The organism is Pseudoalteromonas sp. SG44-1 (genome assembly GCF_014164315.1).
Classification (GTDB): domain Bacteria; phylum Pseudomonadota; class Gammaproteobacteria; order Enterobacterales; family Alteromonadaceae; genus Pseudoalteromonas; species Pseudoalteromonas rhizosphaerae.
Genome location: NZ_JACJEW010000008.1, coordinates 1 through 57,671, shown reverse-complemented (window position 1 = coordinate 57,671; position 57,671 = coordinate 1). Strand labels below are relative to the sequence as shown.

47 protein-coding genes and 1 pseudogene (1 of these 48 running past the window's edge) are annotated in these 57,671 nt (G+C 40.6%); 23 read left to right on the top strand and 25 right to left on the bottom strand.

All coding sequences use genetic code 11. From position 1 onward, the window contains the following. The 4 genes from H5187_RS05660 to H5187_RS05645 all read left to right on the top strand — a co-directional run. A protein-coding gene (locus H5187_RS05660; RefSeq protein WP_182797634.1) for an FAD-binding oxidoreductase crosses the window boundary here: on the top strand, nt 1–994 show its 3' portion. It extends 296 nt beyond the left edge of the window; only the last 994 of its 1,290 coding nucleotides appear in the window; its start codon lies beyond the left edge, outside the window; its stop codon occupies nt 992–994. A gap of 25 nt (nt 995–1,019) precedes the next feature. Continuing rightward, nucleotides 1,020–2,240, top strand: a complete 1,221-nt coding sequence (locus tag H5187_RS05655; protein ID WP_182717617.1) for a Xaa-Pro peptidase family protein — start codon at nt 1,020–1,022, stop codon at nt 2,238–2,240. A 144-nt stretch (nt 2,241–2,384) separates the two neighbouring features. Continuing rightward, a complete protein-coding gene (locus tag H5187_RS05650; RefSeq protein WP_138554903.1) occupies nt 2,385–3,032 on the top strand; it encodes a DsbA family oxidoreductase in 648 nt (215 codons plus the stop codon). 191 nt (nt 3,033–3,223) lie between these two features. After that, entirely contained in the window at nt 3,224–4,636 is a 1,413-nt protein-coding gene (locus H5187_RS05645) for a YfcC family protein (RefSeq protein ID WP_182797633.1), read from the top strand. Between the two features lie 89 nt (nt 4,637–4,725). On the opposite strand, the gene ppiC is transcribed toward H5187_RS05645, so the two are convergent. From ppiC to H5187_RS05620, 5 genes are all read right to left on the bottom strand, one after another. Beyond that, nucleotides 4,726–5,004, bottom strand: a complete 279-nt coding sequence (ppiC, locus tag H5187_RS05640; protein ID WP_145234480.1) for a peptidylprolyl isomerase PpiC — start codon at nt 5,002–5,004, stop codon at nt 4,726–4,728. Nucleotides 5,005–5,066: 62 nt separating this feature from the next. Continuing rightward, a complete protein-coding gene (locus tag H5187_RS05635; RefSeq protein WP_182717618.1) occupies nt 5,067–5,978 on the bottom strand; it encodes a hypothetical protein in 912 nt (303 codons plus the stop codon). Nucleotides 5,979–5,998: 20 nt separating this feature from the next. Then, the gene (locus tag H5187_RS05630; protein ID WP_145234484.1) at nt 5,999–6,424 is read right to left on the bottom strand and encodes a thiol-disulfide oxidoreductase DCC family protein; all 426 of its coding nucleotides are present in this window, start codon (nt 6,422–6,424) and stop codon (nt 5,999–6,001) included. A 43-nt stretch (nt 6,425–6,467) separates the two neighbouring features. Further along, nucleotides 6,468–8,840: an alpha-glucosidase gene (ygjK, locus tag H5187_RS05625; RefSeq protein ID WP_182797632.1), complete on the bottom strand. Its 2,373-nt coding sequence runs from the start codon at nt 8,838–8,840 to the stop codon at nt 6,468–6,470. After that, nucleotides 8,830–10,599: an MFS transporter gene (locus H5187_RS05620; RefSeq protein ID WP_182797631.1), complete on the bottom strand. Its 1,770-nt coding sequence runs from the start codon at nt 10,597–10,599 to the stop codon at nt 8,830–8,832. The genes ygjK and H5187_RS05620 overlap by 11 nt, the downstream gene beginning before the upstream one ends. A gap of 68 nt (nt 10,600–10,667) precedes the next feature. Here H5187_RS05620 and H5187_RS05615 point away from each other — a divergent pair, with 68 nt between their 5' ends. The 5 genes from H5187_RS05615 (at nt 10,668) to H5187_RS05595 (ending at nt 17,760) form a co-directional block, all read left to right on the top strand. Beyond that, nucleotides 10,668–13,169: a hypothetical protein gene (locus H5187_RS05615; protein ID WP_182797630.1), complete on the top strand. Its 2,502-nt coding sequence runs from the start codon at nt 10,668–10,670 to the stop codon at nt 13,167–13,169. Nucleotides 13,170–13,376: 207 nt separating this feature from the next. Then, complete coding sequence (locus H5187_RS05610) at nt 13,377–14,189, top strand: hypothetical protein (RefSeq protein ID WP_182717622.1); 813 nt, start codon at nt 13,377–13,379, stop codon at nt 14,187–14,189. Then, nucleotides 14,190–15,230: an extracellular solute-binding protein gene (locus H5187_RS05605; RefSeq protein WP_145234493.1), complete on the top strand. Its 1,041-nt coding sequence runs from the start codon at nt 14,190–14,192 to the stop codon at nt 15,228–15,230. After that, the gene (locus H5187_RS05600) at nt 15,230–16,729 is read left to right on the top strand and encodes an iron ABC transporter permease (protein ID WP_149981801.1); all 1,500 of its coding nucleotides are present in this window, start codon (nt 15,230–15,232) and stop codon (nt 16,727–16,729) included. Before H5187_RS05605 ends, H5187_RS05600 begins: the two co-directional genes overlap by 1 nt. 14 nt (nt 16,730–16,743) lie before the next feature. Further along, on the top strand, nt 16,744–17,760 hold the full coding sequence (locus H5187_RS05595) for an ABC transporter ATP-binding protein (RefSeq protein ID WP_182760781.1): 1,017 nt from the start codon (nt 16,744–16,746) through the stop codon (nt 17,758–17,760). A gap of 88 nt (nt 17,761–17,848) precedes the next feature. Here the strand turns inward: H5187_RS05595 and H5187_RS05590 are convergent, their stop codons facing one another. Continuing rightward, a complete protein-coding gene (locus H5187_RS05590) occupies nt 17,849–20,623 on the bottom strand; it encodes a collagenase (protein WP_182717625.1) in 2,775 nt (924 codons plus the stop codon). Nucleotides 20,624–21,045: 422 nt separating this feature from the next. Between H5187_RS05590 and H5187_RS05585 the strand changes: the two genes are divergently transcribed. After that, nucleotides 21,046–22,077, top strand: a complete 1,032-nt coding sequence (locus H5187_RS05585) for a LacI family DNA-binding transcriptional regulator (protein WP_149981804.1) — start codon at nt 21,046–21,048, stop codon at nt 22,075–22,077. Nucleotides 22,078–22,101: 24 nt separating this feature from the next. Here the strand turns inward: H5187_RS05585 and gtfA are convergent, their stop codons facing one another. Beyond that, nucleotides 22,102–23,574 (bottom strand): sucrose phosphorylase, encoded by a 1,473-nt coding sequence (gtfA, locus tag H5187_RS05580; protein WP_182739485.1) that lies wholly within the window; start codon nt 23,572–23,574, stop codon nt 22,102–22,104. A 177-nt stretch (nt 23,575–23,751) separates the two neighbouring features. Between gtfA and H5187_RS05575 the strand changes: the two genes are divergently transcribed. The 3 genes from H5187_RS05575 (at nt 23,752) to H5187_RS05565 (ending at nt 28,619) form a co-directional block, all read left to right on the top strand. Further along, entirely contained in the window at nt 23,752–24,981 is a 1,230-nt protein-coding gene (locus tag H5187_RS05575) for a sugar MFS transporter (protein ID WP_149981806.1), read from the top strand. 167 nt (nt 24,982–25,148) lie between these two features. Next, nucleotides 25,149–27,542, top strand: a complete 2,394-nt coding sequence (locus H5187_RS05570; protein WP_182739484.1) for a TonB-dependent receptor domain-containing protein — start codon at nt 25,149–25,151, stop codon at nt 27,540–27,542. A gap of 129 nt (nt 27,543–27,671) precedes the next feature. After that, a complete protein-coding gene (locus tag H5187_RS05565; protein ID WP_182797629.1) occupies nt 27,672–28,619 on the top strand; it encodes a carbohydrate kinase in 948 nt (315 codons plus the stop codon). A 91-nt stretch (nt 28,620–28,710) separates the two neighbouring features. Here the strand turns inward: H5187_RS05565 and H5187_RS05560 are convergent, their stop codons facing one another. The 3 genes from H5187_RS05560 to H5187_RS05550 all read right to left on the bottom strand — a co-directional run bounded on the left by H5187_RS05560 (nt 28,711) and on the right by H5187_RS05550 (nt 30,550). Beyond that, entirely contained in the window at nt 28,711–29,091 is a 381-nt protein-coding gene (locus H5187_RS05560; protein ID WP_182739483.1) for an STAS/SEC14 domain-containing protein, read from the bottom strand. 124 nt (nt 29,092–29,215) lie between these two features. Continuing rightward, nucleotides 29,216–29,908, bottom strand: coding sequence for a cupin domain-containing protein (locus H5187_RS05555; RefSeq protein WP_182797628.1), 693 nt, complete (start codon nt 29,906–29,908; stop codon nt 29,216–29,218). A gap of 21 nt (nt 29,909–29,929) precedes the next feature. Beyond that, a complete protein-coding gene (locus H5187_RS05550) occupies nt 29,930–30,550 on the bottom strand; it encodes a glutathione S-transferase family protein (protein ID WP_182717631.1) in 621 nt (206 codons plus the stop codon). 181 nt (nt 30,551–30,731) lie between these two features. On the opposite strand from H5187_RS05550, the gene H5187_RS05545 reads away from it, so the two are divergent. Further along, a complete protein-coding gene (locus tag H5187_RS05545; protein ID WP_182797627.1) occupies nt 30,732–31,250 on the top strand; it encodes a TetR/AcrR family transcriptional regulator in 519 nt (172 codons plus the stop codon). An 81-nt stretch (nt 31,251–31,331) separates the two neighbouring features. On the opposite strand, the gene H5187_RS05540 is transcribed toward H5187_RS05545, so the two are convergent. After that, a complete protein-coding gene (locus H5187_RS05540; protein WP_149981813.1) occupies nt 31,332–32,795 on the bottom strand; it encodes a carbon starvation protein A in 1,464 nt (487 codons plus the stop codon). A 244-nt stretch (nt 32,796–33,039) separates the two neighbouring features. After that, on the bottom strand, nt 33,040–35,541 hold the full coding sequence (locus H5187_RS05535; protein ID WP_182797626.1) for a S8 family serine peptidase: 2,502 nt from the start codon (nt 35,539–35,541) through the stop codon (nt 33,040–33,042). A 591-nt stretch (nt 35,542–36,132) separates the two neighbouring features. Between H5187_RS05535 and H5187_RS05530 the strand changes: the two genes are divergently transcribed. The 5 genes from H5187_RS05530 to H5187_RS05510 all read left to right on the top strand — a co-directional run bounded on the left by H5187_RS05530 (nt 36,133) and on the right by H5187_RS05510 (nt 39,761). Further along, nucleotides 36,133–37,647, top strand: a complete 1,515-nt coding sequence (locus tag H5187_RS05530; protein ID WP_182797625.1) for a curlin — start codon at nt 36,133–36,135, stop codon at nt 37,645–37,647. A gap of 33 nt (nt 37,648–37,680) precedes the next feature. Continuing rightward, nucleotides 37,681–38,082, top strand: a complete 402-nt coding sequence (locus H5187_RS05525; protein WP_145234525.1) for a curli production assembly/transport protein CsgE — start codon at nt 37,681–37,683, stop codon at nt 38,080–38,082. Beyond that, nucleotides 38,072–38,512 (top strand): curli assembly protein CsgF, encoded by a 441-nt coding sequence (locus tag H5187_RS05520; protein ID WP_182797624.1) that lies wholly within the window; start codon nt 38,072–38,074, stop codon nt 38,510–38,512. The genes H5187_RS05525 and H5187_RS05520 overlap by 11 nt, the downstream gene beginning before the upstream one ends. Further along, nucleotides 38,513–39,286, top strand: coding sequence for a CsgG/HfaB family protein (locus H5187_RS05515; protein WP_145234530.1), 774 nt, complete (start codon nt 38,513–38,515; stop codon nt 39,284–39,286). Between the two features lie 97 nt (nt 39,287–39,383). Next, on the top strand, nt 39,384–39,761 hold the full coding sequence (locus H5187_RS05510; RefSeq protein ID WP_182717635.1) for a DoxX-like family protein: 378 nt from the start codon (nt 39,384–39,386) through the stop codon (nt 39,759–39,761). A gap of 310 nt (nt 39,762–40,071) precedes the next feature. On the opposite strand, the gene H5187_RS05505 is transcribed toward H5187_RS05510, so the two are convergent. The 4 genes from H5187_RS05505 to H5187_RS05490 all read right to left on the bottom strand — a co-directional run bounded on the left by H5187_RS05505 (nt 40,072) and on the right by H5187_RS05490 (nt 44,810). Then, nucleotides 40,072–40,764, bottom strand: coding sequence for a response regulator transcription factor (locus H5187_RS05505; RefSeq protein WP_182717650.1), 693 nt, complete (start codon nt 40,762–40,764; stop codon nt 40,072–40,074). A gap of 193 nt (nt 40,765–40,957) precedes the next feature. Continuing rightward, nucleotides 40,958–42,454, bottom strand: a complete 1,497-nt coding sequence (locus H5187_RS05500; RefSeq protein WP_182797623.1) for a trehalase family glycosidase — start codon at nt 42,452–42,454, stop codon at nt 40,958–40,960. Next, nucleotides 42,451–43,701, bottom strand: coding sequence for a sugar MFS transporter (locus H5187_RS05495; protein WP_182794481.1), 1,251 nt, complete (start codon nt 43,699–43,701; stop codon nt 42,451–42,453). Before H5187_RS05495 ends, H5187_RS05500 begins: the two co-directional genes overlap by 4 nt. Nucleotides 43,702–43,802: 101 nt before the next feature. Continuing rightward, nucleotides 43,803–44,810 (bottom strand): LacI family DNA-binding transcriptional regulator, encoded by a 1,008-nt coding sequence (locus tag H5187_RS05490; protein ID WP_182717638.1) that lies wholly within the window; start codon nt 44,808–44,810, stop codon nt 43,803–43,805. Nucleotides 44,811–45,066: 256 nt separating this feature from the next. On the opposite strand from H5187_RS05490, the gene H5187_RS05485 reads away from it, so the two are divergent. Then, the gene (locus H5187_RS05485; RefSeq protein ID WP_182797622.1) at nt 45,067–47,337 is read left to right on the top strand and encodes a TonB-dependent receptor; all 2,271 of its coding nucleotides are present in this window, start codon (nt 45,067–45,069) and stop codon (nt 47,335–47,337) included. Between the two features lie 57 nt (nt 47,338–47,394). Here the strand turns inward: H5187_RS05485 and H5187_RS05480 are convergent, their stop codons facing one another. The 4 genes from H5187_RS05480 to H5187_RS05465 form a co-directional block, all read right to left on the bottom strand. Continuing rightward, nucleotides 47,395–48,600 carry a sugar efflux transporter gene (locus H5187_RS05480; RefSeq protein ID WP_220491224.1) on the bottom strand — a complete coding sequence of 402 codons (1,206 nt, stop codon included), beginning with the start codon at nt 48,598–48,600 and terminating at the stop codon, nt 47,395–47,397. A gap of 123 nt (nt 48,601–48,723) precedes the next feature. After that, a complete protein-coding gene (locus tag H5187_RS05475; RefSeq protein WP_182794482.1) occupies nt 48,724–49,329 on the bottom strand; it encodes a GDSL-type esterase/lipase family protein in 606 nt (201 codons plus the stop codon). Beyond that, nucleotides 49,330–49,854 (bottom strand): DsrE family protein, encoded by a 525-nt coding sequence (locus H5187_RS05470; protein ID WP_182794483.1) that lies wholly within the window; start codon nt 49,852–49,854, stop codon nt 49,330–49,332. A gap of 32 nt (nt 49,855–49,886) precedes the next feature. Next, nucleotides 49,887–50,351, bottom strand: a complete 465-nt coding sequence (locus H5187_RS05465) for a flavodoxin family protein (RefSeq protein WP_182717641.1) — start codon at nt 50,349–50,351, stop codon at nt 49,887–49,889. A 97-nt stretch (nt 50,352–50,448) separates the two neighbouring features. Between H5187_RS05465 and soxR the strand changes: the two genes are divergently transcribed. Next, nucleotides 50,449–50,910 carry a redox-sensitive transcriptional activator SoxR gene (gene soxR, locus H5187_RS05460; protein ID WP_182717642.1) on the top strand — a complete coding sequence of 154 codons (462 nt, stop codon included), beginning with the start codon at nt 50,449–50,451 and terminating at the stop codon, nt 50,908–50,910. A gap of 186 nt (nt 50,911–51,096) precedes the next feature. Then, a pseudogene (locus H5187_RS25170) lies at nt 51,097–51,245 on the top strand (ISAs1 family transposase); the annotation flags it as partial. A 313-nt stretch (nt 51,246–51,558) separates the two neighbouring features. Here the strand turns inward: H5187_RS25170 and H5187_RS05455 are convergent. The 4 genes from H5187_RS05455 to H5187_RS05440 all read right to left on the bottom strand — a co-directional run bounded on the left by H5187_RS05455 (nt 51,559) and on the right by H5187_RS05440 (nt 54,648). Then, nucleotides 51,559–52,044 (bottom strand): hypothetical protein, encoded by a 486-nt coding sequence (locus tag H5187_RS05455; RefSeq protein WP_182717643.1) that lies wholly within the window; start codon nt 52,042–52,044, stop codon nt 51,559–51,561. An 18-nt stretch (nt 52,045–52,062) separates the two neighbouring features. After that, entirely contained in the window at nt 52,063–52,839 is a 777-nt protein-coding gene (locus H5187_RS05450) for a hypothetical protein (protein WP_182717644.1), read from the bottom strand. 744 nt (nt 52,840–53,583) lie between these two features. Beyond that, nucleotides 53,584–54,012, bottom strand: a complete 429-nt coding sequence (locus H5187_RS05445) for a GNAT family N-acetyltransferase (protein WP_182767331.1) — start codon at nt 54,010–54,012, stop codon at nt 53,584–53,586. A gap of 9 nt (nt 54,013–54,021) precedes the next feature. After that, the gene (locus H5187_RS05440) at nt 54,022–54,648 is read right to left on the bottom strand and encodes a LysE family translocator (protein ID WP_145234560.1); all 627 of its coding nucleotides are present in this window, start codon (nt 54,646–54,648) and stop codon (nt 54,022–54,024) included. Nucleotides 54,649–54,736: 88 nt separating this feature from the next. On the opposite strand from H5187_RS05440, the gene H5187_RS05435 reads away from it, so the two are divergent. Beyond that, nucleotides 54,737–56,131 carry a PLP-dependent aminotransferase family protein gene (locus H5187_RS05435; protein ID WP_182740914.1) on the top strand — a complete coding sequence of 465 codons (1,395 nt, stop codon included), beginning with the start codon at nt 54,737–54,739 and terminating at the stop codon, nt 56,129–56,131. A gap of 219 nt (nt 56,132–56,350) precedes the next feature. Here the strand turns inward: H5187_RS05435 and H5187_RS05430 are convergent, their stop codons facing one another. Continuing rightward, a complete protein-coding gene (locus H5187_RS05430) occupies nt 56,351–57,418 on the bottom strand; it encodes a hypothetical protein (RefSeq protein WP_182740913.1) in 1,068 nt (355 codons plus the stop codon). Between the last annotated feature and the right edge of the window lie 253 nt (nt 57,419–57,671).

The window sequence follows — 57,671 nt, the reverse complement described above, 5'->3', positions numbered from 1 at the left end:
AAACATGCCAAGCAAGACTTATCGCACTAACACACAAGCACTTAAGGCGTTAAACCAACTAGCGATCCCCGCTTATGAGCGCTTACTCAGTGAGTATAATTTAGGCCACTTACTAACTAAAAAGGGCAGCTTACTGACTTTTGAGACCACCCCTCTTAGTAAAATTAACGCTATGCTGCGCAGCTACCTTGATCAGGGTATTGAGGTGGAGTTACTTGATGGCGAACACGTGCGTCTACTAGAGCCCAATTTAGCTAAAACCATTACCTACGCTTTATTATTTAAAGAGGTGGCTCACAGTGTTGATCCGCATTTATTTTGCCTCAACTTAGCAGAACAATTTAGCGCGTTGGGCGGCCAATTTTGCCAACAAAAAATCACCTCGATACAGCCTGCAAAGCAAGGTTATACACTCAGTTGCCAAAATCAAATTGTCACAGCGAATAAAGTAGTCATCGCCGCAGGCGCATGGAGTAACACACTATTGAAACCTTTAGGCTACAAAGTGCCGCTTGATACTGAACGTGGTTACCATTGCATGCTAGCCGGTAATTACGGGCTTTCACGCCCTGTGGCCTCTGCCGAGCGTCACTTTATTATGACTCCCATGAGCCAAGGCCTACGCATTGCTGGCACGGTAGAATTTGCCGGCACCAAACGAAAAATGAATAACAAACGCGCATTAGCATTATTACCCAACGCTAAAGCATTACTGAATAGATCAGCCTTTTCATTACATGCTAACAGTACCTGGATGGGCTGTAGGCCATCGCTACCGGATTCATTGCCCGTTATTGGTAGCGCCCCGAACCACGATAACCTGTACTTTGCTTTTGGCCACCAGCACTTAGGATTAACCCAAGGCGCCGTAACCGCAGAGCTAATAACCGCACTGTGTTTAAACCACCCGCCGCAAATAGATATACACCCTTATTGTGTGAGTCGCTTTTCAACGCAACCCGCTTGCAGTAAAGCACAGCCACACGCACAATAGCCGCATATAAATAAAGGAGAGCACCATGACAACATTCGGAATTGGTACGCAAACTAAAGAGCAAGCACTCGCCGGTCTAAGCGATATGACGGGCGATTTAATGCCTATTCAGGCTGATGAGCATTTAGCGCGTATTGCCAAAGCACAAGCCTACATGCAAGCCAATTGTATTGATGCAATTTACTTAAATGCAGGCACTAACTTAACCTACTTTACCGGTATGCGTTGGTATGCCAGTGAGCGTATGGTAGGCGCAATATTACCGGCTAAAGGCGACGTACAATACATTGCCCCGTATTTTGAAATTGGCTCACTAAACGGTTTTAAAGTCATCGATGGCCCTATTCGTGGTTGGCAAGAGCACCAAAACCCTTATGCTTTATTTGTTGAAATACTCGCAGAAATGGGCATTGCGGCTAATGGCACTGTTGGCATTGACGAAAGCGCACAGTTCTTTATTTTTGATGGTATAAACAAAGCACAAACTGGCTTAAACCTAGTCAATGCACAACCTGTGACCGCTCATTGTCGAATGCATAAATCAGCCAACGAGCTGGCACTGATGCAACGCGCTATGGATATGACGTTAGCGGTTCACCAAGCAACTGCAAGTATGTTACACGAAGGAATCAGCACGAGCGAAGTTGAAGCGTTTATCAAGCAAGCACACCAAAAAGTAGGTGCTCCAGGTAACTATTTTTGCATCGTATTATTTGGCGTTGCAACCTCGTTCCCACATGGCGTGAAAGACCCGCAAATTCTTAAAAAAGGCGATATGGTACTGATTGATACTGGCTGTAAAGTACATGATTATTTATCAGATATTACCCGCACCTATGTGTTTGGTGAGGCCACAGAGCGCCAACGCCAGTTTTGGGATTACGAAAAAGCCGCGCAAATCGCCGCCTTCAACGCTGCAAAAATTGGTGCGCCTTGTGAAGCAGTCGATGCCGCCGCGCGTAGTTACTTAGCCGCGCAAGAGCTAGGTCCTGAATATCAAACGCCAGGTTGCCCCCACCGCACAGGCCACGGTATTGGCTTAGATATTCACGAATGGCCTTATTTAGTCGGCGGCAACAAAACCCCACTTGCAACAGGTATGTGCTTTAGTAATGAGCCTATGCTAGTTATACCTGATGAATTTGGCGTTCGCTTAGAAGATCATTTCTATATGACTGATAAAGGGCCAAAATGGTTTACTGAGCCTGCCCATAGCATCGAAGACCCTTTTGGTTTAGCTGACTAAGCTAGTCCATCATAACGACTGCACGGTAAACGCTTACCGTGCAGTTTAAGCACTTATTTCTGTAAATTGAAAATCCCCCCTCTTGAATTAACCCCTTCGCGCCTGCATATAGACCCGTACACACTGTAAAAAATAGGCTCACTCATGAAAAAGCTAAAAATCGACATCGTTTCAGACGTAATGTGTCCTTGGTGCATTATTGGTTATAAAAACCTTGAAACAGCATTAGCGCAATTAAGTGACGAATTTTCAGCTGAGATCAGCTGGAAGCCATTTGAGTTAAACCCAGATATGCCAATTGAAGGGCAAGATTTAAATGAGCATTTACAACAAAAATATGGCCTGAGCGAGGAGCAAGGCGACGAAAACCGCAAACGTATTTTAGAGATGGGTGAAAAAGCAGGCTTTACCTTTAATTTTGACGGTAAACGCATCATGATCAATAGCTTTGACTTACATCGCTTACTCACTTGGGCTGCCACTGAAGGCAAACAAACCGAGCTAAAACTCGCTTTATTTAAAGCCCACTTTACCGATTTAATTTTCCTTAATGAGCAAGACAACCTACTTGATGTAGTACAAAGTGTTGGTCTTGATAGAGCCCGCGCAAAAGAAATTTTAGACTCAGGCGAGTATTTCCAAGAAGTACGCAGCGAGCAAAATGCGCTACAGCAAATGGGCATTTCCTCAGTGCCAACCTTTATCATTAACGATCAATACGCCCTCACTGGCGGCCAGCCAAGCGACGCATTTGTGCAAGCATTTAAACAAATCGCCGAGCAAGAAGCGTAATAAAATGACAAGCGACGCAATTTACCTGTTGCGTCGCTTTTTAACTAACTTTCTTCTTTAACTTAGTGCCCCCCGTTACATTCCTTTACAGACTGACGTTGCTATTTTTATTGTGATTTTATAACTCGTGTTATCCTTAACAAAAAACAGCGAGGCATATCTGCTGCGCCAATTATAAAAATGGAGAACGTATGAGTAATTCTTTCAAAGTACCGCATACTTTGATTTTACTGCTAGGTATGATGGTCACTGCGTTAGTTGCTACCTGGTTAGTACCACAAGGTTTTTTTGACACAACACTCACCGAGTCTGGTCGGGAAATGGTCCTTGCGGGCACCTATCATACGGTCGCTGAACGTCACTATCTTACCCCTTGGGATTTATTAACGGCGATTCCGCGCGCCTTTGCTGCGGCGCAAGATGTGATCTTTTTTGTCTTGATTGTTGGCGGTGTACTGGCCATTGCCCGTGCTACCGGCACGGTTGATGCGTTGATTGGCCGTTTACTTGAGCGCCATGGTAAAAAGCCGCAACGACTTATATTTATGGTGGTTTTTTGTTTTGCCTTAGCATCAAGCAGTATTGGTACAGCGGGTGAATATATTCCATTTGTATTAATATTAGTCGCTCTTTGTAAAGCTATGCGCCTTGATGCAATGACAGCAGTAGGGATGATTGTAGCCGGTTACGGGATTGGTTATGGCGTGTCTGCGTTTAACCCATTCACAGTGTTAATTGCCCAGCAGATTGCTGAAATTCCTGTTTATTCTGGTTTATGGTTGCGCTTAGCGATATTTGTGCCCTTTGTACTAATTGGTTTTCATCATGTGTGGCAGTACACTAAAAAGGTGGCCGCCGATCCAAGTAAATCCATGATGCTTGATGTGCCTTGCCCTCTCAATGATCAAGCAACACCGCATTACCCTGAACTTGCACTGCGTCATAAATTAATTTTAGGTAGCTTTATTGTCACGCTAGGTGTTGCTGTATGGGGTATTGCAACCAAAGGCTGGTACTTATACGAATTAGGCGGCGTGTTTATCGCGTGGGGTGTGTTGATCGCTATTCTGGGCCGTTTATCTGCCGATGATGCTGCAAACCGCTTTATTGAAGGTGTTTCAGATCTCGTCACCACCGCTATTTTAATTGGTGTTGCCCGTGGTATTGCTTTAATCCTTGAAGATGGGCAAATATTGCATAGTTTAGTGCATGGTATGTCGCTACCACTTTCGTATGTGAGCGCCGAGATCTCAGCCATTGGAATGTTAGTCATTCAAACAATACTCAATACCTTTATTCCATCAGGCTCTGGCCAAGCGTATGTGACTATGCCGCTGATGGCCCCGCTGGGCGATTTAGTCGGCGTGCCACGCCAAGTTGCAGTGCTTGCGTATCAATTTGGTGATGGCTTTTCAAATATGATTATCCCTACCAATGCGGTATTAATGGGAATTTTAGGCATGGCGGGTGTCCCTTATGGGCATTGGTTCCGTTTTTGTTTACCACTATTACTTAAATTGATGTTAGCAGCATCGATTGTGCTCGTACTTGCAGTGATGTTTGGTTATGGTTTGGATGTACAACCAAGTGCCGTTGGCAGCTAAAGTTACTGGATACTTAAACGAAAAAACCACCTTTGTAGGTGGTTTTTTCGTTAAATCGAAGTCACTCGTTTTTCTAGCTAACTTTACTCTTACGTTCTATAAAGCACTTTTATCACATGCCAACCAAATTTAGTTTTTACTAAATGTGGTTCTAATATTTCTGCGCCAAAAGCCACTTTATCAAATTGCGGAACCATTTGGCCACGTTTAAATTCGCCTAAATCACCCCCTTTTTTACCCGATGGGCAAGAGGAATGTTTTTTAGCGAGCACATGGAACTTAGCGCCTTTTTTTAACTGCTGAATTATGTCTTCGGCAAGTTCTTTATGCTTAACTAAAATGTGTAATGCGTGTGCGGTGCTAGCCATGATCTATCTCTACAAAATTAAACTGAGGGGATTTTATCATAATAGATAAAAACTAGTCATTATCACTGGCCATAATAGCCAATTAAACGAATCGCGAATCCTACTTCGTCGCGATAATTGAGTTCTTCTCGGTATTCTATAAACGGCTCTAATTCATAAAACAGCCAACTGTATTTTACTTGCTGCCGGTAACGGTACGATACTGTATAGATAGTAAAGTCATCAAAACTATTCTGTACATTGGCACCAAACACTGCGGCTCGCTGCGCATCGGGTATATAACTTAAATAAACACCTGAGCGCATTTCGCTATCTATTTCGTCATCAATTTCACGGTAATTAGCAGAGACATTCAGCGAATAAAACTCATTGATCTTAGTATCACTGGAGAGCTTAATAAAGTAACCAAAGCCATCAGAGAAGTAATACTCTAAGCCGGCAGATGCAAAGTACTGCGTTTGATTAAATGTTTTATTCCAACGAAGTGCACTGCGTCCATAAAGTTGGCTACGTGATATGCCAACACGATTATCAACCTCTAAGTTAGCGGTACGCTCAACTAAAAATTGCAGCGCAGCATTTATGTCTTCAGTACCATTGTTTTGATTAGCTGGGGAGTCGGTTTCAAAAGGCAACCGGCTAAATTCGTCAGCGTCATTATCTATTATTAGATTTAAGCGGTTTTCCCAGCTAGGTAAGCTTAATGATACTTTAAAGCGTACTTCTGTTTCAGCTAGATCAGCACTGCGGGGAAGCCAGCCTAACCGCAAAAAACCTCTCGCATGGGCTTTGTTTGGGTTAACCTCTTCACCGAGTAAATCGTCTAACCACTGGGCGGTATTTTGCATCCGCAGGTTAATTCTGTCGCGAACATCTACCACGATTGCAGAGTCATCATGGGTGTCATTTTGAGCATATAGTCCAGCACTAAACACTAAAAACAGTATATTAAGTTTAACCAAATAACCTGCCAACAGTCCGCCTTGTAAAGAAATTATAAGTAGTGGTGATCATACTCATGACTTGGGATCACGCAATAATTATATTTTCCAAATAAGCGATACCGGTTAAGTGCAATGGCATCATACCCCCAGTTGCGTATCCGTTTCGGTATTATTCGTAATATGTTAGCTAAGGGCCATGGCCAACCCAACTGTGAAACAACATTAATCACACCATCACTTTTGGTAACACACTGATTATTTTCAACATAGATCATGGTTTTAAAATTAGCTGTTGGGTAACCAAAGTGCGTGAGGATTGCTTGGCCTTTTAAAGACTGCACACTGCATAATTTAAAACACAGCTTTTTATCGTGCTTAATAATAAAATTACACCATGCATTACAAAGCTTACACTGCCCGTCAAAGAGTATTATTTTATTGTTTTGCATAAGCTGTTGAGCATTTATTTCACACATACTTAGCCTTTAATTGAACGTTTATATCAATATTTATTTAGCCCTACTCACACCAACGTCCTTGTTTTTGCATTATCAACAATAAATGCGCGGCACTCCACGAGAAATTAGGCGCGCCTTGTTGTTCGCCCGTCAAAGGATTGTAATTTTCGCGAATAGGAGCACTGGCCAATAAGCCATCAGCATGAGTAAGTAGTTGCTCACTGAGTTGCTGCGCCTTTTCACAATAACCGTAATGACTCATACCCACCAAACCAAAATACAGCTGATCAAGCCATACTCGACCTCGCCAATAGATATCTGCACCAAAAGCAGGGTTGCTCAAAGCCGCGCTGCCAAGTGGTACGTAGGTATTGAACTCTTTTTCATCAAGCATTACATCAACCACTTGCTGCGCTTGTTCAACCGTGGATACTTGATTAAATAGCGGCGACCAGCCTTCAGGGCCTTTACCGCGCTTAACTAACGGCTTGCCTGCACAGCCACTTGCTAACGGTTGTGGTGCTATTTCAATGTCATAATAATAGCCAGTTGTTCTATCGAACATACATCGATTTATATACGCTCTTAGTTTGGCTGCTTGTTTTAAAAAATAACTCGCTTGGCGAGGATAATTCAGCTCTTTAGCAATTTTACTTAAATAGCGATTATCCGCTGCCATGTATGATGCCTGATCGACTGATTCTTGCAGTAATGAGTAGCCAATCAAACGCCCCGCTTTATCAAAATTTTCGGCAAAACCTACGTGCCAATCAGTGGCTTTACCGCCATTTTTTATATACTTCGCGAGTTGTTCACTGCTAATGAAACCAAACACCGCTGCATCATCTCGGCCCGACTCCCACGATGCCGCTGTTTGCGCAGGGATCTTTATCTGTTTTTGTGGATGGGCGATAAGCTGATCCTTATAATTTTCAAGACCACTTTGCGCAGCCCAACCCGTTGCTGTTTGCACCTCAAAGCGTAATTTACCGTCATCCGTTGTATGGGCCTTATCAACTGTTGCGCCATACTCTGGCACACCATTGCCATTGTGATCTCGATTAGTTAGCCACCAGTTTCTATAGCTGACCAACTTTGGGAATATTTCCGCAAGCCACTGCTTATCATTTGTGTACTCATAAACTTGCCACACAGCCCAAGCGGCTAAACTGGGTTTAGTATTACGTTCGTTCCAGTTAGTCCCATCACCACCCCGTTCAGGGCTTAAATTATAAGCCACTAAATCAGGAATAAACCCTACATCCCACGGTCTTACAGCATCATTTGCTGTTATTTGGTGCTCAAATACCGCATTGAGATTTTGCTTTGCGAGTACTGGGTGAAAAGTCGCCAGGGCAAAAGCGTGCTTATAACTATCCCACGGCCAAGTCTGATTACCGGAAAACCAGCGTCCCGTCACGGCAGGACTTACGGTATCAAAGCCAACAGCACCGGCTTTAGAACGCCAATTACCAATCAAGGTTTCAATACTTTTGACGGCTAACTTTTTATGCCTTTCATCGGCACTGGCTAACGGGCGCAGCGCACTATTAATATACCCTTGCCAACGCGTGGCACTGCGGGCTAAATACAGCTCGGGCTGGTTTAAAACATCTTTTATAATAGCCTGCTCGTTTGCCGCTTCTTGGCTATTTAATAAGTACGAATAAGTTGTGTAAAACGTGGTATCGCTATCAATTGTTGTGTCACTTGCATAGCTTAATGCTTCATGAGTGGTGTTGACTGATAGCGTTTTATGCAATTGTAACTGCGAGCTGCCAGAAGTTAGTAACTGGCCATGTGCACGCACTTTGCCAAACTTTAGCGTGATAGTATTATCACTCACTTGCCATTGAGGTAACAGTTGCGGGTATACTTCAAAAGGTGAACGCGCATCTTTTGCGATACCGTCTTGAGCTGTTAACTTACTCACTAACCGCCCTTCCCAGCGCAAAATGAGTGGTTTTTTGGTTGTGATCTGTGTTTTAACTAACGAAGTACGATTACTTACAAAACGTAACTCCATGCGAATACTTACGCCATCACCCGTTAATTCTTGCACTAAAGCACCCGGCAAGCTGTAACTATTCATGGCGAGTTTAACTTTATGACTTTGGTCTTTATAGACGCTGAGCTTTTCTAAATAAGGGGCGATAAAATTAAGGTATTCTTCGCTAATAATTGCAGGCCCGGTAAAGCTTCCGATATTGTCATCGCTTGGCAGTAAATGACCATGCCATGCACCTAAGTCAAATAATGGACTAAAGCGTTGATGCTCGCCTCTAGCAAAGTCTTGCATATAATATGGACTTCCCGTGCGATCAATTAAATTTTTATAATGACTATTTTCACCGCTCACTGGGTCATTTGCTGTGGCTTGTAAGCTCAACATCAGCATGGCAGCTATTAAAATAAGTCGCTGTTTAAGTTTCACTGTGGGTATCCTTATTATTTCGCGCTAGAAGGTAAAAACCAAAGCCAGTGAAAAGCGCGATCACTGCAAATAATAGCCACATGAGTGCCGGACGTTGCAGCTCTTTCACTAAGTAACCATAGCTCCACCCTGATAAAAAACCAGCAAATAAAAAGCCCAGCGCCATAGATACAAAATAGTAACCCATGAACATCGCAGCGCTATTTTTAGGGGCAATACTGGCTACATATTCTTGGCTTTTTGGGGAGGTGAGCATTTCACCAAAGGCGATCAGTAAAATAACGGTGATCATTACAGCTCCGCCCAATTGCGTCATTAATAAACCCGCGCTCATTAGCAATAACAATAAAAAGGCACCCGCAGTAACAATCAAGCCACTGATCAAAACCGATATCACCTTAAATCCTTGGCATTTTAAACTAACGATTATTTGTAATAATACAATGGCCGCAAAGTCTAAATTAATCAGGTACTCGGGGTTAACTTGCCGATAAACCAGCCATTGCTGGGCAAGTTGTTTACTTTGTTGCTGAGTAAAATCGCTAGTTGCTATTTGCTCAATAAAAAGCGCTATTTCGCTCACTGGCACGTTTACTTTTAGATGCACTAATTCAAGGCGTATTACTTCAAGCTCAGTGCTCGTTAAAGGTGATGAAGATACATAATTGACTGACAAAAGCTGAATTTTTTCACTCAATGCCCCACTATCAACAAACGCAAAAAAATCCACCGTTGATTGACCAAAATAACTTAGTAAAACAACCAAATCTTGGGTGTTTGTATAATCACGTATAAACAACGGTAAAGTGTAAAATAGCTGATTATACACAGTCCAAAACCCTGTCAATATGGCTAAGTACAAGGCAAAATTACGGTTACTTACCCGCACCGGCTGTAAGTGCCAGTTATGGCTTTGCTTAGTACTGACACTTTTATCCCACAACCAGTTTGTCCCTAACCATAGAGCAATTAATACAAAAGCTTGCGTATAACTGAGCCAACTCACGCCTGCGGTCATTAGAATAATCACACAAGTAAATAACAACAGTGCAAAGCGGCTGTTGCCTAATACTTGTTGAGCTTGTTGTAATACCTGCTTAAGGCTGGTATTTGCTTGCGAAGATGGGGTTGTTTCGCGATAAAATAGCAGCGGAATAAAGTTAAGCAAAATCCACACGGCCGACATTACAAATACCGCATCCCAGCTGATCGCACGCATATAACCGGCGACTAATGGGCCAATAAAGCCGCCCAAATTAACCATAGTGTAAAAAATACCAAACCCTAGGCCACGGTTAGTATCATTCGTGCTGCGACTTATAGTACCAACCACCACAGGTTTAAAACACGCCGCACCAAATGCCACCAACATTAAAATCATAAAGAACGAATTAAAGTCAGTTACTTGGCCTAAAAAGTAGTAACCTGGCGCCATAATTATAAAGGAAATTATAAACAGCCTTTTATAACCATACCGATCAGCCAGCGCGCCTGTTAACACCGGTAATAAATATAAAAAGAAAGGAATAATACCTTGCACAGCACCACGCTGTGCATCATTAAAGCCCACCCCACCTTGTTCAACTGGGGTAGTCATATAGACAGATGAAACCGCAAAAAAGCCATACCAAGCTAAGCGCTCAAAAATTTCCATGGTGTTTGCAATATAAAATGCCACACCAAAGCCTTTATTAGCTGGGGTTTGCTTACTCTGCTTTGCTGCTGAGTTGGTTTTTATTGGTATTTGATTATTATTCATAGTTTACTTTCACAATTAAACACAGTATTTTATATTGCATACAATATACACATAAAACAACTATAATTATGAAAAAACTCTCACTCACTTTGTTATTACTGTTACTTGCCGCGTGTCAAAAAGAGCCGCAAGCCGATACTGCGCAGACCGTACAACCACAAACAACAACGTCAAGTGCTATGGAAACTGATCCACAACAGATGCAAGTAGACCTATCAGTACAAGGTTACACCAGTACGTTACACAAAATGGACATTGCATTCTTAGGGAAAACCATCCCCTATACATATAGCGATGGCAAAATTGGTAATAGCCGAGGATATGATTGGTGGGTAAGTAAACACTTTGCACTGAAGAGTGATTTACCAAAAGAAAAAGTAACGCTGTATTTAGCGCTTTTAGAAATGGCTTATCCACACTATGTTGCACTATTCGGTATGGAGCCACCTAATATTGAACGCCAGCGTATCGCTGTAGTGTATGGTAGCAGCCGCGATAGAGTGCGCGAGGCCATGCTTGATGACGGTTTTTTAAGAGGCGTACATAAAACCGCAGGCGGCGAAACTATGTTTTATAACCGCGCAGGATATAACTTCCCAAGCCATCGTGAGCATCACCAACGCTATATTGTCATTCACGAAACCATGCATGCTTTTCACATGGCTTTAAACGGTCATTCAACCTGGGCGCCTAATTGGATCACCGAAGGCTTAGCCGACTCGGTCGCTCACCATGTTTACGATGCCAAGCAAAAACAACTGACTGTGATGGTGTTTGATCGTGCCCCTATGAATTATATTGAGACCGGTTTAAAGCAATATTACAGTGCTGATAAACCCACTCTTGAGCAAATAAACGATGATCCTGCACTTAAACGCGGCCTTAATTTTTTTATCATTCATTACCTTTTAAGCTCTCCAGAACGCGCACAATATTTTGCATATTTTGTGCAGCAACTTAGGCTTGCCAACCCACACAGTGACGCCACGCTCAGCACAGCCAATTCACTCCTTAAACACACTTTTAAAGATTGGCAGGCAATAGAGCAAGGCTTTGCTGACTTTGTGCAAAATATAAAACCCAGTTTTCATATTGTATCAGGCCCGTGGGAGCAAAATGGTAATGCTTATTGGCTACGAAATACAGATTCAAATACCTTATCTCGATTGGATATAAACCCCGCTCTCACTACTGATGTATCGCACCCAGTGATAGACTTTCCCGCACCACAAGTAAATGCGTTAATCGATCTGACAAATAAGCACCAAGTGGCTGCTTTAATTGAATTTGAACCGGCACAATTACAGCGCGGTGAAATAGGCATTGCCATGCAAGGCAAGCGCAGCGAGCAAAACCAACAATACCGCACTACGTTTATTGGTAATGAGCAAGCGAATGACGACCAATTACTAAAACTATTAATAGTAGATGCTGAGCGGTTAATAATAACCGCACGTAATTTCAAGGATTTTCAGCCTGTGCAAATCGCACTTAGTCCTGAGTTAAAAGCCGCTTTAGCTCAACACGCAACACTTGGTTTAAACCTTACATTAGGGAGCAGCCAACTAACGGTGGGCTTAAAAGCGGATAACGGGACGAATATCATTGGGCAAACATTTACCCTTGCTTTATCGACTAAAATAACAGCCGCACTCGATACAAAAAAAATCAGCTTATTAAGTAAAAATAACAATCACCAGATCACACCTTACTTATTTGCAACGCCAGCTGGCGATGCTAAATATTTAAATTTAGCAGCACAAAACCAAACACAGCTTACTGATCCGTGGCTATTTACAGGTTATAAATTATTAAATCGAGTGTTTAGAACCTGCCAACAACATCAGCGCAAACTGGTTAATTGCGATGTCGAGCTGAGTAAGTTAATGGCAAAAATACCTCAGCCGAGCAACCATACAGCCATAAATGCTGAACTTGCAGTTATATTTAACCGCTATAAAACCCTATTAGGTAATAGTGGTTTTAGCGCACTCAGTGGTATTAATTCTGGTGTTTACTATCACCACAACAAAGCCTTTTTACGCGTCGAAAACCCTACCGATTTTGAGCTGCAATTGGCCGCCCAAGTTAGCTTTGCAACTGCAGGTAAGGTGCTTAACAAGCACCATCTCCGTCAGCTCTTAAAACCCGGTATCCACAACATTCACTTACCAGCGTCAACACAAGCTCAAACAATTGTTGTCGAACAAGATCTTAATTGGCAAGGATTAAATAAAACCCGTGAAATTAGTGCTGCTAATGTCCCTTTCAACGGAGTTGGGATGACACTCACTCAGACTAAAAATAACGCGGGTGATTGGCTATTTACCGCGACCCTATCAGGCCCTTATTCAGGTGCGACAACGGGGCAAATAACACTGACAGCTACGCCCTTTATACAGCTTGAAAGTGTAATGACACAAAAACACCCTGTGGAGATTGCGCCTTATGCAGTACAAAACTATCAATTTAAATTCACAGCGAGTAGCGAACCGATGTTGATCACCGTCACTGCGTTATTAGATGTCGATGGGGAGGAGATCCGACTTATCAAACGGATAAACTTATAATTTAGTTAGCAGCTAAGAAATAACCTCTTAGCTGCTTTGCTTTAGCCACAACTCAACGACCCGTTGGCACGTCCCTAATATCGCCAAATGCTTTATAAATAAAGACAAAATAGAATTTAGTCCGTAAAATTAGTATCCTTGATTTTAGTCATGGTTACATATATGATAATGCCTATCATTTACAATCATCTTTTCGGATCCACTTTCATGAAAGCATTATTTAAATCAGCAACAACCTTAGGTGTGAGCCTTCTTTTAGTATCAGCATTTGTTGCGCAACCTGCATTTGCTAATGGCCCTATTGGCGAACATGTAAATCACTTACAAGCAAATATCAAAGATTACTCAGAAGAAGTTGAATGGATGATCGGCAAAGTCGATACCATGGTAAGCGACTATGAAAGCAAAGGCGTAAAAGCAGTAAAAAGCGATGACCTAATCGAGTATTGGGAATCAGTGAAGTTTCACAGCGCGATTGAAACAAATTTTGTGCCGGTATATGCGTCAATCTGGCAAGGTATTTATGGCGTAAAAATGGCCATTGATAATAACAAGCCGGCGACTGAAGCTCGTAAAGAACAACAAGCGATGAATGCTGCCTTGTGGCAAGGTCTTGGCGCAGTTAAACTAGCGGCGCAATTTCAACAAAAAGGTTTGCTTGCAAACGTTAAAGCAACTGCAACCACAAGCATGACTCAAAGTGCTACAATCGATGAAATTAAACATAAACTTGATCGTGTCATTGCCAAATATGCAGAGCGTTTAAGTGATGAAGCAACCAGCATTGTGCACGATACTTACCTTCACCTATTTGAAGGTGTTGAAGGCACACTTATCGAACAAGATGCCAAACTTGTTGAAATATTAGAAAAAGATTTTAACGTGACACTGCCAAAAGCAATTTCAGATAACAAAAGTGTTGATGAAGTACGCGATGTGGTAAGTAGCATGCACACTAAATTAGACCGCGCCAAGGTATTACTCGAAAAAGCCGAAAAAGCACGTAAGGATGTATTTTAAGTGAAGCGTAGGACCTTTATACAAGGCCTAGCTGCGTTTGGGGCAATCGGTGCATTACCATTGCCTCTTTCTCGCGCACTAGCTGCCAACATAGCAAACCCAGTTTCTGTTGATGACTTACCTAAACTTGAAGGTGAGCTGACCTTATACCTAGGTCGTGGTGAAGGTGGTTTGTATGAAAATGTGCTACAAGCAATTCAAGACAGAAACCCCAACTTTAAACTAGGCATTCGTCGTGGTCCTACAGCAGCTTTAGCCAATACCATTGTTGCTGAAGCAAAAGCAGGGGTGCGTAGAGCCGATTTGTTTTGGGCTGTTGATTCTGGCGCTATTGGCTTGGTTTCAGATGCCGGCCTTGCACAACCTATTCCGAGTGATTTATCAGCGCAGTTGCAACCACAGTTTCGCTATAAAGATTGGGCCCCTGTCACCGGTCGTGTGCGCACCATACCCTATAACACTTCGCGTTTGACCAAAGAGCAAATTCCAACCAGTATTATGGACATTGCTGATAGTGACTTAAGCATTGGCTGGGCACCTGCGTATGCATCGTTTCAATCATTTGTAACGGCAATGCGTATTCTCGAAGGTGACGATAAAACAGCGAAATGGCTGAAAAAGATTAAGAAGCGTGCTAAAACCTATGCCGGTGAGTTGGGTGTAGTAATGGCCGTTGAACGTGGTGAAGTGGATATTGGTTTTGCTAATCACTATTACACCTTACGTTTAAAATCAGGCAAACCAGATGCCAAACTTGATTTAGCATTTACCCAACAAGATGCTGGCTGTTTAGTCAATGCATCAGGTATTTTGGCATTGAACGACGACCCTCTTGCCACTCACTTTATGCGCTATTTATTAAGCATCGAAGTGCAAGGTTACTTGGCTCGTGAAGCCTATGAAATTCCGCTGGTAAATGGTGTCCCTCTACCTGAAGGGTTACCATCTTTAGCCAATATTTCACCACCCAAAGTGGACTTAACACAGTTAGCTGATCTTCGGCCAACCATAGCTTTGATGCGAAATAGCGGCGTACTGTAATGCGACTACCAGCTTCTTACCCAATGGCGCTGCTTGCAGCGCTTATTGTTTTATCTCCTATCTTTATTTTAATAACGCTGGCCACTGATGCCAGCTCTTTGTTTGATAATCATAATTTAAGTATTCTCGGCAATACTTTGTCCTTGATGGTATTAACGGTCATTGGTTCTATTTTAATCGGAGTACCGTTAGCATTTATCAGCGCTTATGTGCGCTTACCGTTTAAAAAAGTATGGTTGGTGTTTTTTGCCGCGCCTCTAGCCATTCCCAGTTACATTGGTGCATTTACGCTTTATGCGGCTTTTGGCTCCGGCGGAGAGATACATAATCTACTTGGTATTGAACTGCCATCGATGGATGGACTCAGCGGCGCAGCTATTGTCATGACTCTTTACACATTTCCATTTGTAATGATGACTACCCGCTCATCTTTACTTAGTCTTGATGCAAGCATGGTTAATGCGGCCCGCACCTTAGGTATGTCGATGACCGAAAGTGTATTTAAAGTCATTTTACCCCGTGTAGTAAATGGCATTGCCGCAGGTTCGTTATTGGTTGCACTGTATACTTTGTCTGACTTTGGCACACCTGCAATGATGCGCCTTGATACCTTTACCCGGGTTATTTATGTCGAGTACAATGCGTTTGAGTTAAGTCGTGCAGCAATGTTATCGTTACAGTTGTTGGTGATTGTGGGCTTTTTACTGTTGATTGAGTCACAAATTAAAACGGCTAGCGAACGCCATGGCCGGCCATTAATTTTGTTTCCTAGTAAGTTGCAACTAGCGGCTATGTTTGCCACTTTTGCGCCTATTTTATTATTAGCCATTGGCTTACCTCTGGCGATATTTTCGCTGTGGTTAGCACGTGATGGCTTTAGCTCATTTGATTTTAGCATCGCGTGGAATTCAGCGTATGCCTCAGCCATTGCTGCAGTGGTTGCGGTGATTGTAGCTATCCCTGTTGCCCATGCTGCACTTAGCGGTAAAGCGGGTCGTATCATGGAGCGTGTTACTTACTTTGGTTTTGGTATTCCAGGTATTGTAATGGGCACCGCGCTAGTTTACGGTGGTTTGCAATTGCCGTTTTTATATCAAACATTAGGGCTGTTGATCATTGCCTATATGCTGCGTTTTTTACCCTTAGCGGTAGGCTCTGTGCGCACTAGCACTGAGCACCTTGATCCAAGTTTAGTTAAATCTGCGCGGGTCTTAGGCGCCAGTCCGCGCGAAGCATTTACCCGCATAACTTTACCACTAACAATGCGTGGGATCATAGCCGGTGCCGCTTTAGTATTTTTAGAATCCATGCGTGAATTAGAAGCAACCTTATTACTTGGCCCAACTGGCTTTGAAACACTATCGACTTATTTATGGCGTGTTTATGAGGCGGGCTATTTTGGTCGTGCTGCTATTCCTGGGTTATTGTTAGTACTGATTTCTGCGTGCGGTTTAGCTATTATGATGTCTGGCGAAAAACGTAACCAACTCGAACATTGAGGATTTAAATACAAATGCTATCTGTAAGCCAGTTGTCTATAGATTATGGCAGTAACCGTGTAGTAAGCGACCTAAATTTGTTGCTTGGTGAAAGTGAAATTCTCATGCTAGTAGGCCCTACGGGCTGTGGTAAAAGCACAATTTTACAAGCGCTCGCCGGACTAATTCCTATTAGCGAAGGTGAAATTAACTTAGGTAAATGGCAGGCTACCCCTAAATTGACTGTGCCACCTGAGAAACGCAGCGTAGGTATGGTATTTCAAGACTTTGCGTTATTCCCTCATTTAACCGTTGAGCAAAACATTGGCTTTCGTTTAAAAGATACCGCCGTTGCTGATCATTGGATAGCCCTACTGGGTCTTGATGACTTTCGTCATAAAAAGCCAGCCACCCTTTCAGGCGGTCAAAAACAACGAGTTGCACTAGCACGTACCCTTGCCCACCAACCTGACTTTGTGTTACTTGATGAGCCGCTTTCAAACCTTGATGCGGCACTAAAAGATATGCTGCGCTGGGATATCCGAAATGCCCTGAAAAAAGCTGGCGTGCCTGCAATTTGGGTGACTCATGATCAAGAAGAAGCTTTATCAATAGGCGATCGTGTGGGTGTGCTCAAGGCCGGAAAAATCCAGCAACTTGATACTCCTGAGCGTTGTTTTAGTGTGCCCAACAATCGCTTTGTTGCACGTTTTTTAGGTGAAGCAAGTTTCATTAACGGTTTTTTTGAGAATAATCAAGCAACTACAGCCATCGGCAATGTGCCCGCTCAGGGCGTAGATTGCCAACAAGGTGAGGTGGATGTCCTACTTCGCCCCGACGATGTAATGCTAGTACAAGGTGAGATCGGCAACAACGGTGTGGTCGTATGGGTACGCTTTGAAGGAGGGAGTCGTTTATGTGCAGTAGAGCTTGCCTGTAAAACAGTGGTTACTAGCCGCGTAAGCCACGAAGTCGTTGTATACCCTGGCGATAGCGTGCACGTATCGTTAAGTACTTCGCATCCACTCGCGGTGTATAAACGAGCAATCTAAACTCACTTTAACGCTTAAGTTACAACACTAAAAAAGCCCATATAGATGGGCTTTGCTGTAGGTGCTTTACTTTTTTAATATGATAATTTTAACGACACCCTTGGCTATTAAAATCAACCACTAGACTTGCACCAGTACTATTGCCCGACACCTTTAAATAACCCCAATATTGGCTTTGATCACTAATATAAATACATTCGCTATTGCCGCTATTACTGGACTGAGCCTGTTCATTACTGCCATTTGGCCAGCTGCTGTTTGAATAACTTAGGCTGATGTCGCCACTGCCATTAGCGGTAGTTATCGCCACACCACTTTGACTTTGTACGTCAGCAATACTAAACCACATAGGATCGCTGTTACCCAAACAAATCACTTCACCGTCATTTAAACGGCCATTGCTACGACTACCTTGGGTAGCACATGCATCAGGTACACTACTACTTACTCCTGTGTATGAAGCGGTTAATTTCACATTATCAAACATGTTATAGCCACGAATCATTACTTGATAAACACCTGCTTGCGCAGGATTTATTACACATTGTTCACTATTACCACCGACATAAGGACGACAATCATAACTATCCATTGTTGGTGTAGCAGCATAACTCACATATAAATCAGCATCGCCCGTGCCACCACTTAAGCTAAACACTAAGTCGCTGGCACCTTGCGGTACATCAAAGCTGAAATACAACAGCTCATCTTGCTCGCCAGCAATAGTCATTGGTTGAGCGTTTATCAACTCGCCGTTACCAACGCTGCTATCCTCTTCAATACTAGCCAATGTTGATGCGGTTTGGCTGGCACCTTGGTTATCAACAACCGTTAACGATACGCTATATTGTCCTGATGTTGTATAAGTATGCACCGGGTTTGCTTGATTAGAACTACTGCCATCACCAAAGCTCCACTGATAACTAACAATTGAGCCGTCACTGTCAATACTGCCATTGCTCGTAAAATTGATCTCATTGTTTTGCATACCGGCATAAGGTCCATTGATGTATGCGATTGGTGGCGTATTAGTGGTTGTACCTGCAACTAAGTCATCACACCATTGTACAAACTCGTTTTCATAATTATTTGCCCACTGCACAGTTTTCGCTTTATAAGCACTCCAATTACCAATGCGTGTATCTGCAAGCATGGCATTAATTTCACTGTAATGGCGTTCGAACATAAAGCGCACAGCTAAGTAACCCCAGCGATAAATACGGTCTTGATCAAAACCGTCATAGTTAGTGGCAAATACTTGCGCTAAGGTATAACGCGAACCATCACTGATGGTATTTTTAGCGGCGTCATTATTATCAAGATTAGCAACATATTCTGCAACGCCTTCTGACCACCACACAATATCTTCAGTTGGTGAATTAAAGTTTCCATATAAGTCAAAACGACCATCTAAGTAATGCACATATTCATGCTCTAGATTCCACACGTAATGCTCAGCATTGGCGTAGCTCGCCTCATAGGCAATAAAATTTGCTTGATTACCCACAACTGCGGGGTCACCTTCTAAATACATGCCGCCATTATTGGTGTTAATGCCAAAAATCGCACCTGCGTATTTACTATAATCATCGCTGCTATCAAATATATTTACTTGTAAAAAACTATTGTTATCATCGGCAACTGGGGCGTTATTGGTGGCAAGTTTAGTGTGAAATAAACCTTCTTCTGCGCCCATTGCAGCACATGCAGCTGTATGTTGTGCTGCAGTCATATTTTGTGAGCGAATTTTAATAGTGCTACTACAGCTATAATTTTGCGAAAGCGCTTGCTGAGTAAGTTCATCAACAAAGCCACAAATACCATAGTCATTACAATCAGCGTAATAACTGACAGAATCTGCCGCCGCAAGCCATACTGCATCACCATAGCCAAAGCTGTTATAAGTACTAAAAACCGCTTTTAAGCCAGTATCAACAGTAGCTTGAATAGCAGTGTCGGAATATTGCTTAAGGCGCGCAAGCTCACTGGCTGCATTAACAATTAAATATTGTGCGTCAGAGTCAATCATCCACTGCTTTTGGGTAAATGCATTCAGCTTAGTAACTAAATCAGTATCGCTAGCTACAGCTGTAACAAATGCATCATTCCACTGGCCGCGATAAAGCAAAGTAAAAATACCATTCACCGCACTGCGTATATTCCATTTTGCAGCATAGCTTTCGTTAAAACGCGTTAGCCACTGTTTCACCACATACAAGTAACGATGTTGCTGTTCAGCGCTGTCCATCGTAATGATCACTTCAGAAAGCGTTTTACCGTGGCCGTCATTATCGTCATAAAAATGGCTGTTGTTTACAAAAGCATCTATCGCATCAATTACGGCAGGCGTAACCCAAGAGCTAAAGCTCACGTTGTCGTTGTAAAATTCCGCATAAAAACCAGCTCGTAAATATAGGAACAATGCCTCGAGTTCAATGTCACCACCGCCAGCATAAGTCTGTGAGAGTGACTTTGCATGATTAGCAACCGCATACATATTATCAGAACTAAATACTAGGCTCTGAGTTGATGCTGATGCACTAAATAGTTCATTAACACAGCCACTACCTTGATTTTTAAGCTCAGTAATAATGCTCGTTGAACTAGCATTAGCCAGTGCATTTAAATCGCAGCTGACTGTGGCCGCTTGGCTACGCATCATTAACATACTAAATTTTTGGGGTTGTGATTGCAGCTGTGCTATTGGTGCTTTTTCATTATGGCCGTGTTCAACGCCATGATGATGCACACGTTCAACAATCGCAGCTTGTGGCTTGAATACGCGCTGATGGGTCGTATTAGCAAGCGCCATAGAGCTTGCCCCTAGTAACGGTAACGCCAAAATCAATCTATTCATTTTCATAATTTACCTTTGATAAATTTTATTATTTCAATCCAGAACGGGTTATCGAGGACGCAATTTGCAACATATAATCGCCATTACATACAATATACTTTGCCTAAAACTAAAAAAACTTAATTCATTAGTTGTAGCAAAATAGAAAACACCAGCACTTTACCATCAAAAAGGGTACATATGTAAAGATATAAATGATAAGGCGACTTTGTGAAAAATCACCCAAACAGTAACGTGTGAGTTAGTAAGCTAGCAGATATAAAAAAGCCAGTACTTTATTATTAATAACAACCACTTTCTAGTTCATTCTTGTTCCTAATACCTAATTACGTAACTTGCTATACACGCTACAATATAATTAACACTTTGATTTAGCGTGAAATATGGTAATTTATTAGTGAATCGCGTTCACTATCATGAGAAGTCGTATGACCCAAAAAAAACATTGGACATTAAAAAGCATCGCCAAAGAATTAGGCGTTTCTAACGCCACCGTTTCAAATGCATTTAATCGTCCAGATCAACTATCAAAAAGTCGTCGCGAGTCTATTTTATTGGCGTGTAAAGAGCTTGGCTATTTTGGCCCCAATAAAGCAGCGCAGTCATTACGCCGTGGTAAATTTAATATTGTTGCGCTGGTATTACCTGACAGTATTGAGTATATGGTGTCGGATCCTGTGGCCAGTAGTTTTATGCGTGGTGTGGCTTCTATCCTTGAAAAAAACAATATTAACTTATTATTATTTTCGGGAAATAGTCAAAACCTTAACAGCGTATTAGATTTTGTTGATGGCTTTATTTGTTATGGCCGTCCGCGCAATCAATCACTTGTAGATCAATTAAAAATTGTACCCAAACATGTGGTTACCGTTGATTTTGATATTGATCGTAATGCCTCAGTAAACATAGATAACGAACAAGCTAGTTATGAAGTGGCCAAACACGTATTAAAAAGCAGTGCTGATCAGGTCGCTATATTGGGACTGCGGTTATTAGATGAAAATGTATTGTGTCGTGTATATGAGCACCATGAATGCGAAGCCGGTCAATCAATTGCACATCAAAGATTACGAGGTTATCAAAAAGCATTAAGCGAAGTTAACATTACCTTAGGTGACGATAGAACTTGGAATATTCCAGAAAGTAGCGAACGTTATGCAAGCATCGCAGCAAAAGAAGCGCTCAACTGCATACCTAGACCCAATGTATTACTTTGTATGAGTGATCTTATTGCCCTCGCGGCAATTCGCGAAGCAGTTAAAATAGGTATAAAAATACCCCAAGAATTGCGAATTGTTGGATTTGATGGCATTGATGAAGCGCAGCGCTCTATGCCAACATTAACAACTATTCATCAAAATAGTGAAGAAAAAGGAGCATTAGCAGCTAATTTATTTATTAGCAAAAAAGAGCAAAAAGCACTTATCAACTACCAATTACAGTTAGGTCATAGTGGCTGATAAGTGACTGATTGTAAGGTTAACTTAGTTTAACAAATCATTTAGTGAGGTGAGTATTTGCTCATTCCCAGTGCGTTCAATTATTAACGCTTCGCGACGTGCAAAATTAACTTTTAGGACAATTTCACTGTCGTTTAATAGCCACTTTAAAGCACAACTATTGTCATCACCTTCAACACTAAACTCACCTGCAAAGGCACTGTGAGTATTACGTATCTCAATTAATTTTAGTAATCCCTGTACAACAGGCTTTGCAAGAGACTGCGCAATGATATCAGCATCTAAATATGGACGATTAATATCACGACCTACATTTGATTTTGCTAGTAACGCCATATCATTTTCAGCTGCGAATAAGCCACCGTAGTAAACTTGTGGTACGCCGGGTGCAAAAAATTGAATCGCGCGCGCAACTAAATAGTCAAAATCATTTGCACCTAACGCATTGTAATAAGTGCAATTTACTTGGTACAAGTCGACATTACTGGCAGCAGCCCCAGTTGCTTGGCGGCTTTGGTTATTGCTATTTGCATGAATAGTTTCAACTAGATTATCAATTTGCGCTGCATTTAATAATCCTGGCTTATCACCCATTGGACCCGCATCAATAATACCAATGCCATCATGGGTATCGAGTACTGTTAAGCAATTACGTGGTGAAATATTTAACCACTTTACAAGTGCATCACTGTTATTGGTAAATAAGCTGTGTAAAATCAATGGTGGTAATGCGAAGTCATAAACCATATTGACCCGCTTTGCGACGTCAACTTGAGTTTGATAATGGCTGTGGATTTCAGCAATTGTTTCCATACCCAATGCATTAGCTTGCGCCGATAACTTATCTAAATAATCAAACGTTTCATCTAGCATAAAGCAGTTTGTGCCGGCTTGCTTAATCGCGTAACCCGCCGCATCTAAACGAATAATATTAACGTTATTAGCAGAGAACTTCGTTAATACATTATTTAAATACGCAATGCCCGCAGCAACTTTAACATTAATGTCGATTTGATTATCGGTAAACGTGGTCCAAAAATCATACGTTTGACCATCGCCACATGGCATTGGAGTAAAACAACTGCCAGGGCGCGGGCGATAAATCGCTTTTTGCTCGGCGTCGCTCATGCCATTTGGAAAGACATCTTCTTTAGTTAAAAATAAATCCCAAAACGAAGATGCTTTGCCTTTTGCCAGTACGTCCTGAAACTGAAAAGATTGCGCCGATACGTGGTTTACAATCAAATCGGCCATCAGATCATAGTCTGCGCCTAACACTTGAATGTCTTGCCAAGTACCGATCCGTTCATCCACGGCACTATGATCAATAGGGTCAAAGCCTGCATCACTACCATCAATTGGATTATAGAAGGGCAATAGGTGCACACCTCCAAATACGCCGTGTAATGGGCCATTTAAAAGTGTGGTCAATGCGTTGATATCTTGACCAGTGATCCGATCAGCGTATGTGATCAATTGAACTTTATTCTTCATCATTGTGTGATTACCATGTTGAAACTTAATCGATTAAGATATATCTTTAACTAGCGAGTGAGAATTTACAAGTAATTTTTAATAATTTTACATACAAAAATCGTGGCTTACGTAATACTACAATAAGTAACTAACTGACTTACTGAGTGTTAACTGAGCATTTAACGAGGAAAAAAGTACATGACAAAATCACACACACACGTAAGCAGCGACCCGTTGCAACAAATACGCTGGCTTACATATATGATGTTTTTTATGTTTGCCATGACTTCTGATGCGGTGGGCATGATCATACCTGAACTTATAAAAGAGTTTGGTTTAAGCATGACCCAAGCAAGCGCGTTCCATTATGCACCTATGGCGCTAATTGCTTTTAGTGGATTGTTTTTAGGTTTTTTAGCAGACAGTTTAGGGCGTAAAACAACCATCATGCTAGGCCTTTTAATATTTTCGGCGAGCTGTTTCTTGTTTGCGTTTAGCACCAGCTTTACCTTCTTTTTATTGCTACTTTGCTGCATAGGCTTAGCCATTGGTTTATTTAAAACGGGTGCGCTTGCGTTACTTGGTGATATTTCACATAGTAACGAAGATCACACTAAAACGATGAATAAGGTAGAAGGCTTTTTTGGCATAGGCGCCATTGTAGGGCCAGCTCTAGTAGGCGTCTTACTGGTGCAAAATGTAAGCTGGACTTACCTGTACATTATTGCAGGTGTAATGTGTTTAATTCTCGCTTTACTAGCGTGGCGTGCAGACTACCCAGCCGTTGTAAAAACCACAGCAAAGCCCACTTCGCTTGCCACCACCATGAAAATGATCAAAAATCCGTATGCGCTAGGTTTTTCTCTGGCAATTGCCCTTTATGTGGCCACGGAGGTTGCTATTTATGTATGGATGCCTACGCTGTTAAAAGATTACACTGGCTCTTGGCCACTACTTGCAACCTATGCATTGACAATATTTTTTGTACTGCGTGCCGCAGGGCGATTTATTGCCGTATGGTTACTAAACCGCTATAGCTGGCAAGGTGTTATGGCCTATTTAAGCTTAGGCATTGCGCTGTGTTATGTCGGTACATTATTCGGTGGCGTTGATTGGGCTGTGGGTTTATTGCCGCTTTCGGGGTTATTTATGTCGATGGTTTATCCGACTTTAAACTCTAAAGGTATATCCTGCTTTGCAGTGCAACAGCACGGTGCTGTGGCGGGCGTGATATTATTTTTTACCGCACTTTCGGCGGCTTTAGCACCCTTGTTCATGGGTATGATCAGCGATTACTTTGGCCATGTGCGTTACGGTTTTTATTTAGCTACGGGCTTTGCTGTCATTTTATTTTTAGCTATGCTGTTTAATTATTTTAAAGATCCATCAGCAACGGCTTTACAGCAAGATAACCCTGTAACTGAGTAAACCTATATTCTAAGACAATAAAAAATACTTTATAAATCAATGAATGAATAAAAAAAGAGCAAATTAAGCACAAAATAATTTGCTTCTTGTAAAATATTTGTTATTTTTACTTAATCGATTAAGTAAAAATACAAATCCAATTGGGTTCAACACAACGAGGCGTAACCATGACAACACACAACACACCTTTATATTTAATCAGTGCATTAGCACTTGCCGTAAGCCAAGGCGTACATGCGCAACAACAAGATCAAAATTCTCAAGTACAAGCTAACAAAGGTCTTGAAACAATCGTTGTAACTGGTGTACCACGTCGTACAACGATTATGGCATCAAGCGTATCAGTCAGTAGCTTGTCGCTTGAACAGGTTGAAGTGTCTACACCTCGCTCAACCGCTGAGGCGTTTAGAATCATTCCGGGTATTCGCGCAGAATCGACCGGTGGTGAAGGTAACGCAAACATTGCTGTGCGTGGTTTACCTGTGGCATCTGGCGGTGCGAAATTTTTACAATTACAAGAAGACGGTTTACCTGTACTGCAATACGGTGATATCGCTTTTGGTAACGCTGATATTTTTATGCGCTTAGATAATACCGTACAAACAATCGAATCAATTCGTGGCGGCTCAGCATCGACGGCTGCAAGTAATGCACCTGGTGGCATTATTAACTTTATTTCTAAAAATGGTGAAAACGAATCAGGCAGCGTATCAACTACTCTGGGCCTCGATTACGATAGCGTTCGTACAGACTTTGAATACGGTACTTACCTAAGCGATAGTGTACGTTTTCATGTCGGTGGCTTTGTTCGCCAAGGTGAAGGTCCACGCGAAACAGGTTACACATCAAATAAAGGCGGGCAAATTAAAGCCAACCTAACCAAAGATTTTGAAAACGGCTATGTTCGAATTTATTACAAGCATTTAGATGATAAAAGCGTAGGTTACTTACCGATGCCAATGTATGCAAATGGCGATTCTATCCCTGGGTTTGACGCACAATCGGATACACCACACTCGGCATTATTTACAAAAACAGTGCGTCTAAACGGCGAAAACCAAATTAGCAGTGGCGATATTCGCGACGGTATGAACCCTAACGTTGACTCAATTGGCTTTGAAGCAGTATTTGACTTAGATAATGATTGGCGTATCGAAAACCGTTTTCGTAAATCATCTGTAAGCGGTAACTTTAATTCACTTATTCCTGCTGAAGTAGGCAGTGCAACGTCGATTGCAGAAAGTATTGGCGGCGCAGGTGCAACACTCAGCAATGCAAATACTGGGGCTGCATTTAAAGACAATTTAGCAATGCGTATTCATACGTTTGACGTCACAATGAACGACTTTGACTCTATTGTGAACGACTTTAAATTGACTAAATCGCTCGATGACGACACCAGCATTACGTTTGGTTACTACGCATCAACGCAAAACATTGCCATGTCGTGGTTATGGAACTCTTATCTAATGGAGCTTAAGGGCGATAACGCAGCCTTATTAAATGTCACAGCTGCCGATGGTACTGAGTTTTCTGAAAATGGTTTATACGCATACGGAACACCTTTTTGGGGTAACTGTTGTCAGCGTGATTACGACACAGAATACGACACTCGCGCCCCGTACGTTGCATTTTCTACAAAACTTGGCGATGTAAGTATTGATGCAAGTGCCCGTTACGATAGTGGCGAAGCTCGCGGTAATTACGCAGGTGCAGTAACCTCTACAGTTGATATGAATCGTGATGGTGAAATATCCGTTCCTGAACAAAATGTTGCAGGCATTGATATTACTAATGCCAGCCCAGTTAACTACGACTGGAACTACACATCTTATTCAATTGGTGCTAACTATCAAATTGACCCAAGTCTGGCAACATTTGCTCGTATCAGTAAAGGCGGACGAGCGAATGCTGACCGACTATTATTTGGTAAAGTACGTGCAGATGGCTCTGTTGCGAAAGAAGATGCTGTAGATGAAGTTAATCAATATGAGTTTGGGGTTAAAAAACGTTTTGATTCCTTCTCTGTATTTGCAACTGCTTTTTATGCAGAAACTGAAGAGCAAAATTTTGAAGCTACATCACAAACCTTTTTCGACCGTGAATACGAAGCCAAAGGGATTGAGATTGAATCAACTTACTTCATCGATGCGTGGGATTTTCGCGGTAACTTAACCTGGACCGATGCTGAAATCGTTAAAGATGCACTAACACCGGAAGTAGAAGGTAATACGCCTCGACGCCAAGCAGATTTAATTTACTCACTAATGGCGCGTTATAGCTACGAGAAAGGTGCAGCTGGTGTAAGCTTTATTGGTACTACCGATGCATACGCTCAAGACAACAACGACCTTAAATTTGATGGTTACACCCAAGTAAATGGCTTTGTAAGCTACGATTTATCTGAAAACCTTAGCATCGCGCTTAATGTAAATAACCTATTTGATACAGTCGGTATTACTGAAGCCGAAGAAAGTTCTATCCCAGATAATAATATTATTCGTGCCCGCACTATTAACGGCCGTACAACGTCACTAACACTTAAATACCTATTTAATTAACCGAGCTTTAGTATTTTTAAGCGCTGAATAATGTATTTTCAGCGCTTGATCTCCTAACATCTATTTACCTTGAAAGACTCTCCCACTACTTTTGACCTAGCCCTTGCTAGGTTTTTTAGGATTTACAATATGACCAAATTACTTAGCCTTGGCGAGCTGCTTATTGATATGCTGCCGCAAGATTCTCAAAACAGTGCTTATTTGCCCATTGCTGGCGGCGCTCCTGCCAATGTAGCGGTAGGTTATGCCAAACTGGGCGGCAAAGCGGCTTTTTGTGGCGGTATGGGCGATGACTATTTTGCTAAACAATTAAGTAAATCGCTTGCGCAATATAAGGTAAGTACAGAGTACTTATTTACAATTAAAGACTCTCAAACGGCCGTGGTTATTGTCAGTTTGGATGAAACCGGTGAACGCAGCTTTAATTTTTATCGCCACAATACCGCCGATTTACTGTTAACGAGTGAGCATTTAAACCATATCAAATGGGATGAATTGAGTACCCTACACTTTTGTTCCAACACGTTAACTAGTTTAGCCATTGCGCGCACCACGATCAATGCTTTAAAGCTGGCTAAAAAGAACCATAAGCTAGTCAGCTTTGATGTGAATTTACGCTATAGCTTGTGGCAAAATAGCAATGACATTGAGCAAAATGTACACGCGTGTTACGCCTATTGCGATATAGTTAAGCTATCGCGGGATGAGCTAAATTTTTTAGCTGAGCAAACACAGCAAACACCTGATGATTACTTGCAATCGATTCTAGATACGGATGTTAGCTTAGTGTTTTTAACCGATGGTCCCGCGCCTGCAACCGTTTACCATAACGCATTTGCATTTACTGAAGCTGCACCAATTATTACGGCGGTTGATACCACCAGTGCGGGCGATGCGTTTATTGCCGGGGTTTTGTATTATTTAAATCATAATGATGAAAATATATTGCTCACGGATAAACTCAACAATCAGCAAATAGTAAAACGCGCTTTAAATTTCGGCCTTCGCTGTGGTTCAAAAGCCTGTTTAGCCAAGGGAGCATTTCCCGCATTACCAATGTTAGTTGATGTAGTTTAAAAGATTAAAGCCCATGTTAATGCCAGTTAATTAGTATTGACTGGCATGAAACAATAACAGCGCTTGGTATTTACAGTATTTTATAAATACCCTACTCTTCTAGCCACTCAATTGCAGCTGTCGCATTTTCAAAATAGGCCATTTCACCTGATACAACGCGGTTTCCTATTTTAGCAATATTGGACTGCCATTTTTTATTGCCATAAATAGCAACTTTTTTCAGCTCTTTATTGTGTTTTATACCTAACTTTAAATCATCCCATGCGGCTCTAAAGCCACCGCCCTGAAACTCGATACTATCAATGAGTACATTTATTATTGGCTGTTTTACTTGCGATAAGGCTGAATCAATCATCGGGGGGATGGTTTTATAATCTTCGTGAGTAAGCTTGCCAACCGCTTTTAAGGTTAAGAAAAACTCACGGCCTGCGCCTTCAATATCAATAGATAAACCATGGTTTAAATGTGTCATAACTTAGTCTCATTTATACGTTAAGGTTTGAGAATACGTTAAGTTAGATTAATAAATTATGAAGCAAATCAAAATACAGCTGGAAAAGTAAAAAGTGAGCATTTGCTCACTTTTTATATAAGCTTTAAGGGTTTTCCAAGCGATGAATTTGCTTATCTGCATCCGTTAAATGACCTGTTTTAAGCCAAACTTTTGCGCCTTCACTGCCTGCTTTAGCATTAACCATGCTGTTTATGGGAACTCTTAACCAACTGTTTTTTACAAGTGTATCGCCCTGCTCTTCAAGTGAACCTTCAAGTACTAAAAGCTCAGCCCCACCGGGTGCATTTATCGCTATCTCGGCGTTCGCTTTAAAATGCATTAAACTCACCTCTTCAAAGGCGTCTTTATAAAGAGGAGCTACATTTACATCACTAAACTCAGGGTGAGGAACACCTTGCATGGTATTAGTTTGTAAACGTACATGCTCTCTGTCCTCTGGCTGAAACTGCCATAATTTTACAAATATAACGCAGCCGCTTTCGGAGCCTGGAGTATGCTTTGATTCGGGCGGATTACGAATATAAGAACCCTTGGGGAAATCACCATGTTCATCTTGAAAAACACCTTCAAGCACAATAAATTCTTCACCGCCGGTATGTGTATGGGCAGAAAAATGGCTATTTGGCGCATAACGTACAATGCTGGTTGCGCGTGCAACCTCATCGCCTACTCTATCAAGTGGACGCCTATCAACACCCGCCATCGGTGACGCTATCCACTCGAGTGATTCACTGTGCACGACAACACGTTTGCTAAAGTCTGCTGCAATTTTCATATTTGCCTCCAAATTATAAATCTATTTAGCAATACTTGGACGCTGCGCGACCTTTTGTTGCCATGCAATTAAATGTGATAGCTCACTTGGAATAACAATTTGTGCAAAGCCTGCAAACACCAGACCGGCGTACAAAGTAATATCTGCAACAGTAAATTGCTCACCGGCAACATAAGCAGAATTGGCTAACACTGTATTAAAATAAACAAAACCTTGGTGCGCTTTTTCACCTTGCTTTGCTCCCCAAGCAACATTTTGATAGGTTTCAAGTGCTGGGCCTAAACCATCCGTTGCATGATGAAAGTAACTGGCTACCGCATCAAGGACCATTGACTCCGCACGCTTTTGCATCATATTAATCACCGCGCGTTCTTTTGCCTCAATACCCGTTAATGAAGGGCCAGCAAAAGTGGTATCAATATATTCAGTAATCGCGGTGCATTCCGCTATATATGTCCCGTCATCTAGCTCTAAAACAGGCACGCCTGCTAAGGGGTTTTTAGCTAAAAAGGCTTCAGTACGATGCTCACCATTTAATAAATCAACAGCAACAAATTCAACTTTGTCAGTCGCATTTTTTTCAGCAAGAGCAATACGTACACGTAATGGATTAGGAAAGTTTTCTACGTCATAAATTTTCATAATTATCTCTTTATATTTTTAACCACAGTTTGAACTAATATTGGTAAGATCAAGCCGCCTACCTACTGATAGGTAATTTATATTAATATCTAGATTTTTGCAAACTTAAAAAATAAAAGAGCTTGAATATAACTACCTACTGGTTGATAATTTTTTGCAGCGATATGAAGGAAGTTTTAAAATGACAAAAAAAGCAGCCCTGTTAAAAGCAGCAGAAAATAAGGTTAGACTTGGTGGCTATAGCAATTTTAGCTTTAGAGAGTTGGCGAATGAAATTGGTATTAAAAGTGCGAGTGTGCATTATCATTTTCCAACCAAAGCTGATTTAGGTGCTGAACTCGCGCATCAATATACGGATGCCTTTATCGCTGTGCTTGGCGAACCGGAGGCACACAAAGCAAACGGTAAAAACCCTATTGATATTTACACGCAATTATTTACAAACGCGTTAGTTATAGATAAAAAGATGTGTTTATGTGGCTTACTTGGCGCACAAAGTGACAGTCTTCCTGATAAAGTGCGCGATGAAGTAAAACGCTTTTTCATTAAAAACTTAGCCTGGTTAACTCAAGCACATAAAATAAATGGAGAGCTTAATCCTGAACGTGCCGCGATTAAAACAGTGAGTTTATTAGAGGGCGCGATGATGATCAGTAAGACCCTTGACGATATTAGTTACTTTGAACAAGCCATTTTCTAACAGGCATTACGTCACTTTAGAACTATAAAAAAAAGCGAGCTTTACAGCTCGCTTGTTACGTCATTAATACACTGCAGTGTATTAATTTACACGCACTTTATGTTTTGAATGTACTATAGCTAGTGCAATAAATCCTACCACAGCAACCACAACACCAATTGGTTTGCCCATATCACTTGATAAGTTAAGGCCAATTGCAGCGGTCATGATGTACGATAACGTAACGGCTGTAGCTATTACTGCAGGAATACTCGCAATCCAATGGAATGTTCCACGGTCAAATAAGTACTTAGTCGCAAGCCATAACACACTCGTAGAAAGCAGCATGTTTGAAAATGCGAAGTAGCGCCAAATAACAGAGAAATCGAGTTTTGTCATAAAGTATGCGATTGCTAAAATTGGCACCGCAAGCAATAAACGATTACGCAAACTTTGCGGAATATTAAACGCATCAACCACGGTTAAGCGCAGTGAACGAAACGCCGTATCACCTGAGGTAATTGGGAATACTGCTACTGCAATAATCGCCATAATTCCACCAAACACACCTAAATAACTGTTTGCTATATGATTAACCACTAAACCTGGGCCGCCTAAATCAAGCATTGCTTTTAAACCTGCATAGCCTTCTGGGAACGCAGCAATACCAGCCAGTGCCCATACACAACCAACAATACCTTCACACATCATTGCGCCATAATAAACTGGACGAACGTATTTTTCGTTAGTTAAGCAACGTGCAATAATTGGTGCTTGCGTAGAGTGAAAACCACTAATCGCACCACAGGTTATGGTAATAAACAATAATGGCCAAGTAGGTAATCCATCTGGATTTGGAGTTAAAAAGTCGTGGGCATGATCAGCTTCAAAATACGCTAAAAAATCACCTGCTACTGGTAAATGCGGCGCATTAATTAACAGTGATACAGCAATTGCAACTGTCATCACAATCATTAATAAACCAAAAACAGGGTAAAATTTAGTAATGATTTTATCAATTGGCAGTAAAGTAGCTAAAAAATAATAGGCCAAAATTGCCAAAACCCAAAAGGTATTATTGGCAAATATAGTATCTTTAAATACGTCTAAGTTACTTAATAATCCAGCGGGGCTCATTATGAATACCACGCCGACAAAAAACAGTAACATCGCCGTAAATATTAACATAAAGCCTTTAAATACAACGTTATAATATTTACCTGCAATTTCTGGTAAGCTTTTGCCATCCTCTTTGATACTCATAACACCTGAGTAAAAGTCGTGTACAGCTCCACCTAATACATTACCGAGTACGATCCAGACCAAAGCAATTGGTCCATATAGAGCACCTAGAATAGGGCCAAATATTGGGCCTACCCCTGCAATATTTAAAAACTGAATTAAAAACGCACGAACAGGATGAATTGCAACATAGTCAACACCTTCGCTAAAGCGTTTTTGTGGTGTATCAATGGTGGCGTCCATACCAGCTTGTTTTTCTACAAAGGGACTGTAGAACTTGTAACCTAATATTAAAATAGTCAGGCAGATAAAAAAGATGATCATAAGCACGTTTCTCTTTTTGTATTATAGAGCGCGTTGTCAGTCGCCCCGAATTTCAAACTATGGGTAATCGTTGAACGTTAGCAGAGCCTGTTAAAATCCACAATACGACTATCTGATAATATTATTAGATGTTTGAAGTGCCGAGTTTAACTATCAGGAACAATATAGTAGGCAATAAAAAAGCCTTGCAGGGGAACAGCAAGGCTTGGGACTTCACGGGGAATTATTTAAATGTTAAGTGCACTTATTCAAATGTCACTGTTACGATATTTGAACATACATCTGCTGTAACACAAACTTGGTAATCATAGGCTGGCAAAGTTGCATTACGTAAGAAGTCACGGTGACGGCCGTTATCAGTCGTTGTTCCTACAAGCTCACCATTACGATATACATTAAGTGACTGAGCACCCACTTGTTCCCAGCTAAGATCAACACGCATAGTATTAAGGCGTGTTTTATTGGCACGTACCAAACTCAACTCTATCTCAACATCACTCACAACCACGGTTTGCGTTGTTGTATCAGTATTGCCTTCGCTATCAGTAACCGTAAGACTAACGTCATAATTACCTGCTTGTGCATAGGTATGAGCGGGGCTTGCATCGGTTGACGTTGCACCATCACCAAAGTCCCAGCTCCACTGCGTGATATCATCATTTGCATCACGGCTGCTGTCTGTAAAGCTCACAGAAAGACCTTGTGCATCAAACTCAAAACCGGCCTCTGGTGGCTGCGGGCTGACTTCACCAATGGCACTAAATGTAAGTGACCAATTATTCAGCGTACCTGTATCTGCTGCATAGGTATCTTCAATATGTAATACCCAATCACCCGTTGCCACTTCACCATTAAAATCAGCTAAAGAGTAGCTTTGAACTATATCATCTGCGCTACCGCCTGATTGACTATGTAATGTAGAGCTTGTTCCGCTAGGCGAAGTTAACGTAACGATTAAATCACCAATGTAAGTATGTGAAATATCAATACTCGCTTGAGTTGCAAAAACAGTCAGTGGATCATTTACGGTGATCACAGAATCAACACCGTCAACATTGTTATCGGGGATTGCTACTGCGGTATCATTCGTATAGGTAAAATCATTTAAGCCAACAGGATCAACTAATAAGCTTACTGACTTCTGCTTAGCCAACTCGCCAGAAGATGCATTTACGCTAAAGTCATAGCGCCCCCATTGTGTTGACTCTTGAGTTGGCACACTAAGTATCACCACATCACCAGGCGTTGCAGTGTTTGCTGATAAACTAGCACCAGCTAAATCGCCAATTAATTCAAGATCTACAACCCCTTGCCACTGGGCAATTGAGCCAATTTCAAATGTATATGTTGCCGTTTCACCGGCAGTGATCTGCTGAGCTGTTGGTGTAACAGATAGTTTAAAGCTTGGTGTAGGGTCTGCCTGCTCAAGAGCTTGATTAGCGTTTAAGCGTTTGCCCGATACGGTCTTCCCTGCCAGTTGTGCATTATCATCGCCACTATCCATAAGCAGCTGTTTAAGCTCACTTGTTGATAAGTCAGGATTGAGTGATAGTACCAAAGCAGCGACACCCGCAACATGCGGTGTGGCCATTGATGTACCAGAGTAAGTGGCATAACCATTACCCGGTACGGTTGATAAAATAGCGCTCCCTGGTGCGGCTAAATCAACACTGGTTAAACCCCACTGTGAAAAGTCTGACATATTATCGTTACGATCAGTGCTGGCCACTGACAACACGCTTTCATGCTCATAATTGGATGGATAATGTGGATTTTGATCATTATCAACGGCGTCATTACCTGCAGCGGCAACAAATAAAATGTCAGCTTGTTCGCTGGCGGTTATCGCATCAGCAAGCGCTTGGCTAAAGCCACCACCGCCCCAACTATTATTTAGTACGCGAACATTTACACCCGCATTTTTCAGACTCACCATATAGTCAATACACTTAATAGCGTCGGATGTAGAGCCACTGCCTGATGCATCTAAGAACTTACAACCAACAATCGCCGCTTCATGATTAACACCCACAACACCATTATTGTTATTACCTGCAGCGCCGATTGTCCCTGAGACATGCGTACCGTGACCTTGGTCATCCATTGGGTCGCCAACATTTGTAATGGCATTAATACCATGCACGTCATCAATGTAGCCATTACCATCATTATCGATGCCATCGCCTGCGATTTCATTCGGGTTTATCCACATATTTGCCGTTAAATCACTATGACTGTGATCTACACCAGTATCGATAACGCCCACAACGACATCTTTGCCACCTGTTGTAATTGACCATGCTTCGAGTGCATCTATATCCGCATCGGCCGTCCCACCAGATTGGCCTTCATTGTGTAACCCCCACAACTTTGAAAAATCAGGGTCATTGGGAGCCGTAGCAATACTCACGCGATAATCTGGCTCAACATATTCAACCGCTGCATGTGTTTGCAGTAATTTAATTGCTTGCTTGGTGCTCATGCCAGTTACTTCAAACTTAGCTAAACGACCAGATAAAATCGACGAATAGTTGTCATCAACACCATCTTTATTTAAATCACTTACTTTAGCTTTTACTAAACTGCGGGCTTGACTACGCATTGCCACAGAAGTGCCTTTTTTATACATAACGAGCAATGAGTCTTGAGAAGCTCGTGCTGAAGGCTCTGCAGCAATGGTTGTTACTTGTGCTGCAGCTAAACATGGCAAAATAGCCAAGCTTAAAATAGATAATTTAGTTTTCATATTTTGTATCCATAGTTAGAAATATTAACTTAGCTTTGTTACTAAGTTTCGCTAACTTCACTACTTTTGAAATATCACTGGCAAGCACCATAAATGACAGAGAAAACCTAAACCAGACAAGAAAAATTCAATAAATTACTAAAAAACCAGTCTTTAACACTGTTTTTAACGGTCAATTTATTAACAACACAATCGTTTTTATGAGTAATTAGCGCTCAGTAGATGCCTTACTCGCCTCATCTTTTATTACCAGATTATTCAACATTCCAAGCTGATTACGGTGGAAAACAAGTAAGCAATTGAAAAGAAAGTAGATTAAAAATCATAAAAAGAGATGATTTCGAATATTACGTTTACACAATAAAGTTAACCGTCAATTGGTAGCAGTGCGTAAGTAAAAAAGCATTAATTGCATAAAACACAACACTGCATATCAATATAATTCTTCACTCACTTTTGTATGAGTGAGCTTTTTGCTCTTGATATCACAAAACTTAAATCGGCAAGGCATGCCGAACAAACTATGCAGAACATTAAGGTATCCACAACCCATTAATGACTGCTCTAATAATTATAAGTTAAGGAAAAATCATGAAGTTAAATAAATCTTTATTGACATGTGCAATCGCAGTTGCATTAAGTTCAAGCTTTGTTGCACACGCAAATATCGACGATAAAAACCAATCAACCTCTGTATTAGCAAGTCAAGTGTCAACTACTGCGGTAGGCAATGTCCTCACTATTGAACAAACATCATTGCAAGGTATGGGTAACGATGTAATGGTCACGCAACAAGGTGATGGCCTTGAAGCAAACGTAACAAGTTTAGGCGATAACAACAGCATTAATGTTGATCAAAAACAAATTCAAAACTTGTCTTTAACGTACGTAATAGGCGATAACAACACCCTAAGTCACAGCCAAGATGGTGAAGTTAATGGCGCTCTATCAGACATAACAGGCGATGATAACTCAGTCAATGTTGCGCAGTTTGGCACGGGCTTTTTTGGTATTAATAACGAAGCGATTAACGTAGTTCAAGGTGATGCTAACGACATTGCAGTTACTCAGCAAGATGGCGGCCATTGGTTTTATAATTTGGATTTGCAAGGTAATAGCAACAAAATTAGCGCATCTCAAGCAGGCCTTTTAAATGAAGCAACGCTGGCAACTATTAGTGGTGACGAAAACACCATTGAAGTTACTCAAAACGGCTTGTTTAACGCTTTTACACTTACTGAACTCGTTGGTAATACGAATGAAGTAGTAATAGCACAAGAAGGTAATTTCAACGGCGTTACGGTTACTTCTGTTCGCGGCGATGAAAACAGCTTAGAAATCGAACAAGCGGGTGATTCAAATACTGCGACTTTTGCAAGTGTTGAAGGAAACGAAAACACCCTATCAATCGACCAAGAAGGTAATACCAATACCTTCACATCTGAGTTATTTGCCGGTAATGACAATCAAGTTTCGGTTGATCAACAACAAGATAATAATCAAGTTGGGGCTGATGTATTAGGTGATAACAATGAACTCACTGTTATGCAAAATGGCTCAATGAACGAGACCTACTTGGGCACAATTGGCGCTGACAATGAATTCTCAAGCGTTCAAATTGGTAACGAAAACAGCGCTCACATCGCTAATTTTAATGGTCAAGGCAACGACGTTGATTTAGCTCAAGCCGGTGACATGAATACCGCTTTAATTCAATCTTCGTACCCTGACACATCGCTTACTTCAAACGATAATGACATTAATATCAGTCAATTAGGCAGCACAAATGAAGCAACATTAACCTTTGCAAGTGTGCTAAATAGTAATAACAATAGCGTTGATTTTAGCCAAAGTGGCGACCTGAATGCGATTGATTTAGTTATGGAAGGCAGCAACCATTCTATTGATATTTCGCAGCAAGGCGATATGAATATGGTAGCAGGTATCGATACGGGTGCATTTATCGTTGGTGGTGACAACATCAACTTCACAGTCACACAAGTAGGCAATGGCAACTTAGTTGAAGGTGCTATTACCGCTTCTAACACTTCAGTCGTGATCACCCAAGTGGGCGATTACAACACAGCAACTGTGAGCCAAGAATAAGGATATTGGGGGGCACGTCCCCCCATATTAAACATGACATTAGTTAGAACGCTTATTACCGCGCTAAGCCTGCTTTTTTTAACTACCTTTAGCCACTTATCTCAAGGCGCTGACGAATTAGAAATAGATGGCCTAGTGCTCGATCGCAGCATTAGTCGCTTTGGTCACCAGTTTTATTTTGAATTTTCAAACCTTTGGCGCGACCTACCCTCAACCGCTGGTTTTAATATAGAAATAAAAGAGACCGTACTTCCTCGGGCTGGCACAAAACTGACCTTAGTAATGAATAATCAAATTGTATATGTAACCTATTTAGGGCGTCGCTTGGAGCCTATTGATGAGCGTGTAGAACACGCTTTATACAGTGTTATGGATGCGATGGCGCGCTCTAATTTACATAAAGCTTCGCCCGATATGGCAAAAAATGGATGGTAAAATGGCCCCCGACTCAAGAAAATATATAACAACAATTATAATGATATTACTCCCCTTATCTGTATCTGCAACAGAGCTTGTGTATACCCCCATTAATCCAAGTTTCGGAGGTAGTCCACTCAATGCCAGTATGCTATTAAATAAAGCGCAAGCGCAAAATAAACATAAAGCACCAATAATTGAACAAAGCTACGCTGAGAAATTTCAAGATTCTCTAGAACGTACCTACTTAAACCGCATGGTAAGAGAGATCACTGATATTGCCTTTGGTGAAGATATAGATGAAAGTATTTTTAACCAAGATTCAATTTTTTTAAGTGGTGATTACGAAATTCAAGTGATCACCAGTACCGTAGATTCAATTACAGTGCGAATAACCAACACCACTGACAACAGTGTCGTGGTCATTGAAGTACCGAGGTTTAGCTAAATGAAAGCGCTATTTATTGCAGTACTTACCCTGGCATTATCCGCATGCAGTAGCATGGGCAATTTGATCCCACCTTCGCAACAGTTGGCCGCAAGTTTAACCCCCACTGAAACCTTTAAAGCACTTCAACAGTTACCAACACCTGCTGGCAGTATCGCTGTATCGGTATATTCTTTTCGTGATCAAACGGGGCAATATAAACCGCAAGGCAATGTTAGTTCATTTTCAACCGCCGTCACTCAAGGGGCTAATTCCATCTTAATACAAGCGCTGCACGAATCTGATTGGTTTATTCCGGTTGAACGTGAAGGTTTGCAAAATATTCTGACTGAAAGAAAAATTATTCGCGCCGCCCAAGCCGAACAGCCAAATGCTGTTGAATTACCACCACTGACCACCGCTAAAATCATTTTAGAAGGCGGTATAATTAGCTACGACACCAATGTAAAAACCGGTGGTTTTGGCATGGAATATTTTGGCATCGGCGCGTCAGAACTCTACCGCGAAGATGCAATCTCGATTTATTTACGTGCCGTAGACGTGCGTACTGGGCAAGTATTATTGTCCGTAGCCACCAGCAAAAAAGTGCTCAGCCAAGAGATGCGCGCAGGGTTCTTCCGTTATGTTAGTTATAAACGTTTAGCCGAAGCCGAAGCGGGTTTTAGTGATAACGAACCGATGAGCATTTGCGTAACCCAAGCAATTGAAAAAGCCCTCAGTGATCTAGTCATCAAAGGCATAGATAAAGGCATATGGGCAACAAAGCGTAGTTAATTAAACACTTAACATGATTGCTTTGGTAAATAGTTAATTCATTTACTAAGGCCACATGCTAATCTCTAAAATTAATCTTGCTTGAAAAGGAAGCTGTATGTCATCAGTCCAAATTGCCCGATATATCATTAGTTTTAGCTGGTTATACCACGGCATATTTCCAAAACTTGTGCATATTGCCCCGCTTGAAAAACTAATAACTGCAAGCCTTGGCTTTTCAGAATCGATGTCTTATTTAGTCACTAAATCGGCGGGGGTGGGCGAGGTCGCCTTCGCTATACTGCTATTTATATATTATCAATCTAAAATAATCATTGTTTTAAATATCATTGCATTAGTTGGGTTACTATTCTTTGTTGCTGCGCTACAACCACAACTTTTAGTTGAAGCATTTAACCCCGTGACTACAAACTTGCCAATTATTGGCCTAAGCTTAGTACTATTAAATAGCCTAAAAGCTCAGCCCAATAACTAAGTTGGGAAAATAATCTCAATGGTAATTACCGATTGAGTGCTATATAAAACAAAGGTTATACGTGCTCTGAGATCTGTTTGGCTAAAGCTGCAAACTCACTGTCGTCGGCTCTTTCACAATCGTGAGATGATAAATTTCAAAAACATACCTGTTCGCCCCACTCCCTCTAGCGCAGAGTCAAAAGTGCCAAGGCTCATCATCTTCCCAAACAGGATGATAAGGTGCTTTACCTGAAACAATATCACAAAATATGCAGTTACTAATGGTCCAGCCTACTGATTATAATTGGGCGTATATAATGGTTGATCTGTTAGTCATGCAACGGCAACCGTACCGCCATATAGCGCTGTGCCCAATTAGATAACTCAATACGATTTCGTGAATTGGTTTTTTTAAATGCGCTATAAAGGTGTGTTTTTACGGTGTGATCACTGATATTTAACCGCTCTGCGATACTATGATTATTCGCCCCTTGTGCGAGTAAATGGATCACTGACTTTTCACGTTTGGTTAGATTTGCTAGTGCTTCATGTTCACTATCAGCATCGTAGTTAGAATGTGGCTCAAAACGACTTACCATGGCGAGCACTTCATTAAATGTAGAAGAAATAATCTTGCGACTGAACCAAAGTTCATCATTAATGATCCGCATTAATCCGGTAAATACGTCTTCAGGAAGATCATTGTTATAAAAAACTCCCTTAAAGTTATTAAGTAATAAGTTTTTTTCACAAATAGCGTCAGAATGCGCATTAAACACAATTACAGGTTTCACTTTGGCTAAGGCTAATAAGTCTGCTGGTATTAAATTTTGCCAATTGCAGCCGCTGCTATCAATTAAGAAAAGATCAAACTCATTACGGTTGTCATTATGGGGGAGACTGTCGTCCATTTTTACTTTACTAAAAAATGCATCTAGCGTTTTAATTAAGTATGGATAACACTGTGAACGAACTGGCATTTTAAATACGGTTTTGATAAATACGGAGGTTGGTTGAATCATTGCATCTCGTCCTTGAAACATTTCGTTCACAATACCTAAAACAACTCCAATGTTCAACCTATTTCACTCAAATCTATTGATTTATAAAGAGAATAAAAATTCTAGACGTCTAGATACTTGACTGCCAAGTAGTTTAAAAGTCAACCCTTTTAACTATAAAACCTATTTAAATCAACCCTTTGTTACTAATTTGTTACTTTATTAAATGATAAAATCGAGAAGTAACTCCATTGGTCCAACCAAAGCCTTGCTGCACTTTGTACTCGCCACCTCCAGCTCTATTTTCAGGCTCATAAACATTGTATTTTTCGAGTAGACAGTGGTCGGTTTTAAAACTGTTTTCTATCATCTGTAACCAATTGCTCATTATGATGTTTGCATCTGCAACAAAGCCATACTGGTGAAATCCGTGTACAGCAAACCACTGCAGTGGTGCCCAACCATTAGGGCTATCCCATTGCTGGGAAGTCTCATTGAGGGTTGTTACTAATCCGCCTGGTTTTAAAAAGTCACTCATAAGCTTATTTTTAACCAACACCGCCTGCTCTTCGCTGGCACAATTGACAAATAATGGGACGGTGGCGGCAAGCGACAGCACTGTAGATTGTTGCTGGCTTTGATAATTAAAATCAACAAAAAACCCCATATCAGTACTGAATAAATACTGATTAATTGCCGCACGTCTTTGAGCTGCTTGTTGCTCAAAATACTGTTGCTTATTTGTATTTTTTAATACCGCAAAATAATGACCCAGCTGTTTTTCAAGGTAATAAAGTAAACTATTGAGGTCCACAGGAATGATATCCGTGGTTTGAATACTGGTAAGCTTATTATTACCCAGCCAGCGACTACTAAAATCCCAACCAGACTCGCACGCAGCTCTAATATTTCTATAGTAATTAGCTCTTTGCTGTTCAGGAAGTAATGAGGCATCATGCAAATCTTCACGCAGTGATTCTGGCCGTGGTGTTGCTTGATCATCCCAATAACGGTTAAGTAATGCACCATTTGCCATTTTTACTACACGCTTATGGCTTGATATTTGCTCACTCAGTAGCTCTGCCCCCTGCATCCAAAATGTATATTCTTGCTCAAGGGCAACAACGCAATCAGTTAACCATGCAAAGTCACTATTTTTACAGTATTTTGCTTGCCAAATTAAATCAACCATCAGCGCTAGAATAGGAGGCTGCGAGCGAGAACTATAGTAACTGCGGTTACCATTGGGAATACAACCATTACGATTTTGCAGATCAATAAAATTAGCAAGCATGGCTTCGATACTGTCTATATCGCCAATATCTTGCAAACCTAACGCAGTAAAATAACTATCCCAATAATATATTTCTTGAAAGCGCCCACCCGGTACTATGTAGCTGTGTTTAAGGGGTAATAAAGAGCTGGCTTTAGCTGTGTCTGCATTGCGATGCAAATACGGCCATAAATTAGCAATATAGCTTTGCACACTATCGCTGTTGCTTTGCTGAGTTGGGAGCTGTGTTGATTCAAACGTAAAATGCTGTGCTACAAATTCTGTTAACTGTGGTGTAGTAAGTGGTTTAACGCGTAAGTAAAGGTCGCATGCTAACTGCCAACTATCATTAGCAATCGCATCAGCAAAAGTTTTACTGTCACTAAATATAGCCGCCAGTTGCACATCTAAAAATAATTGGCTATTTACAAAGTTCATATCGTTCCTTTTTCTGGCACTGCGCCTAAGTTTACTGTCATTTTTTTAAATAAAGTTACACTGATCAACAACAAGCTAATTGGGATCAAGGTAAGATAAAAGGCATGTTGGCCACTAAATTTATCAAAGATGAAGCCGGTAATTACTGAACCAGTGGTGCCGCCTAATGCTGAAAAAACCACGATAAGTCCGGTCATAGCTGCCTGCTGGTGAGCGGCTAACGCACTGAGCATCACAGAGTTAAGTAATGGGTAAAGAGGAGCCATAAAAAAGCCAATGAGCGGCAGCATGTATGCTGCAAAAGGCACATCAAATACACTCGTTACTTGGCTGCCATCAATTTCATGAGTCAGCGGTAAAACTAGTAGCACCAGCACGGCCATAGCAACCAAGCAACTTAACAACAAACTATACCAGCCAATAACGCGTAATATCTGCCCCGCCACTAGTCTACCTAGCGCCAGTGCTGCGGCAAACACACTGGCCAATTGAATACTAATATCAACTGGCAGCTTAAGTACTTGATTATTAAAAGTAGGTAACCAAGTCCCTACCCCTTGCTCAATCAACACATATAAAAATGCACTGATAATAAATATAACCACTAGAGGTTTATAAGTGAGTGTTAGCATGTCAATAAAAGCTGCTAATTGACTGGTACGTAACGTTGCTTTTTGAGGTGCTTTTATTGGCGCTATAAGCACTGTAATAAAAGCCATACCCGCTAACAAAGCCAGCAAATAATACACGTTCAACCATGCTGTATTTTGCGCATTACTACTATCAATAAACCATGAGAACACCCAATAGCCAGATAACACCCCAAGCATAAAAATACCTTCAATGGTGTTAAGCAATGCTGAGTGCTGATTGGCGTTATCAGTGACTTGGCCAATAACCGAGTAAACGGATACTTTCATAATCGCGAAACTGCAACCGATCACAGCAAACAATACTTTGAACGCATAAAACTGTGCAATTGAGGGCATTAACAAGCACATTAAGGCAACCAACCCCAACGCTACAAGCATGGCCAGTTTATAGCCAAGTCGTGGAATAAATGATGCAACAATAAAAGAAACTATTGCTATGGTAAGGTCTTTATAGCCTTCTAAAATAGAAGCTTGCGTTTTTGTTATGTCAAAACTATTGATGGCTTGTAAAATTACGGTGCCAACACTATTGAGTAAAATAGCGAACACGAAATAGCTACACGCCAACGCTATGGTTATTCTTATTGGGTTCATACACGTTAACCTGATGTTGATTTCTTTTAGCATAGTGTAGCGCAAAATAAAATGCAAACGTTTGCATTTTATTTCTAAATTGAGTTAACTCACCCTACAGTTTATCCTTTGCTAGATTGACGATTAATTAATTCTATTTCAACAACTTGCGATTCAGCTGACTGGCCTTGTAACTGCGCTAATAATTTTTCAACCAGTAATACTGAGGCTCGCTGAGTGTTTTGTTTAATGCTCGAAAGTGATGGGTGACTCACATCTGCCATGGCAATATCATCAAAACCAACTAACGTAACATCGTTAGGAATACTGATATAGCGCTCTTTTAACGCTTTCATAGCGCCTAGTGCCACCATATCGCTGCACGCCATAATGCCGTCGAAACATAAACCTTTCGCGACTAGTAATTGGTTGATCCCGTGGTATGCTGCGCTACTAGTAATATCGATAGACACTACGTGTGCTATAGCGTTAGCCGTATTTAGAGCCGCTAAATAGCCACGGTAACGTTCGCCAATTTCAGCATGTCCTGGGTCTCCCAAAAATACAATATTTTTAGCGCCACCTGCTAATAAGTGTTCAGTAGCAAGACGACCCCCAACAAAGTTATCACTGCCTACAATGGGATAATTACTGGGAGTTTTTGGGTCACCCCAAACAACTAAGGGCACGCCTGCATTAGCGGCGGCTTCAATGTTTGCCGGATCTTTGCCTTGCCCAACCACAATAATGCCATCAGCCCGACGGCTATTGATAAAGTAATTAGCCCAGTCATCACCGGCCATAAATGAGTTTGAGAGTAGAAGTTCTAGCCCTTGTTTATTCAACGCGAGGTTTATCTCTCCGACTACCTTAAGCAAAAAAGGGTCGTTAATTGATTGCTCAGTGCCACTGTCGAAATTTATGATCACTGCTACAACATTGGTTTTTTGTGAGCGAAGGCGGCTCGCAGCCGTATTTAAACTGAAGTTATGTTGCTTTGCTAACTGCTTTAATTTATCTCTAGTTTCTTTTTTTATCAATGGGTTATCATTTAACGCACGAGAAACAGTCGAGGTTGATACTCCAGCAAGCTTGGCTAGATCCGCTAACTTTAGTTGTTTGTTATTCATTGCTAAGTACGAAGCCTTCCTTAAATCGTGAAGTTGCAATATACCATCATTATTAAAATTAGGCTGCGCCAAGGCCTAAATTTAGTCATAAACATAACCGTGTATAAAAATAATACAGAAAGTTAAAAAAATAATTGCAAACGTTTGCATAAAGTTCTAAGGTTTAAAAGAACACAGCATTAACATTTCATTAAATTAGTTAGTGCTTTGTTATTTATAGTTTTTTAAATAACGAACAAAAAATGGGAATACCAACATGACAACAACACACACACCAAGCAAACTTGCTTGCGCTATTATTTTAGCGCTATCCAGTCAAACCGTGCTTGCAGATCAACCAGTAACAAGCGCGCAAACAACCACAGATAAAAAAGTTGAACGCATTGTGGTTTCTGGTACACCTGCAGGTATGGGCGTTCGTAAAATTGATGCCAGCTATGCTGTGACAAATATTGATGCTGAGCAAATAATTAAACTATCACCAAAAAGTACTGCGGACTTATTTAAAGCAGTTCCCGGTGTGTGGGTAGAAAGCTCGGGTGGTGAATCTGGCGCTAATGTATTTGTTCGCGGTTTTCCTGGTGGTGGTGATGCACCATTTTTAACCCTAAGCCTTGAAGGTTCTCCTATTTACCCAGCACCAACATTATCGTTTTTAGAAAACTCATCATTATTTAGAATCGACGAAACCATTGAAACCATGGAAGCATTACGTGGTGGTCCAAACCCCGTGGTTTCTAACGGCCAACCGGGCTTAACAACCAACTTTAGATTAAAGCGTGGCAGCGAAGATACTCAAGGCTTATTTAAATACACCACCTCTGATTACGATTTGCAACGTGTTGATGCTGTTTTAAGTGGCGAAATCAGCGACGACCTATATTTTATGGTAGGCGGCTATGTAAAAAGCTCACCAGGTATTCGTGATGCAGGCTTTACCTCTGAGAAAGGCAGCCAGTTTACGGTTAATATCACCAAAGAACTCGAAAACGGTGAAATGAATTTCTACACTCGCCAAACAGACGATCATGGCGCATGGTACTTACCAACACCACTCAATGTTAATGGCATTGATGCTGAATATACCCAACTTGGCACACTAAACCGCCAAGCGACCATTTATACCGGGCCAAATAATGACGCGCACCAAGTTGATATTGGCGATGGCCGTGGTTGGAATGGCCATGTATCTGGCGGTAGTATTAAACTTGAATTTGACAATGGCTGGAGTTTTTCAGACCGCTTTAATATCACCAAAGGCGATGCTAATACACTTGGTTTAGTGCCCGCAGGCTCCGCAACAACACTAGGTGAAGTGGCTGATAATGGTCAGTCTGCAACAGGCGCCGCGACAGGCACAACTTATGACAGTGATACACCCGTACAACAAGTGGGTCGTTGGGTGGTACTCAAAGAAATTAGTTCATTTACTAATGATTTAGCATTTTCAAAGCAATTTGAAGACCTCTCTGTTGCTGTCGGCTATTACACTGCAAGCACCTCTGCCAACGACTGGTGGAGCTTAGGCAATACGGCCTATCATGTTCTTGAAGCGGGTGGTGAAATGCTCAATGATATTACTTGTAATGAAAGCGCCGAAGGCTGTGACTTTAACTACGACATTAATTCATCAGGTGATGCACGCACTAATGCTTTTTATACCACGGCACAGTACAAGCTAAGCCAAGATCTCACTCTTGACGGTGGACTACGTTATGAAAGCCATGATGTACAGTACAGTGTTGATGAAGGCCTTGACGGTATTATCAATAAAACCGTTGATTACGATGAGAGTAAAACCTCATGGACAACCGGTTTAAACTATTCAATTAATGATGACATGGGCGTATTTGCTCGTGTTAACCGTGGTTATAAAATGCCATACTTCGATGATTTTAGAGATAACTACGTCGCATACCACCAAGACGGCGAGAAACTCATTAAAGAAGTCACTCAAGCTGAACTTGGCTATAAACTGATCACTCAAAGCACTGACTTTTTTGCCACTTTATTTACCAACGAAGTCAAAGGCGATACCTTTGTAAGTCGCCCAGACGTGCCCGCTGAAATCTTAACCAACGAAGCGTATGGTGTTGAACTTGATTACAACTTTAATCATGAATCTGGCTTTTCTGTTAATTTAAATACTACATTACAACAAACAGAAATCACGAAAAGTCCAAAAAATAAAGGCAAAGAAGCACAGCGCCAACCTAAATGGCAAGTACGTGTAACACCAAGCTATGACTTTGAAGTAGACGGCATGTACGCCACACTCTATGGTACTTTGTCAGCAGTGGATGACCGCTTTGGTAATAATGAAAACACCGTGACACTTGATGGCTACGAAAAAGTTGACTTAGGTTTTATCCTTGAGCCAATGGAAGGGATCAAACTGCAATTAGCAATTGATAACTTAACCAACGAGCAAGGTATTACCGAAGGCGACCCACGTAATGCTGACGCCCCCAATGGCCGTTACATTATGCCTCGTACAACACGCTTAAGCGTAAGCTACGAATTCTAACCCTCATCTCTCTGGATCAATACCCAAAGCCGTGGTGGTTAATACACTGCGGCTTTTTTAAATCACGTTTTGAACAAAAAGCTGCTCTTGCGACTCGCTCTCTTGGCGCTTTAAATAACTAAATATTATTAAAAAAGTCATAGCAATGCTTGCCGCAATAAGCGAGCCTAGCGTGGCAAAACGAAAACTAAACCACTGTGCAATTAAACCGGTACTGGCAGTGCCAAGCATGACCCCTACTTTAATGGCATTGCCATAAAAAGCAGAGGTAAAACCAATTCGTGATGGTAGCTGCTCTTGTAAAATAGTCAGGCCGATACCCGCAAAGATCCCATAAAAAATAGCATTTACACCTTGCAGTACAAAGAATTGCCATACTTGATCGGCAAAAAATACGCCAATATAGAACAAAATAGCGCAACTAAAAGCAAAACCTAACAAGCCTGTTTTAGTGATGCGTTTACTGAGCTTTGCGCTATACAACATCACAGGGATCTCGATTAATGCCACCATGCCCATAAATATTCCAGGTATATTATTAGCAAAGCCCAGTTCATTTATTGTATAAAGCGGTAAGGCACTGGCGTACATAATATTGCCAATTGAACCAAAGGTTATAGCAGCCCCTAAGGCCCAAAATGATTGATTGATCGGCTGATTTGGCTCAGCTTTCTTAGCTCTGTCGTTAGCATTAACACTGGGCAAAAACTTCATTGCAAAAATTAATGCCAACAACGCAAACGTAGCTGCGGTATAAAATGAGCGACTAAAGGCAACTCCTGATGCAAGTAAATAGCCAAGCGGCGGGCCTGCGACCCATGCAAATGAAATTGCCGCTCTAAGGCGAGTATTAAACTGGGTGATATCAATATGATCTTGCTCATCAGCCCACTGGCGAGCAATAGTCATAACTTGCGGTATCGCGGCATTGCCCATTGAAAGCAAGAGTACTCCGGCAGCAAATACCTGCCAAAAAGACGTTGCGTTAGCGAATATGATTAACGCCATCCCCATGCCAGAGACCGCAATCATAAACATCTTTTTAGCGCTCACGCCCTTATCGGCCAATCCACCTAACCATTGGCTAAAAAGAATGCCCATCAAAGTGACACCTGTAGTGTACACACCCAAATATATAGGTGGACTTTGTAAGCCTTCAACAATAAACAAACTCATTAGTGGATTAACAAATGCGCCTATTAAGCCCGTTAATAAGCTTAACAAGATAAATACCACACCATATTGTTTGAATATCGACTTCAAAAAACACCATACAGACACTAAAAATAAGCCGCGCATTATACGCGGCTTTAAGTAATATTAAAATACAAAGCGGGTTGTTTAATAATCACGATATACTCTCTATAGTTGATGAGCAAAACCTTCTCATTGTGTCAATAAGCTAACTAAGTGCTCAGCAAGTAAGCTATGTGTAGCTGGTGCTAAGTGAATCCCTTCATCAGAACATGGATTTACTTGCGAATAAGCATCTAAAAAATTACATCGATGCAATTTTGTAACGTCAGCAAAGTGTTGTGCTAACTGTTGTGATTTAATTTCAGCACCAGCATAAATACGTTGATATTGATTAACTTCATAAACTTTAGGCGGGCTAATAATAATACGTTTTGGTAAAGTGGTATTACTATAAAAGTTATCTATCTCAAGCAGTAACTGATTTAAGCCCCGCGAAATTTGCTCTGGTGTTAAGTCAAAGCGCGCTTTTAAATCATTAGTACCGAGTTGAATAATAACAACATCAACAGTATGTGCTTCCAAATACGGTTTTAAATACTTAATGCCCGATTTGTCGCCCATAAACGGGGGATTATTGACTAAAGTACGATTAGGCTCCCCGGCTTCAATCACTTCAAAGCCTGTGCCCAACAGCTGCTTTAATAAAGTAGGCCAGCGTTCAGTTTCGCTCAGCCGTTTCCCATCAACAGGAGAAATACCAAAGGTATTAGAGTCGCCAAAACACAAAATATTCATTTAAAATGGATTCAGCGTGTAGCCTTGTTGCTGTAACTGGGCGTGAGCGGTCATTGCAGAAAGCGCCATTTTCACTCCAGGGATAAGCTGCTCTGCTGCTACCTTCATATGCATTGCCGACTGCCCGCACACATATACCTGCGTGTTATTAGCAAGCAGCTGTTTAATTAAAGATTCGGTTTTATTATCAACATCAAAGCGGCTTTTATAAACGCTGTTTTCCAGCACATCAACACTCGCGCTACCGTGTACAACGAGAGCTAGCTGGATGTTTTCCGGCTTTACCCCATGGGCAACATGCATATTGATAAAGCGCGCTAACGAATTAATATGATTATTTTGCGCGCCTTTTTCAGCGCCATCTCCTACATCAAAGGCAATTTTAAACTGCGCTTGGCTTAAGTCTGATACATGAGCTGGTACATTGTAAAAATAACCAAAGTCATTGATAACAGGAGTTGGCTCAGCAGCGATCGTTGTTAAGCTAGTTGCAAGAAGGCCAAAGCCTAAAAGTGAAGTTTTCATAAATCATCCTTTTTAGTTTAGCCTACCCGTATTTAACCAGCCTGTACATGTGAATGAGCTTTAAAAGTCATTCCTAAATAATTAAAGGTTTGTTTAAACATGTCTATAAATGCGTCTGGCGCAGAGGGAGATGAGGCATTAGACAATAGTGAAAACTGTTTTTGACGTAAAGTTCTAAGCTTCGGTTTTAACGCCTCGTCATCCATGTAATCTGTGATCCTATCCATAAATGCTTTCATTTGTGGCGTGGTGTTATACCAGTACACAGGCGATGCGAACACCCAATGTTCGTAGCGAAGTAACACTTCAAACAAATTATAAAAATCATCATTGTGATACTGCTTATCGTAGCGATAAGGTGAAATAACATAATCATCTAAGCAAAAAACAATGCCGCTTTGTTGCTTACTATAGGCATTAACTTGCGCCGTAGTATTACCGTTTTTACGGCCACTTGAATAAATAATAGCGGTGTTATGCATTGATTTTTCTTGCATTTTATTTCTCCTTTTTTATGGTTGCAAAGAGCATAAAACCTCAAGTAAGATTGAGGTCAACCTTAAAAATTGATTTTTAATAAAAAAGAAGAAAACTATGACCGATCAACAAAAAAAACTTGTTGAAGCTAATTTAACTGTGGGCTTTGTAGCTAAACGCAGCGGCGTAAAAGTCTCCGCACTACACTTTTACGAAACCAAAGGCTTGATCCGCAGCTGGCGGAACAACGGCAACCAACGCCGTTATAAGCCTGATGTACTGCGCCGTGTGGCGGTCATCAAAGCAGCGCAAGCAATGGGCATTACTCTTGAAGAAATCAAACAAACCCTCGCCACTTTACCTGATAAACGTACCCCCACTAAAGAAGATTGGTCAACATTATCAAAAAACTGGCAAGCACAACTTGATGAACGTATTGCTTTTATGCAGCGCCTACGCGACAGAGTCGACGGCTGCATCGGCTGCGGTTGCCTGTCAATGACAAAGTGCCCGATTTACAATAAAGACGATTACTTAGGCGATACCCAAAGTGGTGCAGTGCTATTAGTAAATGATTAATCTAAAACCTCATACAATTTGCAGCTAAATACACAGAGCAACAAATTATAAGCGCTAAAACATAAGAATTTTTCGATTTTAAATTAACAGTAATCAATCAGATAGATGTGATGTGCTTTATATAGTTAGCGCATTTGCATGAGAAAGTAGCGTCATTTTGGCAAAACCCCCTGTTGATAAAAATAGAATGAAATAACATCGTTACCGAAACGCCTTGTATTACTAGAGATAAAAAGTGCTTAGTAACGATTGATACAATGGATGTCAAAAACCAATTGCAGAAAAAATAGTTAGTAAAGAAGCCAATTACTTACTTGCAGTGAAAGCGAACCATAAAGAGCTACTGTCGCAAATAGAAGACGCTCAATTGCTTGAGATAACACAACAAGCGTATGAAGGAGTTTTGTTTAATGAAGCCGATTATCCAAGAAATAGAGAAGAAATTAGGTGCTCTGCAGTTAACTATAACGTAAATGATTTATCAAAAACGATACACTGGGAAGGCATAAAACAGTGGGTTTATTGTCTCTTTTAGAACAGAATAAGGCAATGTAAGCAATGAGGTTTTATAGTGTTTAAACAGGTAAAAATAAGGTTAGTAATGATCTATGTGTAACATTAACATAAATCATTACTGTAATTTATAAATTAATAAAGTGCTTTAATTTTCTTAGCAAAATCAGAAGCATTACGAGACATTTTATGTCCAGTCTCAACAGTTAAAGCGTTATCTGCTAATGAGAACTCACTTGCAGAGTCTGAAAAGTCATCTTTAGCTGTAACATTTATTTTAGTTAACTTAGCAATCTCTTCTTTATAATCCACATCATCTTTACAAATTGCAGAAAGAGCCTCAAGTGTTGCAACAGTTCTTTGGCCTGAATGAGCAATAACCCACTGGCTTTGATAATTATCTTTAGCTAATTTATCTTTATTCGCGGCGATCATTTTTTTATAATCTTCCCAATCGACTTTTACATCTAGTGAAGCATTACCACAAGCCGCTTTAACTTTATCAACCTCTGCTGAAATACTAGCATCAGCTGCTCTAATAGCCTTTTTGTCTTTAATAGATGCATATGAAGCTGTACTAAATAACGTAATAATAATACCCGCTAAAATTTTATGTTTCATTTTCTTTCCTTGTAGTGATTAAAATATATCGTAAATTAGTTTATAACTGGTTTCTGGCAAATTAGTAACATCATCACCAATTTCAATAATCAGCACACTGTTTGACATTTTTGCTTGATGCTTATCTGCTACAACAGATGGAATAAGCTGAATTTTTTCTATCCCTTGTACAGCCTCCAAATAATCGTGGTCGATGGTACAAATATTTTCTAATGCATTCATATAAGCCGATAATTTAGCAGGACTAGTTTTTAGTTTTTGAGATTCAAACTGTCGCCAATCTATATCGATTTCAATATTCGTTTCACATGTTGTAGAAAATGAACTAACTGATTTTTCAATAAGTTTTTTGGCAGCAATTTTACTAACAACATTTAATTGCCTTACTTGATATTGCTCTTTGACTTTATTAACTTTTACAATATCTGCCAAGCCGGAATAAATAACTTTTGTAACTGTATCATTATCGAGATATACACTTGAATAAGAAACTAATGTTCCTGAACGAACAGTTTTATGACCTTCATTTTTAAAATTAACATCCGGCATTCCAAGCAATTTTAAATAATAACCATCACCAATGTCATTCTTGAATTTTTTATAAAGTAAGGTATTACCATCATAATGATGTTCAAAGCCATTGTAATTTACATAGTAAGTATTTTCATCCTCAGCTGGAACAACTGTCAAAGTAGCAGAAAATTCAGAGTCAAAGCTATGGTAAACCTTTGGGTTTTCTTGAGCCATAGTTGTAAATGAAGTGATAATTGTTAAAAATATAAAAAGATAATTCATGATCGATAGTTAATCCTTTAACTTATATGTATTAAAATAATGCAGGTAATAGTAACTTTAAATCCAATTAAAATTGACTACTAAATAACAACGTTACTATACGCAATCATAAATCAAAATTCAAAATTTTATTACACTAAAATAAGAAACAATAACAACATGATAAATTAATTTTTTGTAACCCTATAACTTATAATATTTACATACATTCAACTTACGATCATCGAAACAAAGTAAAGTTGATTAGGTGAATTTTTGCCACAGTATTTTACCAAATTTGATCTCACTTTCAGAATTAGTGTTATCCGCGTATTTCCACGGGAACTTGAATACCTCTGACGCGTTAGCTTATTTCACTTACCAGTCAAAATAAAATAAGCCATATATAGACACTCCCTTGAAGTCAAAGCGAGCTGGTTTATAGGTTCGTAAGGCGCACAACCCACAACGAGTGTGTAGACTGCCGTTCATATGGAAATGATAATAATGAAAGCTGTAACCTGAACTCAGGACAAGGCGGTAAACATTACACCAAGAATGTACAATGCATTTTCTGGCGTAAGCATTGTTTGCATTTTACTAATTAACTGACTCTAAAAACCCAGTAATAGTATTATTTATTGATACTCTCTAAAGTGCTCACATTTTTAATAAAACGGCTATAAATACAGAATAAGGAGTTCAGCTGTAAAATAATAAAAGTATTTAACTGCACGCATTAAAACGTTCAATCCATACTTAATTTTACCGCAGTAATAATTTTGAGTACCCGCCAACTAAACACTTTTCCATTGCGAGATTGGGGCTTGCTTGGCTTTGAAAACCAAATTGTTGATAAAGTGAATGAGCGTCTTTTGTTGCCAGTGTAAAACGGCGTAATGATTGCAATTCAGGGTGACTCATTACATGATCCATCAGCTTTTTACCCAGCCCTTGACCTCTAAATGGCTCTAACACAAATACATCCAGTAAATTTGCAAAAGTGGCTTGGTCAGTCACCACTCGTGCAAATGCCAATAGCTGTTTATTTTCAATTAATGCAAAGCACAGCGAGTGTGCGAACGCTTTTTCTAACCGTTCGCGACTAATGCCTTGACTCCAATAACTTCGCTCAGATAAAAACTCAAACGCTTGGGTAAATTGTTGTGGTGACAATTGGTGAGTAAATTTCATTTTATTTCCCTACTGAATGCTTGCATTGGAAAGAAAAACTAAAGGAATTGATGCCGCAAGAAACAGTGACATAACCCAATTAAAACGTTTAAAGATATTTGGCTTATTTAGAAATTGGCGCATGTATTTGCCAAAATTCACCCAAAACAAGCCTGAGCAAGCCGCGACAAGGTTAAAAATAATCACGCCCAAAATTGCAGAAGGCCAATAGGCACCTCCTGGTAAAGTAAGTGCAGTACAAAGTGTCATTAACACTGCATATGACTTAGGATTGATCAACTGAAAAAGCATGCCTTGAAAAAAATTTAAAGGCCTTGCTTGAGCATTATCACCTTTTAATTGAGAGCTACTAGCTATCTTGTATGCCAAATATAAAATATAACCACTGGCACAAAGCTGTAGAAAAAAATGCAGCTTTGGCTGTATTAAAAACAATTTACCTAATCCTAGTAGCATTGCCAAATGCATTATCGTCATGCCTACTCGAATACCCAATAAGTGCGGTAGGGTTTTGATCACGCCAAAATGTGTGCCTGAGTGAGTAAGCAAAATATTATTAGGCCCAGGCGTAATTGACGCCGCAAAACAAAATAAAATGAGAGCCGGAGCAAGCTCAAAAACAGTAGCTGTATTCATAATGATTAATTGTATTGATACAATATTGTAGTTGTTTAATAACTATTAATTGTCATACTTATGTAAAATCATCAATATTTTTATTGTTATGAATACAATTTACAAACCGGATCACACTCTATTTAGTAGTTTGTGCAAAACACAGCCAAAATATCGCGCATTAGCCGCTTTGATTGAGCATGCTATCGACAACAAAATGCTGGGTTTTGAGCAAAAATTACCAGCCCAACGACTTCTCGCTGACAGCCTAAGTGTTACACATGGTACGGTAACTCGTGCATATGCTTTACTTGAGCAACGAGGGTTGGTTACTGCAAAACTAGGGGCTGGTACCTTTGTAAGTAAAGTTATTGAGTTAAGTCATTTTGAGGGCGACACAGACTTTGCTTCAAGCATGCAACCGATGATGGGGCAACAACATGTTATGACCAATGCCCTGCAATCGCTGTCAAAGGATCAACGTGCATTAACAGATGTGATGATTTATAAACTCAATGGACTTACCTCACATCAATATTTTTTCAAACAATGGCTAGCGGATAAGGGCTTTGATTGCTTAAACCATCCGTTGATATTTACCCAAGGTGCTCAGCAAGGAATATTCACTACGTTAGCAACCTTGTGTGAAAGTGGCGATACTGTCATTGCAGAGTCAATGTGTTACCCCGGTTTTTACCTTGCGTGTCATTCGCTTAAACTTTCATTAGCGCAAGTAAACGTGCATAGCGACGGGATTGATCTTGCGCAAATTGAAGCATTGTGTAAGTCGCGTACAATCAAAGCGGTTTACATCACGCCAAACTGTCAAAATCCAACCAATATTTGCTATAGCAGTAACAATTTAAATGCCCTACTGGCGCTGAGTCGCCGATATAATTTTTTCATTATTGAAGATGACGTAAATTACTGTTTGCCAGAGTATTGGCGATTACCATTGTGGCAACAAGCACCGGATCGGGTTTTTTATATTTCAAGCTTTTCAAAATATTTTGCAGGCGGACTACGAGCCGGTTACTTATTACCTCCACGACTTTGGGAGCAACCAATTTTAAAACAAATTCATAGTGAGTGTTGGGCGGTTTCCTCAATGAATTTTGAGTTAATAATGCGCGCCATTAAAAGTAACGAATTTACTTATAATCAAACTAAGCTAGCAGATGAGATACGCTATCGTATTGAACAAATAAAAAAGCTGCTTCAAACTTATGAGATAGATGCTCAGTTTGCCAGTTTAAATGTATATATTCGCTTATCCCAGTCGCAGAATATGTTTGAGTTTTGCAGCGTATTAAAAGCGCATAAGGTAATTGTAAGGACGCTAGATTCCTTTATCCCAGAAGTTCCAGCCCTAAAAGTAGATAATCCAAATGGTGTTCGCCTCACCCTAGGCGGCCCAGCAACCCGGGCTGAGTTTGACTTAGGCATCACCCGCGTTGAAGCCGCTTTACAGCAGTTTAATCAAACATTTGAGGTAGTTATTTAAATTTTATCATTCAATAAAATCGGGGAATCATTATTCCTTTGGGTGATGTGAACTCATACTTTTTTGAGGAAATATAGTGTTTAAAGTTCTGCGAGTTCTCTATTGCTTTTGCATTTAGTTTTGCAAATTTATATGAAATTGACATGAATATCCTTTTGCCTACCCAAGCAGTTATTTACTGCTTGGGTTAAATTCCTTTAATTTTATTATGTTACTTAACTACAGATCTACCATCAAAAATGATGTGAATTTTTGCCACAGTGTTTTACCGAACTTGATCTCGCTTTCAGGCTTAATGTTATCTGCGTATTTCCATGGAAACTTGAAAATATCTGGCGGTGTTAGCTTTTTAATAGGTTTACCCATCAAAAGATTATCGAGCTGCTCTTCATCATTAAATTCTTTTCTCAACTCGTCATCTGCTTTGGACATTTCTTTTAAAAATGACTTATCAACACGATACCAAAAATACTTAGGGCGACCATTGGCTTTATCAAATTCAGCAGTGGTTTTATCAAACTCACGGTAATATTCAAATTGCGGGATATCAGCCAAAGGCTGAGTAACATTCATAAAGTTTTGTAGCAGTTCCCAATGAATAAATGCAGATGCTATCTGGTTACTAAAAGTTTGGTCATATCGCATGCTTTGCTGATAATGTAACAAAGTAAACCCACGGTATGGAAAACCGCTTTTAGGGTTATGCTGCACCCTATAATGTGCATTAAACTCTTCAAATGGGAAAATATCGAAATCTTTCGCGTTTTTAGTTGGTACCTCCACCATTCCTGTGGCACGATTAAAAATAACAGCTAGATTATATTTAAACCTAAAAAACGGCCAAATTAACCAATTAATCAATTTAGAAACTATCCAACATAATGACAGGCCCGCTAAAAATTCTAACGCAACATCAACCGCCCCTAAAGCTAAACTAAATAACGGCATAACAAACAAGAATATAACAATACAAAAATGAATTATTGCCCAAGAAAAAATGACAAAGCCAGCAATATTAGTTGCGTTTCCTGCTAATGGCATTGCTAATTCATTTTTACCTTTTGCTAAAATTGAACGTGCATATTTTTCTGCTCCAGTAATATTACCTTTGTAGCAACTGTTTTGACTATTATCAAAACAGTGGCCAAATACACCGTCTCTCGGGTAAAACGCCTGCTTACTTTGATAGCGGCAAAACATTGAATCACGTTCATCTGTTGCGATTTCATTTCTAAATTTTGCAGCTTGCTTACCGCGATAAGCGGTTTTTGCGTATTGCTCAAACATATTCAACTTCCTTATTACCGAACTGTACTATTAACTATTTTTTCTCAGTTCGGCATCACTCCTTTGTGTAAATGCTAAACAAACTAACTTCACTACCACACGGCTTCTCTATTAACTTGGCAATCTGCTGGGTCTAAATAGGGTTTTAACTCCTCAGGAAATCCGTGTTTTTCTGTTATATCTTTATCTATTTTGAAGTAGTGCTCTATTGATTGATATAAGTGTGTCCCAAGCGGGATTGATGTATCCATAA

Bases quoted from the DNA above. Each gene is read 5' to 3' on its own strand.
- H5187_RS05655 (WP_182717617.1), top strand. From the start codon at position 1,020: ATGACAACATTCGGAATTGGTACGCAAACTAAAGAGCAAGCACTCGCC.
- H5187_RS05650 (WP_138554903.1), top strand. From the start codon at position 2,385: ATGAAAAAGCTAAAAATCGACATCGTTTCAGACGTAATGTGTCCTTGG.
- H5187_RS05645 (WP_182797633.1), top strand. From the start codon at position 3,224: ATGAGTAATTCTTTCAAAGTACCGCATACTTTGATTTTACTGCTAGGT.
- ppiC (WP_145234480.1), bottom strand. From the start codon at position 5,004: ATGGCTAGCACCGCACACGCATTACACATTTTAGTTAAGCATAAAGAA.
- H5187_RS05630 (WP_145234484.1), bottom strand. From the start codon at position 6,424: ATGTGTGAAATAAATGCTCAACAGCTTATGCAAAACAATAAAATAATA.
- H5187_RS05620 (WP_182797631.1), bottom strand. From the start codon at position 10,599: ATGAATAATAATCAAATACCAATAAAAACCAACTCAGCAGCAAAGCAG.
- H5187_RS05615 (WP_182797630.1), top strand. From the start codon at position 10,668: ATGAAAAAACTCTCACTCACTTTGTTATTACTGTTACTTGCCGCGTGT.
- H5187_RS05610 (WP_182717622.1), top strand. From the start codon at position 13,377: ATGAAAGCATTATTTAAATCAGCAACAACCTTAGGTGTGAGCCTTCTT.
- H5187_RS05600 (WP_149981801.1), top strand. From the start codon at position 15,230: ATGCGACTACCAGCTTCTTACCCAATGGCGCTGCTTGCAGCGCTTATT.
- H5187_RS05595 (WP_182760781.1), top strand. From the start codon at position 16,744: ATGCTATCTGTAAGCCAGTTGTCTATAGATTATGGCAGTAACCGTGTA.
- H5187_RS05590 (WP_182717625.1), bottom strand. From the start codon at position 20,623: ATGAAAATGAATAGATTGATTTTGGCGTTACCGTTACTAGGGGCAAGC.
- H5187_RS05585 (WP_149981804.1), top strand. From the start codon at position 21,046: ATGACCCAAAAAAAACATTGGACATTAAAAAGCATCGCCAAAGAATTA.
- gtfA (WP_182739485.1), bottom strand. From the start codon at position 23,574: ATGATGAAGAATAAAGTTCAATTGATCACATACGCTGATCGGATCACT.
- H5187_RS05575 (WP_149981806.1), top strand. From the start codon at position 23,752: ATGACAAAATCACACACACACGTAAGCAGCGACCCGTTGCAACAAATA.
- H5187_RS05570 (WP_182739484.1), top strand. From the start codon at position 25,149: ATGACAACACACAACACACCTTTATATTTAATCAGTGCATTAGCACTT.
- H5187_RS05565 (WP_182797629.1), top strand. From the start codon at position 27,672: ATGACCAAATTACTTAGCCTTGGCGAGCTGCTTATTGATATGCTGCCG.
- H5187_RS05560 (WP_182739483.1), bottom strand. From the start codon at position 29,091: ATGACACATTTAAACCATGGTTTATCTATTGATATTGAAGGCGCAGGC.
- H5187_RS05555 (WP_182797628.1), bottom strand. From the start codon at position 29,908: ATGAAAATTGCAGCAGACTTTAGCAAACGTGTTGTCGTGCACAGTGAA.
- H5187_RS05550 (WP_182717631.1), bottom strand. From the start codon at position 30,550: ATGAAAATTTATGACGTAGAAAACTTTCCTAATCCATTACGTGTACGT.
- H5187_RS05545 (WP_182797627.1), top strand. From the start codon at position 30,732: ATGACAAAAAAAGCAGCCCTGTTAAAAGCAGCAGAAAATAAGGTTAGA.
- H5187_RS05540 (WP_149981813.1), bottom strand. From the start codon at position 32,795: ATGATCATCTTTTTTATCTGCCTGACTATTTTAATATTAGGTTACAAG.
- H5187_RS05535 (WP_182797626.1), bottom strand. From the start codon at position 35,541: ATGAAAACTAAATTATCTATTTTAAGCTTGGCTATTTTGCCATGTTTA.
- H5187_RS05530 (WP_182797625.1), top strand. From the start codon at position 36,133: ATGAAGTTAAATAAATCTTTATTGACATGTGCAATCGCAGTTGCATTA.
- H5187_RS05525 (WP_145234525.1), top strand. From the start codon at position 37,681: ATGACATTAGTTAGAACGCTTATTACCGCGCTAAGCCTGCTTTTTTTA.
- H5187_RS05520 (WP_182797624.1), top strand. From the start codon at position 38,072: ATGGATGGTAAAATGGCCCCCGACTCAAGAAAATATATAACAACAATT.
- H5187_RS05515 (WP_145234530.1), top strand. From the start codon at position 38,513: ATGAAAGCGCTATTTATTGCAGTACTTACCCTGGCATTATCCGCATGC.
- H5187_RS05510 (WP_182717635.1), top strand. From the start codon at position 39,384: ATGTCATCAGTCCAAATTGCCCGATATATCATTAGTTTTAGCTGGTTA.
- H5187_RS05505 (WP_182717650.1), bottom strand. From the start codon at position 40,764: ATGATTCAACCAACCTCCGTATTTATCAAAACCGTATTTAAAATGCCA.
- H5187_RS05500 (WP_182797623.1), bottom strand. From the start codon at position 42,454: ATGAACTTTGTAAATAGCCAATTATTTTTAGATGTGCAACTGGCGGCT.
- H5187_RS05495 (WP_182794481.1), bottom strand. From the start codon at position 43,701: ATGAACCCAATAAGAATAACCATAGCGTTGGCGTGTAGCTATTTCGTG.
- H5187_RS05490 (WP_182717638.1), bottom strand. From the start codon at position 44,810: ATGAATAACAAACAACTAAAGTTAGCGGATCTAGCCAAGCTTGCTGGA.
- H5187_RS05485 (WP_182797622.1), top strand. From the start codon at position 45,067: ATGACAACAACACACACACCAAGCAAACTTGCTTGCGCTATTATTTTA.
- H5187_RS05475 (WP_182794482.1), bottom strand. From the start codon at position 49,329: ATGAATATTTTGTGTTTTGGCGACTCTAATACCTTTGGTATTTCTCCT.
- H5187_RS05470 (WP_182794483.1), bottom strand. From the start codon at position 49,854: ATGAAAACTTCACTTTTAGGCTTTGGCCTTCTTGCAACTAGCTTAACA.
- H5187_RS05465 (WP_182717641.1), bottom strand. From the start codon at position 50,351: ATGCAAGAAAAATCAATGCATAACACCGCTATTATTTATTCAAGTGGC.
- soxR (WP_182717642.1), top strand. From the start codon at position 50,449: ATGACCGATCAACAAAAAAAACTTGTTGAAGCTAATTTAACTGTGGGC.
- H5187_RS05455 (WP_182717643.1), bottom strand. From the start codon at position 52,044: ATGAAACATAAAATTTTAGCGGGTATTATTATTACGTTATTTAGTACA.
- H5187_RS05450 (WP_182717644.1), bottom strand. From the start codon at position 52,839: ATGAATTATCTTTTTATATTTTTAACAATTATCACTTCATTTACAACT.
- H5187_RS05445 (WP_182767331.1), bottom strand. From the start codon at position 54,012: ATGAAATTTACTCACCAATTGTCACCACAACAATTTACCCAAGCGTTT.
- H5187_RS05440 (WP_145234560.1), bottom strand. From the start codon at position 54,648: ATGAATACAGCTACTGTTTTTGAGCTTGCTCCGGCTCTCATTTTATTT.
- H5187_RS05435 (WP_182740914.1), top strand. From the start codon at position 54,737: ATGAATACAATTTACAAACCGGATCACACTCTATTTAGTAGTTTGTGC.
- H5187_RS05430 (WP_182740913.1), bottom strand. From the start codon at position 57,418: ATGTTTGAGCAATACGCAAAAACCGCTTATCGCGGTAAGCAAGCTGCA.